The sequence below is a fragment of the Fodinibius saliphilus genome, from assembly GCF_005869845.1.
GTDB lineage: Bacteria > Bacteroidota > Rhodothermia > Balneolales > Balneolaceae > Fodinibius > Fodinibius saliphilus.
Genome location: NZ_VAWF01000001.1, coordinates 1,845,485 through 1,898,413, shown reverse-complemented (window position 1 = coordinate 1,898,413; position 52,929 = coordinate 1,845,485). Strand labels below are relative to the sequence as shown.

42 protein-coding genes and 3 tRNA genes (1 of these 45 running past the window's edge) are annotated in these 52,929 nt (G+C 40.4%); 24 read left to right on the top strand and 21 right to left on the bottom strand.

Annotated features, from left to right (window positions below; translation table 11 throughout):
• From FCN14_RS07975 to rpoC, 10 genes are all read left to right on the top strand, one after another.
• The coding region (locus tag FCN14_RS07975; protein WP_246043130.1) for an EF-Tu C-terminal domain-related protein at nucleotides 1-506 on the top strand (506 nt) is incomplete at its 5' end.
• Between the two features lie 71 nt (nucleotides 507-577).
• Nucleotides 578-650, top strand: a tRNA-Trp gene (locus FCN14_RS07970).
• Nucleotides 651-675: 25 nt separating this feature from the next.
• Entirely contained in the window at nucleotides 676-858 is a 183-nt protein-coding gene (secE, locus tag FCN14_RS07965) for a preprotein translocase subunit SecE (protein ID WP_138430666.1), read from the top strand.
• Nucleotides 855-1,421 (top strand): transcription termination/antitermination protein NusG, encoded by a 567-nt coding sequence (gene nusG, locus FCN14_RS07960; protein ID WP_138430665.1) that lies wholly within the window; start codon nucleotides 855-857, stop codon nucleotides 1,419-1,421. The genes secE and nusG overlap by 4 nt, the downstream gene beginning before the upstream one ends.
• Nucleotides 1,422-1,495: 74 nt before the next feature.
• Nucleotides 1,496-1,927, top strand: coding sequence for a 50S ribosomal protein L11 (gene rplK, locus FCN14_RS07955; protein ID WP_138430664.1), 432 nt, complete (start codon nucleotides 1,496-1,498; stop codon nucleotides 1,925-1,927).
• Between the two features lie 15 nt (nucleotides 1,928-1,942).
• Entirely contained in the window at nucleotides 1,943-2,641 is a 699-nt protein-coding gene (gene rplA / locus FCN14_RS07950; RefSeq protein ID WP_138430663.1) for a 50S ribosomal protein L1, read from the top strand.
• A gap of 24 nt (nucleotides 2,642-2,665) precedes the next feature.
• Nucleotides 2,666-3,190, top strand: a complete 525-nt coding sequence (gene rplJ, locus FCN14_RS07945; protein ID WP_138430662.1) for a 50S ribosomal protein L10 — start codon at nucleotides 2,666-2,668, stop codon at nucleotides 3,188-3,190.
• A gap of 56 nt (nucleotides 3,191-3,246) precedes the next feature.
• The gene (rplL, locus tag FCN14_RS07940) at nucleotides 3,247-3,618 is read left to right on the top strand and encodes a 50S ribosomal protein L7/L12 (RefSeq protein WP_138430661.1); all 372 of its coding nucleotides are present in this window, start codon (nucleotides 3,247-3,249) and stop codon (nucleotides 3,616-3,618) included.
• A 180-nt stretch (nucleotides 3,619-3,798) separates the two neighbouring features.
• Nucleotides 3,799-7,614, top strand: a complete 3,816-nt coding sequence (gene rpoB / locus FCN14_RS07935) for a DNA-directed RNA polymerase subunit beta (protein WP_138430660.1) — start codon at nucleotides 3,799-3,801, stop codon at nucleotides 7,612-7,614.
• 52 nt (nucleotides 7,615-7,666) lie between these two features.
• Nucleotides 7,667-11,995: a DNA-directed RNA polymerase subunit beta' gene (gene rpoC, locus FCN14_RS07930; protein ID WP_138430659.1), complete on the top strand. Its 4,329-nt coding sequence runs from the start codon at nucleotides 7,667-7,669 to the stop codon at nucleotides 11,993-11,995.
• A gap of 152 nt (nucleotides 11,996-12,147) precedes the next feature.
• Here the strand turns inward: rpoC and FCN14_RS07925 are convergent, their stop codons facing one another.
• The 4 genes from FCN14_RS07925 to FCN14_RS07905 all read right to left on the bottom strand — a co-directional run bounded on the left by FCN14_RS07925 (nucleotide 12,148) and on the right by FCN14_RS07905 (nucleotide 20,280).
• The gene (locus FCN14_RS07925; RefSeq protein ID WP_138430658.1) at nucleotides 12,148-12,465 is read right to left on the bottom strand and encodes a YtxH domain-containing protein; all 318 of its coding nucleotides are present in this window, start codon (nucleotides 12,463-12,465) and stop codon (nucleotides 12,148-12,150) included.
• Nucleotides 12,466-12,665: 200 nt separating this feature from the next.
• Nucleotides 12,666-15,740: an efflux RND transporter permease subunit gene (locus FCN14_RS07920; RefSeq protein ID WP_138430657.1), complete on the bottom strand. Its 3,075-nt coding sequence runs from the start codon at nucleotides 15,738-15,740 to the stop codon at nucleotides 12,666-12,668.
• Between the two features lie 12 nt (nucleotides 15,741-15,752).
• A complete protein-coding gene (locus FCN14_RS15945) occupies nucleotides 15,753-19,028 on the bottom strand; it encodes an efflux RND transporter permease subunit (RefSeq protein WP_246043128.1) in 3,276 nt (1,091 codons plus the stop codon).
• Between the two features lie 19 nt (nucleotides 19,029-19,047).
• A complete protein-coding gene (locus tag FCN14_RS07905) occupies nucleotides 19,048-20,280 on the bottom strand; it encodes an efflux RND transporter periplasmic adaptor subunit (protein WP_171032843.1) in 1,233 nt (410 codons plus the stop codon).
• Nucleotides 20,281-20,521: 241 nt separating this feature from the next.
• On the opposite strand from FCN14_RS07905, the gene fsa reads away from it, so the two are divergent.
• On the top strand, nucleotides 20,522-21,184 hold the full coding sequence (gene fsa / locus FCN14_RS07900) for a fructose-6-phosphate aldolase (protein ID WP_138430655.1): 663 nt from the start codon (nucleotides 20,522-20,524) through the stop codon (nucleotides 21,182-21,184).
• Nucleotides 21,185-21,249: 65 nt separating this feature from the next.
• Here fsa and FCN14_RS07895 read toward each other — a convergent pair whose 3' ends face one another.
• The 4 genes from FCN14_RS07895 to FCN14_RS07880 form a co-directional block, all read right to left on the bottom strand.
• Nucleotides 21,250-22,818 carry an amidase gene (locus tag FCN14_RS07895; RefSeq protein ID WP_138430654.1) on the bottom strand — a complete coding sequence of 523 codons (1,569 nt, stop codon included), beginning with the start codon at nucleotides 22,816-22,818 and terminating at the stop codon, nucleotides 21,250-21,252.
• A gap of 95 nt (nucleotides 22,819-22,913) precedes the next feature.
• Complete coding sequence (locus tag FCN14_RS07890; RefSeq protein WP_138430653.1) at nucleotides 22,914-24,392, bottom strand: phytoene desaturase; 1,479 nt, start codon at nucleotides 24,390-24,392, stop codon at nucleotides 22,914-22,916.
• 71 nt (nucleotides 24,393-24,463) lie between these two features.
• Nucleotides 24,464-25,132: a septal ring lytic transglycosylase RlpA family protein gene (locus FCN14_RS07885; RefSeq protein ID WP_281280647.1), complete on the bottom strand. Its 669-nt coding sequence runs from the start codon at nucleotides 25,130-25,132 to the stop codon at nucleotides 24,464-24,466.
• A 241-nt stretch (nucleotides 25,133-25,373) separates the two neighbouring features.
• A tRNA-Thr gene (locus FCN14_RS07880) sits at nucleotides 25,374-25,446 on the bottom strand.
• 164 nt (nucleotides 25,447-25,610) lie between these two features.
• Between FCN14_RS07880 and FCN14_RS07875 the strand changes: the two genes are divergently transcribed.
• Nucleotides 25,611-26,228 (top strand): rhomboid family intramembrane serine protease, encoded by a 618-nt coding sequence (locus tag FCN14_RS07875; protein WP_138430651.1) that lies wholly within the window; start codon nucleotides 25,611-25,613, stop codon nucleotides 26,226-26,228.
• 20 nt (nucleotides 26,229-26,248) lie between these two features.
• Here FCN14_RS07875 and serC read toward each other — a convergent pair whose 3' ends face one another.
• Both serC and FCN14_RS07865 read right to left on the bottom strand, forming a co-directional pair.
• Complete coding sequence (gene serC / locus FCN14_RS07870; protein ID WP_138430650.1) at nucleotides 26,249-27,328, bottom strand: 3-phosphoserine/phosphohydroxythreonine transaminase; 1,080 nt, start codon at nucleotides 27,326-27,328, stop codon at nucleotides 26,249-26,251.
• Nucleotides 27,329-27,357: 29 nt separating this feature from the next.
• Nucleotides 27,358-28,566 (bottom strand): DUF1015 domain-containing protein, encoded by a 1,209-nt coding sequence (locus FCN14_RS07865; protein WP_138430649.1) that lies wholly within the window; start codon nucleotides 28,564-28,566, stop codon nucleotides 27,358-27,360.
• 168 nt (nucleotides 28,567-28,734) lie between these two features.
• Here FCN14_RS07865 and FCN14_RS07860 point away from each other — a divergent pair, with 168 nt between their 5' ends.
• Together FCN14_RS07860 and FCN14_RS07855 are read left to right on the top strand one after the other, a co-directional pair.
• Entirely contained in the window at nucleotides 28,735-29,055 is a 321-nt protein-coding gene (locus FCN14_RS07860; protein ID WP_246043127.1) for a DUF1844 domain-containing protein, read from the top strand.
• Between the two features lie 5 nt (nucleotides 29,056-29,060).
• A complete protein-coding gene (locus FCN14_RS07855; RefSeq protein WP_138430648.1) occupies nucleotides 29,061-29,498 on the top strand; it encodes an NUDIX hydrolase in 438 nt (145 codons plus the stop codon).
• A 94-nt stretch (nucleotides 29,499-29,592) separates the two neighbouring features.
• On the opposite strand, the gene FCN14_RS07850 is transcribed toward FCN14_RS07855, so the two are convergent.
• From FCN14_RS07850 to proS, 6 genes are all read right to left on the bottom strand, one after another.
• Nucleotides 29,593-30,246, bottom strand: a complete 654-nt coding sequence (locus FCN14_RS07850) for an energy transducer TonB (RefSeq protein ID WP_138430647.1) — start codon at nucleotides 30,244-30,246, stop codon at nucleotides 29,593-29,595.
• A 192-nt stretch (nucleotides 30,247-30,438) separates the two neighbouring features.
• Entirely contained in the window at nucleotides 30,439-31,092 is a 654-nt protein-coding gene (locus tag FCN14_RS07845) for an energy transducer TonB (RefSeq protein ID WP_138430646.1), read from the bottom strand.
• Nucleotides 31,093-31,183: 91 nt separating this feature from the next.
• Entirely contained in the window at nucleotides 31,184-31,528 is a 345-nt protein-coding gene (locus tag FCN14_RS07840) for a VanZ family protein (protein WP_212747584.1), read from the bottom strand.
• A gap of 44 nt (nucleotides 31,529-31,572) precedes the next feature.
• On the bottom strand, nucleotides 31,573-33,093 hold the full coding sequence (locus tag FCN14_RS07835; protein ID WP_138430644.1) for an NAD(P)H-hydrate dehydratase: 1,521 nt from the start codon (nucleotides 33,091-33,093) through the stop codon (nucleotides 31,573-31,575).
• Nucleotides 33,087-33,767 (bottom strand): hypothetical protein, encoded by a 681-nt coding sequence (locus FCN14_RS07830; RefSeq protein WP_138430643.1) that lies wholly within the window; start codon nucleotides 33,765-33,767, stop codon nucleotides 33,087-33,089. Before FCN14_RS07830 ends, FCN14_RS07835 begins: the two co-directional genes overlap by 7 nt.
• Nucleotides 33,768-33,779: 12 nt before the next feature.
• Entirely contained in the window at nucleotides 33,780-35,246 is a 1,467-nt protein-coding gene (gene proS / locus FCN14_RS07825; protein WP_138430642.1) for a proline--tRNA ligase, read from the bottom strand.
• 182 nt (nucleotides 35,247-35,428) lie between these two features.
• On the opposite strand from proS, the gene FCN14_RS07820 reads away from it, so the two are divergent.
• Nucleotides 35,429-35,502: transfer RNA gene (locus FCN14_RS07820), tRNA-Met, on the top strand.
• A gap of 328 nt (nucleotides 35,503-35,830) precedes the next feature.
• Nucleotides 35,831-37,570, top strand: a complete 1,740-nt coding sequence (locus tag FCN14_RS07815; protein WP_138430641.1) for a PAS domain-containing sensor histidine kinase — start codon at nucleotides 35,831-35,833, stop codon at nucleotides 37,568-37,570.
• A 282-nt stretch (nucleotides 37,571-37,852) separates the two neighbouring features.
• Here the strand turns inward: FCN14_RS07815 and FCN14_RS07810 are convergent, their stop codons facing one another.
• Entirely contained in the window at nucleotides 37,853-38,506 is a 654-nt protein-coding gene (locus tag FCN14_RS07810) for a response regulator transcription factor (RefSeq protein ID WP_138430640.1), read from the bottom strand.
• A 632-nt stretch (nucleotides 38,507-39,138) separates the two neighbouring features.
• On the opposite strand from FCN14_RS07810, the gene aspS reads away from it, so the two are divergent.
• Together aspS and FCN14_RS07800 are read left to right on the top strand one after the other, a co-directional pair.
• Nucleotides 39,139-40,935, top strand: coding sequence for an aspartate--tRNA ligase (aspS, locus tag FCN14_RS07805; protein WP_138430639.1), 1,797 nt, complete (start codon nucleotides 39,139-39,141; stop codon nucleotides 40,933-40,935).
• 11 nt (nucleotides 40,936-40,946) lie between these two features.
• On the top strand, nucleotides 40,947-41,657 hold the full coding sequence (locus FCN14_RS07800; protein WP_138430638.1) for a DUF429 domain-containing protein: 711 nt from the start codon (nucleotides 40,947-40,949) through the stop codon (nucleotides 41,655-41,657).
• A 35-nt stretch (nucleotides 41,658-41,692) separates the two neighbouring features.
• On the opposite strand, the gene sthA is transcribed toward FCN14_RS07800, so the two are convergent.
• Nucleotides 41,693-43,153 carry a Si-specific NAD(P)(+) transhydrogenase gene (sthA, locus tag FCN14_RS07795; protein WP_138430637.1) on the bottom strand — a complete coding sequence of 487 codons (1,461 nt, stop codon included), beginning with the start codon at nucleotides 43,151-43,153 and terminating at the stop codon, nucleotides 41,693-41,695.
• A 243-nt stretch (nucleotides 43,154-43,396) separates the two neighbouring features.
• On the opposite strand from sthA, the gene FCN14_RS07790 reads away from it, so the two are divergent.
• The 5 genes from FCN14_RS07790 (at nucleotide 43,397) to hflC (ending at nucleotide 49,467) form a co-directional block, all read left to right on the top strand.
• Nucleotides 43,397-44,005, top strand: coding sequence for a superoxide dismutase (locus tag FCN14_RS07790; protein WP_138430636.1), 609 nt, complete (start codon nucleotides 43,397-43,399; stop codon nucleotides 44,003-44,005).
• A gap of 134 nt (nucleotides 44,006-44,139) precedes the next feature.
• On the top strand, nucleotides 44,140-44,595 hold the full coding sequence (locus FCN14_RS07785; protein WP_138430635.1) for a BrxA/BrxB family bacilliredoxin: 456 nt from the start codon (nucleotides 44,140-44,142) through the stop codon (nucleotides 44,593-44,595).
• A 301-nt stretch (nucleotides 44,596-44,896) separates the two neighbouring features.
• Nucleotides 44,897-47,431 (top strand): PP2C family protein-serine/threonine phosphatase, encoded by a 2,535-nt coding sequence (locus FCN14_RS07780; protein ID WP_138430634.1) that lies wholly within the window; start codon nucleotides 44,897-44,899, stop codon nucleotides 47,429-47,431.
• A 75-nt stretch (nucleotides 47,432-47,506) separates the two neighbouring features.
• Nucleotides 47,507-48,517: an FtsH protease activity modulator HflK gene (gene hflK, locus FCN14_RS07775; RefSeq protein WP_138430633.1), complete on the top strand. Its 1,011-nt coding sequence runs from the start codon at nucleotides 47,507-47,509 to the stop codon at nucleotides 48,515-48,517.
• A gap of 2 nt (nucleotides 48,518-48,519) precedes the next feature.
• Nucleotides 48,520-49,467: a protease modulator HflC gene (hflC, locus tag FCN14_RS07770; protein ID WP_138430632.1), complete on the top strand. Its 948-nt coding sequence runs from the start codon at nucleotides 48,520-48,522 to the stop codon at nucleotides 49,465-49,467.
• Between the two features lie 56 nt (nucleotides 49,468-49,523).
• On the opposite strand, the gene FCN14_RS07765 is transcribed toward hflC, so the two are convergent.
• Both FCN14_RS07765 and FCN14_RS07760 read right to left on the bottom strand, forming a co-directional pair.
• Nucleotides 49,524-50,852 (bottom strand): ABC1 kinase family protein, encoded by a 1,329-nt coding sequence (locus FCN14_RS07765; RefSeq protein ID WP_138430631.1) that lies wholly within the window; start codon nucleotides 50,850-50,852, stop codon nucleotides 49,524-49,526.
• A gap of 3 nt (nucleotides 50,853-50,855) precedes the next feature.
• The gene (locus FCN14_RS07760; protein WP_138430630.1) at nucleotides 50,856-51,557 is read right to left on the bottom strand and encodes a TetR/AcrR family transcriptional regulator; all 702 of its coding nucleotides are present in this window, start codon (nucleotides 51,555-51,557) and stop codon (nucleotides 50,856-50,858) included.
• A 460-nt stretch (nucleotides 51,558-52,017) separates the two neighbouring features.
• Between FCN14_RS07760 and FCN14_RS07755 the strand changes: the two genes are divergently transcribed.
• Entirely contained in the window at nucleotides 52,018-52,464 is a 447-nt protein-coding gene (locus FCN14_RS07755) for a sterol desaturase family protein (RefSeq protein ID WP_138430629.1), read from the top strand.
• Nucleotides 52,465-52,470: 6 nt separating this feature from the next.
• Here the strand turns inward: FCN14_RS07755 and FCN14_RS07750 are convergent, their stop codons facing one another.
• Nucleotides 52,471-52,929, bottom strand: the 3' portion of a protein-coding gene (locus tag FCN14_RS07750; RefSeq protein ID WP_138430628.1) for a DinB family protein. The gene runs 108 nt beyond the window's last position; 459 of the gene's 567 nt are visible here — the last part of the coding sequence; its start codon lies beyond the right edge, outside the window; it ends in the stop codon at nucleotides 52,471-52,473.

The window sequence follows — 52,929 nt, the reverse complement described above, 5'->3', positions numbered from 1 at the left end:
CGACCGGACGAATTGAGCGTGGTGTGATTCAGCTCAATGATGAGATTGAAATTGTCGGAATTATTGAAGATCCGATGGATAGTGTAGTAACCGGTATTGAGATGTTCCGCCGGATGCTCGACGAGGGACAGGCCGGAGATAATGCCGGAATTCTGTTGCGTGGAGTTGACAAGGAAGATCTGCAGCGCGGAATGGTACTCTGTGAGCCTGGCTCAATTACGCCCCACAAGGAGTTTGAATGTGAGGTATATGTGTTGAGTAAGGATGAAGGTGGGCGACATACCCCATTCTTCGACGGATACCGTCCGCAGTTCTACTTCCGTACCACCGACGTGACGGGCTCTTGTGAGTTGCCTGACGGCGTTGAGATGGTGATGCCGGGCGATAACGTAACAATGGATGTTACGCTGATTCAGCCGGTAGCGATGGAAGAAGGCCTGCGCTTTGCGATCCGCGAGGGCGGCCGCACAGTAGGCGCTGGTGTTGTGACTGAAATTAAGGACTAGGTTGCTCAACAGTACTAAAAAAAATTTGCAAAGAGAATAGGCTCGTCTGAGAGTCTATTCTCTCTGCGTATACGGGTGTAGCTCAATTGGCAGAGCAGCGGTCTCCAAAACCGAAGGTTGTGGGTTCAAGTCCTTCCACCCGTGCAAGAATTGAACTGATTATATATACATGGATAAGATTAAAGAATTTATAGAAGACGTACGAAAAGAGATGAGAAAAGTCTCTTGGCCAGACCAGCAAGAATTGGTTGATTATACTATTGTCGTCGTCGTCTTCACTATACTCCTTTCCGCATTTATATTTGCGGTTGACCAAGTATACAGCACGGTATTAGAGGCAATTTATCAATGACACAAGAAGATCAGCATAAATGGTATGTAGTTCGTGTTTTTTCCAGTCACGAAAAGAAGGTTAAGCGCTATTTGGATCGAGAGATCGAAATGCAAGGGCTGGAAGATAAGATTACTGAGGTGTTAATACCTACAGAAACTGTTATTGAAATACGTTCTGGTAAGAAGAAAACACGTGAAAAGAATTTCTTTCCAGGCTATATATTGCTTAAGACCATATATGATGAGGAGGTAAATAATCTTATTCAGGGGGCTCCGTCTACAATTGGATTCCTTAAAAGCGGTAAGAACGATCATGTGCCAAAGCCACTACGTAAGGCCGAAGTGAATAGAATACTTGGTCGTGTTCGTGAAGGTGAAGGTTCCGCTGAAGAGGGGGGTAAGATTGAGATCCCCTATGATGAAGGAGATATTGTAAAAGTTATTGATGGACCCTTTAAGGATTTTGATGGCACTGTACAAGAGGTTAATACTGATAAACTCAAGTTACGTGTCATGGTAAGTATTTTTGGTCGAAAGACCCCGGTTGAAGTTGATGTGAACCAGGTAGAACCTGCAACTTAACCACTTTAAAATCACTTGATGCAAAAGTGAGCTATTACGCGGCAAATAAACATAAGTACAAGCAGTAAATTAAAATGGCAAAAAAAGTAGATCAAGTACTTAAGCTCCAGATTCGAGGTGGACAGGCAAACCCTGCTCCTCCCGTCGGACCCGCATTGGGTCAGGCTGGAATTAATATTATGGAGTTTTGTAAGGCTTTTAATGCTGCTACTCAGGAAGACGCCGGTACTATTATTCCGGTTGAAATTACTGTGTATCAGGACAAGTCTTTTACATTCAAAACTAAAACTCCACCTGCTGCAGTTCTGTTAAAGCAAGCTGCTGGGATTAAATCAGGTTCTGGCGAGCCCAATAGAACGAAAGTTGGTAGCGTCACCTGGACTCAGTGCAAAGATATAGCAGAACAAAAAATGCAGGATCTTAATGCTTTTGAGGTAGAAAATGCTGCTGAAATGATTGCAGGTACTGCCCGAAGTATGGGGCTTCGAGTGCAAAGAGATAAATAGAAGGTAAATTAATTTATGGCACAACGAGGAAAGAAGTACCAAGAGTCCGCAAAGCTCATTGATCCCGAGTTGGAATATACTCTGGCTGAAGCTTGTGATCTTGTGAAGAAAACCTCTAAGGCTAATTTCGACGAATCCGTTGATCTGGACTTGCGTCTGGGAGTTGATCCCCGACATGCCGATCAAATGGTGCGCGGATCTGTAACCCTGCCAAATGGTACGGGAAAAGAGATACGTGTTTTAGCTTTGGTAAGCGAAGCTAAACAAGAAGAAGCTGAAGAGGCCGGAGCAGATCATGTAGGTCTTGATGAGTATATTGAGAAAATTGAAGATGGATGGACAGATGTTGACGTAATTGTTGCCACTCCTGATGTTATGGGAAAAATCGGAAGGCTTGGACGTATTTTAGGTCCACGAGGACTGATGCCCAACCCTAAGAGTGGAACTGTTACCAACGATGTGACTGATGCTATTAAAGAAGCAAAGGCCGGTAAAATTGATTTTCGTGTAGACGACTACGGTATTCTACATGCATCAATAGGACGGGTTAGCTTTGATGCTAGTGAACTTCGTGAAAACGCTTTGGAATTTATACGAGAGGTTATGCGGCTTCGACCCGCTTCTGCTAAAGGTTTATATATCAGAAGTGCGTTTATGAGCTCCAGCATGGGCCCAAGTATTCCATTGAGTCGTTCATCTGTAATTTCTGCATAAAGATTTAAAACTAGGAACTGAATAATGCCAACATTAGCAGAAAAGAAAGCAACTGTTGAAAAAATTACTGACGATCTGAATAACTCTGGTGCGGTCTATATCACCAATTATTCGGGTATGACAGTAAAGGAAATCAACACTATGCGTGGCGAATTCTTCGAAGGCGATATTAAATACAAAGTATATAAAAATACTTTGGTTAAAAGAGCCATGGACGAAGTTGGAGGGTACGAAGATTTGTATCCCCACTTGGTTGAACAAAATGGTTTTGCCTTTGTAGAAGAAGAGCTTGCCGCACCCGCTAAAGTGATTAAAAAGTTATTTGAGGAAACAGAAAAGCCTAAGTTTAAAGCTGCAATCATCGATGGGGATTATTACGGTGAGGATGAGCTGGAAACCTTGGCTGCAATGAAGTCTAAGAGTGAAGTTATTGGAGACATTGTTGGTCTCTTGCTTGCTCCTGTTTCTAATGTGGTTAGTGCACTACAAGCTCCCGGTCGAAATATCGCCGGAGCCGTTGAAACAATCGCCGAAGAAGGCGACGAATAATACATACAACAACACAACGAATTTTCAATTCAAAAGATCAATCGGAGAATAATCAAATGGCTGACGTTAAAGAATTAGCTGAACAATTAGTCAACTTAACTGTAAAAGAAGCAAACGAACTCGCTAACTTCCTAGAGGAAGAATACGACATTAAGCCTGCGACTGCTGGTGTAGCTGTAGCAGCTGGTGGCGGCGAAGGCGGTGGCGAAGAAGAACAAACCGAATTCGATGTAGTTCTGAACGGTCCTGGCGACAAGAAGATTGCCGTTATTAAGGAAGTTCGCGGAATTACTGGTCTCGGACTTAAAGAGGCTAAAGAATTGGTTGATAATGCGCCAAACCCAATTAAGGAAGGTATCTCTAAAGATGAAGCTGAAGATCTTAAGTCTCAGCTTGAAGATGCCGGTGCTGAAGTTGAACTTAAATAATTAAGGTTCAATATCTTATAATTTGTCATTAGCCAATATCGTCTTGTGCGGTATTGGCTATTGGCGTCTATTTGCATGCTAGTATTTCACTTGTTATAAAGTGTATTAGAAGCGGCAAATTATGCTCATCACCATCTAATTAATTTTAAAGGAGAGGTTCCTTTGAGTAAACAGAGTAAAATGGAGAAAATCCCTTTCACCGACCGCTTGTCATTTGCCAGTACTGAACATGTTCTGGACTATCCTGATTTTCTGGATATCCAATTAGAATCGTTCGAACAGTTTACCCAACTGGATGTGGCACCTGAAGATCGTAAGAATCAAGGTCTTCAAAAGATTTTTAACGAAAATTTCCCAATTCAAGATTCCCGGGAAACACATATTTTGGAGTTCATGCATTATAGTGTGGATACTCCTAAATATAGTATGAAGGAATGCCAGGAACGTGGCCTTTCTTATGCTGTACCCTTAAAGGCAAAGATTCGTCTTTCTGCTGTTGATGACGATGACGAAACAACAGAAACGATTGAGCAAGAAGTGTTTCTTGGCGATCTCCCTTGGATGACTGAAAAGGGTAGCTTTATTATAAATGGATCCGAACGTGTAATCGTAAGTCAGCTACACCGTTCGCCAGGTGCATTTTTTGGACAGAATGTACACCCTAACGGCACGCAGTTATATAACGCGCGAGTAATTCCATTTAAAGGCTCTTGGATAGAGTTTTCTACCGATATCCGTGATGTATTATGGGCTTATATTGATAGAAAAAAGAAGGTTCCATTTACGACTCTACTTAGAGCGCTTGGATATTCTACTGACGAAGAACTGTATAACTTATTCGGTAATTCTGAAGTCATAGAACTTGAAGATAAAAAGCAATATAACGATGAGCTTGTAGGCAAGCGTCTTGCGGTTGATATCGTTGAAGAAAAAGTCGAAGAAGTTGTAGACGATGAGACTGGAGAAGTTACTGAGGCGATGACTCGTAACACGCTTCTGGAAATTGACCATGAGCTCACTGAAGATGATTACGGTTTGCTTCAAGAAGCTGATGTTGAAAAAGTTCGGGTTCAAACAATGGAGCCTGAGGATTCTGAACGCGATGTATTTATGAATACGCTTCGTAAAGATCCGACACACGATGAAGAGTCTGCTCTTGGAGAAATTTATAAGCAGATTCGAACTGGTGAGATGCCGGATCCAGAAACAGCACGACAAGTGCTTGAACGTTTATTCTTTAGTGATAAAAAATATGACCTTGGAGAAGTAGGACGATATCGTTTGAATAAACGATTGAAAGTGGATGTGGATATGGATATCCGCTACTTGGTGAAGGAAGATATCGTAGCTATTATCAAAGAGGTTATCCGACTTAAAAATATGAAAGCTCAGGTGGATGATATTGATCATCTGAGTAACCGACGTGTTCGTACTATTGGTGAGCAGCTGGGGCAGCAGTTCTCTATTGGGTTGGCTCGAATGTCGCGTACTATAAAAGAACGAATGAATTCACGCGATGCCGAGCAGTTAACCCCACAAGATTTAGTTAATGCTCGTACCATTTCTTCTGTTATCAATACATTCTTTGGTACCAACCAGCTGTCGCAGTTTATGGATCAAACCAACCCCATCGCTACATTGACGCATAAGCGTCGTATGTCGGCATTAGGGCCAGGAGGTCTAACTCGTGAACGCGCTGGCTTTGAGGTTCGTGACGTCCACTATACGCACTATGGTCGTTTATGTCCTATTGAAACACCAGAGGGCCCCAATATTGGCTTGATTTCTTCGCTCTGTGTGCATGCCAAAGTTAACGACTTCGGATTTATTGAAACTCCGTATCGTAAGCTTGAAGATGGAAAGGTTACAGAAGAGATAGAATATCTATCTGCTGAGCAGGAAGATGAAACCGTTATTGCTCAGGCCAATGCCCCTCTCGAGAAAAACGGGGTGTTCAAAAATGATAATATCTTCTCTCGTTTCCGTGATGGTGAGGTTGGATTGGCAGAGCCGGAAGAGATCCACTATATGGATGTTTCTACCAACCAGATTACTTCGGTTGCTGCAGCACTTATTCCATTTATGGAGCACAATGATGCGAACCGTGCCCTTATGGGTGCAAACATGCAGCGACAGGCAGTACCATTGCTTCGCCCGGAAGCACCGGTTGTCGGTACAGGTCTTGAGCACAGAGCTGCGAAAGATTCTCGTGCAATTATTGCTGCAGAAGAAGATGGTGAAGTCGTATACGTATCTGCCAAAGAGATCCATGTGAAGTACGATCGTACGGATATGGAGCAGCAATGCTATTTCGACGAAGGTATTAAGAAGTATAATCTTACCAAGTTTGAACGCACTAATCAGGACACAACAATCAACCAAACTCCTATTGTAGAAGTTGGTGATAAAGTTAAGAAAGGACAGACTCTGGCTGATGGTTGTGCTACTGACCAAGGTGAACTTGCACTTGGGCGTAACCTATTAGTAGGATTTGTCCCATGGAGAGGATATAACTTTGAGGATGCCATTGTAGTAAGTGAACGTGTAGTGCAGGATGATATCTACACATCCATCCATATTGAAGAGTTTGAACAAGAAGTTCGTGATACTAAACGTGGTGAAGAAGAACTGACACGTGAAATTCCTAACGTGAGTGAAGATTCTACTAAGGATCTTGATGAGCAGGGAATTATTAGAACCGGTGCTAAGATTAATCCCGGTGATATACTGGTCGGTAAGATTACGCCCAAAGGTGAAACTGATCCTACTCCCGAAGAAAAATTGCTTCGAGCAATTTTCGGTGATAAGGCCGGCGATGTGAAAGATGCGTCGTTGAAAGTTCCACCAGGAGTTTCTGGTACTGTTATTGATACCAAACTCTTTAGCCGTAAGCGTGATGAACAGATTTCCCGTAAAGAGGAGAAGAAGCAGGTTGAGCTTGAAAATGAGCGTCACCAGAAGAAGGTTGACGAACTTAATAGCCAAATGGTTGATAAGCTATATACGTTGCTTCGTGATAAAACCTCACCGGGTGTTTACGACTTTAGTGGCGTAGAACTTATTGAAAAAGGACAGAAATATCGTAAATCAGACTTTGAAGAACTTGATCCCGTAAATATTAATGAGAACATCGCTTGGGCAACTGATGATGAATTGGTTGAACATGTGCGATTACTCTTTAAAAATTATAGGGAACTGCGAAGAGAAATTGATACAGAAGCCAAACGACGCAAATATCAGATTCAGGTAGGCGATGATCTACCCCCTGGAATTATCCAGAAAGCAAAAGTTTATGTTGCCAAGAAGCGTAAGCTTCAGGTTGGTGATAAGCTTTCAGGACGACACGGTAACAAGGGTGTAATCGCCAAGGTAGTCCCACAAGAGGATATGCCTTACATGGAAGATGGTACCCCCGTTGATATTTGTTTGAACCCACTTGGTGTACCTTCCCGAATGAATCTTGGTCAAATTTATGAGACCATTCTGGGATGGGCTGCTAAGCGATTGGGTGTCAAGTTTGCATCACCCATTTTTGACGGTGCCAGTGAAGAACAAGTTAAAGACATGATGGAAGAAGCCGGGCTGCCCCGCGACGGACGTGTAACATTATACGACGGCCGTTCTGGTGAGCCAATGGATCAGAAATCTACTGTAGGTTATATCTACATGCTTAAACTCAATCACTTGATTGAAGATAAGATGCATGCTCGTTCAATTGGACCGTATTCGCTTATTACTCAGCAGCCGTTGGGCGGTAAAGCTCAGTTTGGTGGACAGCGTCTCGGTGAAATGGAGGTTTGGGCACTATATGCTTATGGTGCTTCCAGTATACTCAAAGAGATGCTTACTGTTAAAAGTGACGATGTGAAAGGTCGATCGCGAGTTTATGAAGCTATTGTAAAAGGTGAAAACTTGCCCGAAGGTGACGTTCCAGAATCCTTTAAGGTACTGCTACGCGAAATGATGGGTCTTGGCCTTGAAGTTCACATCGACTAATTATAACAACAGAATTTACACTGTTAAATAAAGTCAATCCGGAGGTACATCCTTGCCGACTACTAATACATTAACAGTTTCGAAAGACTTCGATAAAATTGGTATATCCCTTGCGTCACCAGAGACTATTTTGTCTCGGTCGCATGGCGAAGTCTTAACTCCCGAAACAATTAACTATCGTACCTTTAAACCGGAAATGGACGGTCTTTTCTGTGAAAAGATCTTTGGTCCGGTTAAAGATTATGAATGCCACTGCGGTAAATACAAACGAATCCGTTATAAAGGGATTATTTGTGACCGTTGCGGCGTTGAAGTAACTAGAAAGGCAGTACGCCGTGAGCGAATGGGACATATTTCGCTTACCGTACCTGTAGTTCATATCTGGTACTTCAAATCACTACCAAATAAATTAGCATACTTACTCGGATATTCTTCAAAGAATCTGGAGAAGATTGTCTATTACGAAACATACGTCGTGATGAATCCCGGTGTTGCTCGTGATCTTGGTTACAAGAAAGGCGATCTGATCTCAGAGGAAGAATATTATGACATCCAGGAACAACTCCCTGAAGATCAATGGGAGATGGATGACGATAATAAAGAGAAATTCCGCGCTAAAGAAGGTGCTGAGGCTATTCAAGAGCTGCTCTCTACGCAAGATCTTGATGAGCTTGCCTATCGTCTTCGTTATGAGGCACGGAACGAAACTTCGCAGATGCGTAAGAAAAAGAAGCTGAAGCGCCTGCAAGTTATTGAATCTTTCCGAGCTGCAAACCAACACACTGAAAACCGTCCTGAATGGATGGTCCAGAGTGTTATTCCGGTAATTCCACCGGAACTGCGGCCATTGGTACCTCTTGAAGGCGGCCGATTTGCTACCTCTGATCTTAACGATCTTTACCGTCGGGTGATTATTCGTAATAATCGTCTGAAGCGTTTGATTGATATTAAAGCACCAGACGTTATTCTCCGCAACGAGAAGCGCATGTTGCAAGAAGCAGTTGATTCACTTTACGACAATTCGAGAAAATCTAACGCGGTACGTAACAACAATCGACCTCTGAAATCTCTCAGTGATATGCTGAAAGGGAAGAGTGGTCGTTTCCGTCAGAACCTGCTCGGTAAACGTGTTGACTATTCGGGTCGTTCTGTTATTGTTGTTGGCCCTGAGCTTAAGATGCACCAATGTGGTTTGCCGAAAGAGATGGCTGTAGAGCTTTATAAGCCATTTATTATCCGCCGACTCATTGAGCGTGGTTATGTTAAAACGGTTAAATCTGCAAAGAAAGTTGTAGACCGCAGAGATCAAGTTGTATGGGAGGTCCTTGAGAACGTGATTGACGGACACCCAATCATGCTGAATCGTGCTCCAACATTGCACAGGCTTGGTATCCAGGCGTATCAACCCGTGCTTATTGAAGAGAAAGCAGTACGTCTGCACCCACTTTCATGTACAGCATTTAACGCTGACTTTGATGGTGACCAGATGGCTGTACACCTTCCATTAAGCCATGATGCAATATTAGAGGCATCTGTATTAATGTTAGGCTCTCATAATATCTTAAGTCCTGCCAATGGTGGTCCTATTGCGGTACCATCACAGGATATGGTCTTGGGTATTTATTACCTGACCAAGATGGCCAGTGATCAGAAAGGAGAGGGTAAAACCTTTGCCAACCTCGATGAGGTGCTTATTGCATATGATCGCGACCGCTTAGATATGCACGCGAAAATCAATATCCGTATTCCAAAAGAAGACGGTGATGGTTATGAAATCATCAAATCTACAACAGGTCGAGTTGTCTTTAATAAGATACTGCCTGATGAGATGGGGTATATTAACCGTACGCTTGGTAAGAAAGAACTGCGTTCTCTTATTGGGGATGTTCACTATGAAGTAGGAACATCACGTACTGCTGAATTCCTTGACGAAATGAAACGTCTAGGCTTCAACCAAGCAACTACAGGCGGGCTTTCCTTTAGCCTTGAAGACATTGTAATCCCTGATGAAAAACAACAGTTAATACAGAAAGCTCAAGATGAGGTTGCTGAAATAACTGATCGTTACGAAATGGGTTTCATTACCGATAACGAACGATATAATCAGGTTATTGATAAGTGGACAAGTACCACTAACAGGGTTTCTGAATCATTGTTTGAGGCATTGACCTCTGATCGTGATGGATTTAACCCAGTATTTATGATGGCTGATTCCGGTGCTCGTGGTTCAAAAGAGCAGATTCGTCAGCTTGGTGGTATGCGTGGACTGATGGCTAAGCCGCAGAAGAGTTCTATGCAAGAAGGAAACGAGGTAATTGAGAATCCAATTCTATCCTCATTCAGAGAGGGTCTTACGGTTCTTGAGTACTTTATTTCTACTCACGGTGCGCGTAAGGGTCTTGCCGATACTGCACTTAAAACTGCTGATGCCGGTTACTTAACGCGTCGTCTTGTAGATGTTTCTCAGGATATTATTATTAATGAGAAAGATTGTGGAACCCTCCGTGGAATTAAGATGAAAGCTCTGAAAGATAACGAAGATGTTATCGAGAGCCTGGAAGATCGTATTCTTGGACGAGTTTCATTACACGATATTTATGATCCTATCTCTGATGAGCTTCTTTGTGAATCAAATCAGATGATTGATGAAAAGGTCGCAAAGAGTATTGCGGAGACTTCAATTGAAGAGGTAGAGATCCGTTCTGTACTTACGTGTGAAACCGAACGCGGTGTATGTTCAAAATGCTATGGACGTGACTTGTCACGTGGTACAATGGTACAGGTAGGTGAGGCTGTAGGTGTTATTGCAGCTCAATCTATTGGTGAGCCTGGTACGCAGCTTACACTACGAACATTCCACGTTGGTGGTACTGCTTCTCGTATGGAGTCAGAATCACAGCATAAAGCGAAGTTCGAAGGTGAAGTTGAGTTTGAAAATATCCGCGTTGTCGAATATGATGACGGTGAAGAACTGCATGATGTTGTATTAAGTCGTGCCGGTGAAATTAAAATCGTAGATGAGGAAGGAAAGGTTCTTACGACCTATAATATTCCTTACGGTTCAGAGCTTCTCGTTGAAGAAGGCGATGAGATACCGAAAGGAGTACCACTCTGTAAGTGGGATCCTTATAATGCGAATATTTACGCTGAGATCGACGGTACTGTTGAGTACAAAGATATCATGGAAGATATCACGTTTTCTGAAGAGACTGATGCTCAAACAGGTCACCGCGAGAAAGTTGTAATTGACTCTAAAGATCGTTCACTGGTTCCAACCCTGATGGTTAAGGGCAGTGATGATCGCGTTCGTGAGAAAACATTGCCTGTTGATACACATATCGTTGTGGAAGACGGACAAGATGTTTCTGCAGGTCAGGTTCTGGCTAAGATTCCGCGATCAACCGGTCAGTCTAAAGATATTACAGCGGGTCTGCCGCGTGTTACGGAGCTCTTTGAAGCTCGGTCACCAAGTGATCCTGCTGCTGTATCTGAAATTGATGGTATTGTACGATTCGGCGGTCGTAAACGTGGTAAGCAGGAAGTTATCGTTGAAAGTAAAGATGGTAAGACAGAGAAGACATACCTTATATCTCTTTCCAAGCATATCTTGGTTCAAGAGAATGATTATGTTGAAGCTGGCCAGCAACTTTCTGATGGTACTATTCCGGCCGAAGAGATTCTTAATATTCTAGGGCCTTATGCAGTACAGTCTTACCTCGTGAATGAGATTCAGGAGGTTTACCGACTACAGGGTGTGAAAATCAATGATAAACACATTGAGACGATTGTACGCACCATGATGCAGAAGGTTGAGGTAACCGATCCCGGAGATACTATGTATCTTGAAGGTGACAAAGTTGATCGATTTGAACTCAATAATAAGAATGATGAGTTGATCGGTAAATATGTTGTTACCGATGTCGGTGGAAGTGATCTCAAACAAGGAAGAATCCTTGATCGTCGTGAAGTTCGAGATATTAACAACGAACTTATTAAAGAAGGTGTCGAAGAAATTGAAACACGTGAAGCAGAACCGGCTATTTCTAAGCCCATACTGCTTGGTATTACACGTGCTGCACTTTCAACAGAAAGCTGGTTATCTGCTGCTTCATTCCAGGAAACAACTAAGGTTCTTACACAAGCATCTATTGAGGCTAAGAAAGATACACTTCAAGGTCTTAAAGAGAATGTGATCGTTGGTCATAAAGTACCTGCTGGTACGGGACTACGTAAGTATGATGATCTCATTGTTGGTAAGAAAACTGAACTGGATGAAGATGAGCAAGAAGTAGCCAAAGTGTTCGAAGAGCTCAGTGGAGCTGGCGATCCTAATGGTGAAGAAGCAACTGCTGAAACTGATGTAGAAGAAGACGAATCATAACTTCGATAAACATCATTAGTAACTAATATTTAAAGCGTCTGGCCACTATGGTCAGACGCTTTTTTTATCGTAGTGCCCTTACTAGTAGCCGACAAATAAAAAAGCCCCCGATTAACCGGAGGCTTTAAAAAAATTTGGAAAGAAAGTGACTATTAATCAGCTTTGTTCTCACCCTCTTTAGTATCTTCAATAGTATTAAGGAGATCTTCTGCTTCACGAATTAAATCTTCTGCACGATCTTTCGCATCTTCTACTACTAAATCCCCTTTTCGTTTCGCCTCAGATATGGACTTTTTCTCGTCGGAAAGTTTATCAATGAGGTGAGTGAGCTCATCTAGGTAGTTACTAAGTCTGTAGGAGAGAACATCACGGGTGTTACTTCCTTTATCGGGTGCATATAATAGTGCGATAGCTGATCCCACAAGAGCACCTGATATTAGGCCAAGTGTAAAATCTTTTGATTTACTCATAATAATATGATTTAAAATTTAATCTCGTTTTCTAGATGCTTTGCATAAATATACAATCTTTTTGTCCAATATTTCCATCTTCTTATTAAATCTCAGAGGTAATACATGTAACGTGAATTTTGAATAATTGTTTTGATAAGAATAGATTATCAGTCTAAAAAATTGATTATAGATCATTGACAATGTACTGACTGAAAGTATTATTTAGAAGAAGTTCTGTATTCATTGATCGCGTTTCTTCTTTTTTTACTGATCCCCATTACAAAGGCGGGAATGATATAAAGTGTCAAAACTGAGCCGAAAAAGAGGCCGCCAATAACAGCACGTGCAAGCGGTGCCCAAATTTGGGCACCGGTACCGATGGCTAATGATAAAGGTATCATTGAACAGATAGTGGTAAGGGCTGTTAAAAGAATAGGGCGAAGTCTTCTTTTACATGCTTCAATTACATTGTTGAAAAGTGAATCGGAGTGTTCATTATATTTCGAATACAAGTGCATATAATCAACGAGAACGATACCATTATTAACAATAATACCTACGAGCATAAACATACCAATATAGGCAGTAGCACTCAGTGGGGTTTGTAATATCCAAAGGCCCACTAAAGCACCAAAGAATGCAAGCGGTATAGTGAACCAGATGATAAAGGGGTCACGAAAGTTCTCAAATAAAGATGCCATAATCATGTATGTAAGTAATATGGCAAATATCAGAGATCGTAATATTTCAAAAAAGCCTTCCTCAGAGTCACGGGTCCCTCCGGTAAACTCGTAACGGTAGCCCTCGGGTAATATAATTTCTTCTTTGAGGAAAGAAGTTATCTGTTCTCGGTATTCGCTGGGATTTCCATCTACTTCGATATTAATATCCAGTACAGTTTCTCGATCTCGACGTTCAATAGAGTTAAAGCCCTCTGCACTTACAAATTTTCCTAGCCCGGCAACAGGAATACGTTGACTATCCGCCTGAATTAACTCAAGATCATAAAGCTGTTCACGGCTTGTAAGGGAAGATTTATTGGCTCGTACTTCAATAGGTATTTCTCTTCCTTCTTGGCGTAGAAATCCTACTCGTGTTCCTTGGACTTGTGTTTTTAAAGAACGCGCAACTTGATTAAGCGAGCTTCCTACCCGGCTAATACGTTGTCTGTCTACATAATATCTAAGTTCGGGTGTGCGGTCTGTCCAGCCATTATCGACAGAAATAACAGTTGAATCTTGAAGTAAGTTTCTTTCAATTTTGTCTGATATACCTTGTAATATATCAATATCAGGACCTACTACACTCAAGCGGATTCCGCTGCTAAAGCCGGAAAAACCACCGCTCCCTCGAATATTTACTTCTACACCCGGTGCTTTAAGAGTTTGGCGAAGGTTTGCTGAAAATTTATTCGTAGTAATATCACGCTTATCAGCTTCAATCAGATTAATATTGAGTTCTCCTTCATTGGTCCGTTGATTCCATCCACTTTGGCCTATTTGAGTAATAACGGTTTCAACCACCTCTTTTTGCTTGAGTTCTTCACTAAAGCTACGGAGAACCTGTGCTGTTTTAACAAGTTTTGTACCGGTAGGTAGTTCAACCCCAACAGAGATCTGGCCACTATCAGTATCCGGCAAAAATTCAGATTCAAGATTTGAAAATAGAAGGTATGTTCCTCCAAGAATTAATGAAACAAAAACGATTGTTGTCCACTTATGAAACATGAGCCAACGGAGTGAATCTTCATACCAGTTTTCAATCTTATGAATAGCCTGGAATGAGGAACTGTGACGTTGAAACTCTTCTTTATTCAGAAAAAGTAGAGCTAAAACAGGGACCAATATGATGGAGGCTAAGAAAGAGATTGCAATAGACATGCTGATTGTTATGGCGAACTGAGCAAAAAACTGACCTGCAACTCCAGACAATCCGATTATGGGAACAAAAACACCTAATGTGGTCAATGTTGCCCCCAGCAGCGCTCCGATCACTTCGTTTGTTCCCTCCAGTGCTGCCTGCATTTTTGGAAGATTTTCTTCGAGTTTACGAGCAATACTTTCTGAAACAACAATAGCATTATCAACAAGTAAGCCAATGGCAAGCGCAAGAGCAGTAATCGTCAAGATATTAAGAGTAAGTCCTGCCGCATACATCGCTGCAAAGGTAGCGGTCACCGAAACGGGAATGGAAGCCGCTACCACTAATGAAATTCGCCATCCGCCCAAAAATATGAGAAGTACTATTATAACTACGATAAGGGCGGCTAAAGCTGACTGGGTGAGGTTAGAGATGGAATTTTCAACATTTTGACCATCGTTGGTAAGTACTTGTAAGCTGACACCTTTTGGTAGATTGGCATTAATGGTATTGAGCTGAGTGGTTACGGCATTTGCCACATCTAGTGTATTAGCGTCAGACTTTTTGTATATATCAAGAGTAACACTGTTTTTGCCATTGATTTCAACGAGCGTAGAGATATCGGCGAAGCTATCGCTGACATTCGCTACATCTTTAATACGTATGGGAACATCATTATTATTTGTTTTGATAATCGTTTGTTTAATCTCTTCTACTTGCCCATACATCGACTGTGCCCTAATGCTATAGCTTTTTGTACCTGCCACAATATCGCCCACAGGAACCTGCACATTATTAGACCGTAGTGCGTTCTCTAGGTCTGATGGAACCAGGCGATGTTGTGCCAGGGACATAGGGTCTACATTCACAAATATTTTGCGTTCAAGTCCACCCCGGGTATCAGCTGAGGCTACCCCTTCCAGTCGCTCGATACGCGGTTCAACGAACTCTATTCCAAGGCGTCGGAGTTTATCAAGACCTTTTTGTTCGGCTTCAAGGCTAAGCCGCATGATGGGCATATTTTCGGGATCAAACTGGAATATAATCGGTTCGGAGGCTTCGGCCGGTAGTTCATTTCTAATCCGCGATATGGCTTCCCGCACCTTCAGTTCCGTTCGGCGTATATCGATGCCATTTTTGAGTCTAAGGATGATAAAAGCGCTACCCTTGTCAATGTTCCCATCCATGGTTTCGATACCCTGTATGGCTGATACCGCGCCTTCTATTGGCTCGACTACGAGTTCTTGCATGTCTTCAGGAGCAACATTGCCATAGGTGGTCTGTATAGCAAGCACCGGGATATTAAAAGAAGGATACATTGTGATTTTAAGATTCGAGAGCGCAAATGACCCAAAGCCGATAATCACTAGTGTAGCCATGATCACTGTGATAGGTCGTTTAAGTATACGTTCAGCTAACGAAAACTTTTTCATAGCAGTATTGAATTAGGAAACTTCAGTTTGAAGGAGAGGGTCTTCTTTATGCACCGCATCAAAGCCGAAGTTCTCGACCATACTGTTTATCAGTTTGTATAAGCAGGGCACTACAAAAAGCATTAGCAGAGTGGACATGCCCAGTCCGCCAATAACCGTTCTTGCCATAGGGCTCCAGGTTTCCGAGCCTGACCCAAGTTCAAGGGCCAGCGGTACCATTGAAAGAATAGTGGTAAAGGCAGTCATCAAAATAGGTCGTAATCTTCGGGTAGCTCCTTCAACAATTGCTTGGTGTCGTGAATAAGCACGAGCTTGTAATATTTTGATGTAATCAATCATGACAATTCCATTATTTACCACAATACCAGATAACAAAATTAGACCAACCATTGAGGTTACACTGATAGAGGTGCCGGTAATCCAGAGGATTAGTAAAACTCCCGTTAGAGCAAGCGGTATAGTTAGTATAATAATAAAGGGTTCTACTAAGCTCTCGAACTGCGAGGCCATAACCATATATGTGAGTATTCCCGCAATCATGAATGCCAGTACCAAAAAGTTGAAGGATTCTTGTTGCTCTTCTGCTGAGCCGGCTATTTCATATCGATATCCTTCGGGCCAATTAATATTCTCTAGCTTTTCCCGGCTTTGCACTGATGCTGCTTTGAGGTCCATTTCTGATAAGTCGGCAGATACTTCAGTAACACGCTCTTGGTTAATTCTTAAGATATTTGTAGGCCCTTGATAGCGTTCGATTCGGGCTAGGTTAGATAGAGGTACCCAACCATTGGAAGGAGTTTGAATTTGTAAATTTCGAAGGTCTGATACAGCTGCTTTATCCAGTTCATCCAGTTGAACGAGTACCTCAAATTCAACTCCCTTGTCAACATAGGTTGTTGCAATATTGCCTTTGATGGCGTTGCTGAGTGCATTAGCTACATCTGAAGTGGTCATTCCGATACGAGAAATTCGCTCTCGATCCATGGTTACGCGCAGTTCGGGACGCCCTTGGTCGGCGGTGCTAAAGACATTTACAATTCCATCAATCTCACGAAGTTTTTGTTTTACACCATTGGCCAGATCTTCTTTTGTTTGCGGTTCATAACCATAAATTTGGACTACCAGCCCACTTTCACCTTCAGGGCTTAATGGATCTTGCTGAATTTCTTTAATATTAGTTCCAGGAACATCTTCAAGCTTTTTAAGCAGACTGGATACAATGACGGATTCTGATCGTTTTCGTTGATCTTGAGAAACCAGTTCAACACTAATGGTTCCTTGATAGCCGCCGGGGCTGTCTGCACCTTCTATTCCTTCTTTATCTCCAAAGTCTGCGACTACTAGTTTCGCCTCAGGTACATTTTTGTTGATTATTGATTCTGCCTGGGCAATTGATCGTTCCAGCTCGATGAGGCTAACCCCAGGATTTCGTTGTACATCCAGAATAAAGGAGTTATCATCAACCTTTGGAAAAAACTCTCCCCCCAGCTGATTAAAAATGGGAAGAGTTACCAAGAATAAAATTACTGCTGATATTATAACAGTCCCACTGTTATTGAGGAGTGAATCTAATCTGCGTTTGTAAGATTGCTCTAATCTATCTAGAAAGTTACTGGTAACTGGGGCAATTTTGTTACTAAAGAAGGAAGCGATACTGTTCCCGACCAGTCGAATTATCCAAAATATTGGATATAGAATAGCACCTAATAATAGAAGCGGAGAAGCAAGAATGCGCTTATATATATTACCACGGCTCCAATCCAGAAGTTGCTTTAGGTAAGAGTCTTTGTTCTTTTGTTCACCCTCTTCATCAGTATCTAATAGAATTGAACTCATCATAGGTATTAAAGAGAGTGCTACCAGCGATGATACGATAAGTGCGAAGGAGATAGTAAGAGCTAAATCGCGAAACAAGAATCCCGCAATACCAGGTACAAAGAGAATTGGAATAAAGACAACGAGTGTTGTAAGTGTTGAAATAACGACTGGGACTGCTACTTCCTGAGCTCCAAAGACAGAGGCTTTGCTTTTATTATGGCCCTCTTCTTTGAAACGGAAAATATTCTCCAGAACTACAACAGCATCATCCACGACCATACCTACAGCAAGGGTAAGTCCTGAGAGTGAAATGATATTCAGGCTAAGATCTGTCCAGTCCATAATACTGAAAGTGGAGATAATCGATACAGGTATTGAGATAGCTATAATAAGAGCAGATCTACCACTGTGTAAGAAAGCCAATAAGATAAGAACCACCAGGATAATGGCCTGTAGGCCTGTCCAAAGTAGGTTGTCAATAGACATTTCTATAAATTCGGCCTTGTTTGTCAATACATCCACTGCAACTCCACTGGGAAGAGGTTTTTGGAGGTCATCAAGATTTTCGACAACTGCATTTGCAGTAGTTACAACATTAGCATCACTTTGCCGATATACATTGATGATAACCCCTTTATTATAATCAACATGCACATCGCCAATAGGCTGAGCAACTCCATCTTCTACATCAGCAACATCTTTCAGGCGCAGAGGTTTATCATCTGTTTGCGCAATAACAGTATTGCGTATCTGGTCGACATTTTTAAATTCACCAATGGTCCTCAGTGAATATATAGTACGGCCTTCTATGAGCTCGCCGGCTGGAATCTGGATATTCTCTTGTTCAAGTTTATTAGCAATGGTAGAGATATCTAACCCATAGGTGCGCATCTGCTCATTGCTGATATCAATATTGATTTGGCGCTCATAGCCGCCGGCTGTTTCACTGGAAGCTACCCCTGGTATTCGTTCAAGTCGCTGCTCAATCTGCTGGCGAGCCATGGTACGAAGTTCTCTAGGGCTCTGGGTTTTAGAGGTTAAGGTCAGAACCATAATTGGTTCTTGGTTTGGGTCATACGAAAAAACAATCGGCTGTTCAGCGTCGTCGGGTATGGTTCGCCTTACAAAGTCAAGCTCTTTACGTACGTCTGATTCTGCTTGGTAAAGGTTGGTACCCCAGTTAAATTTTAGTTTAACGACAGAGGCACCTTGTTTGGACGATGATCGTACTTCACGAACTCCACTAATGCTACCTACAACTTCTTCTATGGGACGGGTGACAAGGGTTTCCATATCTCCCGGTGCTACCCCTTCATAAGTGGTGTAAACTGTAATTGTTGGAAATGAGACATCCGGATAAAGGTTGAGCCGCAGGTTTGACAGCCCAAAAAGGCCAAAACCGATGACGATAAGACTCGTCATAAAAAAAGTAACAGGCCGCTCAACCGCTTTTCTTGCTAGAGCTTTCATAGATAGTATGTATTCTTTATTACGAGGTTGAGCTTGTATCTTGTGATGTCGCCTTAGTTTCTTCCTCTGTCATATTATCAATCGGAACTTCTTTTTGAGAGGGATTAAAGTTTTGAGGATCAGCAATGCGTACCTTTGTACTGTCAGATAACCCATTTTGGCCTGTTGTGACAATTTCATCACCGGCCTTAATGCCTCTGATAATTTCGACTTTATCTCCTTGTTCAATTCCCAATGTAATATCACGTTGTAGTGCAAGTGAATCATCTTCAACAATAAAAACCGAATAGCTCCGATCTAGTTGGATCGTATTTGATTCAGGTTCAATAAGAGTTTGTACATTCTCGACTAAGGCAGAACGGGGAATAACCACGGCATTGTTATGAGTTTTTACTGTGATATTAGATTCTACCAAGACTCCTTGATAAATAGATTGTCCGGTTTCAGTGAGGCTTATGACAACTTCTCCAAGGCCGGTAGAAGCGTCCAGGCGGGGACTTATCTGTGTAACACGCCCTTTGCCACTGACATTTGATTGGTTGGATACACGGAAGCTAACTTCTTGTCCGATCTCAACATCCCGCCATTCTTCCATCGGAAGGTGAACGCGCGCTTGAAGGCCAATAAGGTTTGCAACTTCATACGCTACTTGTCCGTTACTGGCCAGGTCACCTTCAGAGATATTGCGACTGAGAACAACTCCGTACACTGGGGATGTTATCTCAGTGTTAGCTAGGTTCTCTCGGCTCTCGGTAAGATTAGCTTTAGCCGATTGGAGCTGAGCTTTGCTGCTTTCAAAGGTCGCTTTTGCATTATCAAATTCTGTAGAGCTAATTAAGTCTTTTCTATGCAGTTCCTTTTGACGTTGAAATTGCAGGCTGTCCCGAACATACGATGCACGGTTCTGTTCAAGTTGTGATTTCGCCTGTTGGTATTGGTCACGATAAGTGGCATCATAAATTTTGGCGAGTACATCTCCTTGTTGGACGGTATCGCCAAGGTCGGCATAAATTTTTGTTATACGATTTGAAACCTGGGGAGTAACTTCCACAATCTCTTGTGCCCGAACATTACCAAACGATTTTATTTGTTGGGAAATATCCTGGGTTGAAGCTGTTATAGTTTCAACACTTGTTGCATCTTCTTCTTGATTATTTCCTCTAAAGTTGTTGGTAGGTTCGCCGGAGCTACCGCCACAGGCCTGAATAAAAATGACAAATAAGGGAACAAATACGTACTGTAAATTTTTCACTGGATCCATTTTTAATGATATAGATGTTAAGCAACAGTTGCCTTACGAGAGGATACAGCAAATGATTCACTATAACGACAGATTAAGATAGAAATTGATGATTTTTAATTTTTTTAACATTCGAAGTAGCGTTTGAGTTCTGTAAAATATAAATAATTAATAAGGTGTTGCTTTAAGAAAGAGGTATAAAATTTGTTATTTTTAGCCTACCATAAATAATCACAAAGCCACTAAGCTAAATATGAAATTTTTTATTGACACCGCCGACCTTGATGAGATTCAAGAAGCCCATGACTTGGGTGTTTTGGATGGAGTAACAACAAACCCAAGTTTGTGTGCAAAAATAGGAGTTGCTGATTTTGAAGGGCATATTGCAAAAATCTGTAACTTAGTTGATGGGGATGTTTCGGCAGAAGTTGTTTCTACAGAATATGAAGAGATTATGGCCGAAGCGCGTAATCTGGCCAAGATAGCAGATAATGTAGTAGTCAAGGTGCCGCTTATTAAAGATGGTATAAAAGCGATTCGTAGCTTATCTGATGAAGGCATTCGAACGAATTGTACCCTCTGCTTTTCTGCAACCCAAGCACTATTAGCTGCAAAAGCGGGAGCAACATATATTTCTCCATTTATTGGTCGTCTTGATGATATTTCTGATGACGGAATGCAGCTAATTGCTGATATTGTAACTATCTATGAGAATTACGATTTCGAAACGGAAGTATTGGCAGCAAGTATCCGTCATCCTATGCATGTATTCGAATCAGCACGGTTGGGTGCAGATGTAGCTACCATGCCGCTTAAAGTTATTGACCAGTTAATGCATCATCCACTAACAGATCGCGGACTTGAGCGATTTTTGGCTGACTGGGATGCCTTGCAAGAAGAGCTCGAAAGTAAATAAATATTCCTTATTGATTTTTAATCCCCCGTCATATCGTTATGTCGGGGGTTTTTTAATGTAGCCTGTTATTTGATGTTTGCTATCGAAGGAGGCACTCGAATATTTGTAGCTTGCTCAAATGCATATGCGATTTCTAAAAGCTTTGGTTCACTCCATGCTTTGCCAAAAAATGAAATGCCAACAGGCAGATCATCAATATATCCCATGGGAACAGTTATATTCGGATAACCTGCACGTGCAGCAGGACTACTTGAGGAAACGGAGAAATTATCCCCATTAATTAAATCTGTTTTCCAGGCGGGGGCTCCGGTAGGACTCACAATGGCATCCAGGTTGTTCTCTTGCATCACCCTGTCAATGCCTTTTTCACGAGCATATTTAAGCATCTTCTTAAGTGACTTAGTGTATTCCTCGGAATTGAGCTCTCCCTTTTCACTGGCCTTAATCAGTAAGTCGTGGTCGAAGTATTGCATTTCAACAGAGTCGGCAAGTGTTAATTTGATAAGTTCGTCAAGATTGTCAACAGGGGCATCTGATCCCAACGATTTAAAATACTTGTTTAGCCCATCTTTGAATTCATAGAGTAAAACCTGGAATGAATCTCCTCCGATATTCTCTTTTGTAATCGTTTCCAATTCTACAATTTTGGCACCCTGCTCTTTCAAAACACGAATTGTTTGATGCATCAAGGTGTCTACTCGATGATGCTGACCAAGTGGTCCCGTCCAAAACCCAATTCTTTTTCCTTTAAGACCGTCTTTATTAAGGAATTTTGTATAATCGTTTACAAAATTACCCTCACTTTTTAACGTCTTAGAATCAACTTGGTCTATGCCAACCATTGTACCTAAAGCAATAGCTGCATCAGTAACTGTTCTTGCCATAGGACCGGGCGTATCTTGTGTGAAGGAAATAGGAATAATACCTGATCTACTGAGCAGTCCCACCGTAGGTTTTATGCCAACTAGTCCATTTGCAGAGGAAGGACAGGTGATGGAACCGTTGGTTTCTGTACCAATTCCCCAAACAGCTAAATTGGCAGAGATTGCTGCACCTGTTCCAGAACTTGATCCGCACGGATTACGACTAAGATCATAAGGATTATTTGTTTGTCCACCCAAACCACTCCACCCGCTGGAAGAAAAACTGCTGTGGAAATTGGCCCATTCACTTAAGTTACTTTTTCCTAGAATAATGGCTCCAGCTTCTCGCAACTTTTGGGTGATAAAAGCATCATCCGGAGGTATGGACCCTTCCATCGGGCGTGCTCCGCCAGTGGTAGGCATATCATGGGTGTCTACATTATCTTTCAAAACAACAGGTATGCCATGAAGCGGTCCGCGCTTGTTGCCTTTGGCAAGCTCAGCATCAAGTGTTTTAGCTTTCTCAATGGCATTGGCATTGAGAAACAGCATAGAATTAAGGGCAGGCCCATTTTGATCTATTTCCTCAATACGTTCCAGATAAGCTTCCGTCACATCAACAATGGAATAATCACCATTTTGATAGCCATTTTGTAGCTCCGTAATGGTGATTTCTTCAAGACCAAGTTGTTGAAACTTTGATTCCTTGGGTTGGCACGCAACAATAAAGAAGAGAAGTGAGAATAAAAGATACGCTTTTTTAAATCCCATAATGGAAAAGGTATAATGGTTATTGTAATATACTTGCCATAGCAAATATATAAGAGATGCAGAGCAATTCCAGTTATCTCCTGATTAAACTAGAATTAAGGATTGCAAATCAGTTGTTCCGCAATCTTGGCTGAGGAAAGAACGCCCGGTAACCCTGCTCCAGGATGTGTACCAGCGCCGACAAAAAACAGATCATCAATATCTTCTGATTTATTATGTGGCCGGAACCATGCTGATTGCGTTAGTATCGGTTCTACTGAAAAAGCTGAACCTTTGAAACTATTAAGAGTTTGTTTAAAGTGCAGGGGATCAATATGATGTTCTACTACAATATTTTCTTCCAGATTGGGCAGATAATTTTCTTCTAAAAAGTTAATGATGGCATCGCGATAGGGCTTAGCTTTGGCTTCCCAATCAGTTCCACTGTCAAGATGGGGAACGGGAGAAAGTACATAGAACCCTTCACAACCTTCTGGAGCCAATGAGGGATCTGTTTTGGTGGGCATATGGAGGTAGAGAGAAAAGTCTTCAGCCAGTTTTTTATCGTGGAAAATATCAGACAGCAATTCTCGGTAGCGTTCACCCAAGATAATATTATGGTGTTCCAGTTCTGAATTAAGGTAACGCCTTTTGGTACCGAAGTATATCACAAAAAGAGACATACTGTATTTCATCCGTTCAATCTTTCTGTTACTATAGGTGCTGCGATCCTTTGCATCAATCATATGGCGATATGTAAAGGCGACATCTGCGTTAGAGACGACCTGATTTGCTTTATACTGGGATCCATTGGTAAGTTGAATGCCTGTTGCTTGACCCTCTTTCACTAAAATCTTGTCTACTTCGGCATTGAGATGTATTGTCCCCCCTTGCTCCTTGATAAGCCGCACTAAGGCATTTACAATGGCTCCTGTGCCCCCCATGGCATAGTGCACTCCCCATTCCCGCTCCAAGTAGTGAATCATGGCGTAAATCGAGGTAGTGTCAAAAGGGTTTCCGCCTACCAATAGCGGGTGGAATGAAAAAACCTTCTTCAAAAAATCATCGTCAATAAACTTGGAGATGTATTGGTAAACCGTTTTGTGTGACTGGAGCTTAATAAGATCGGGTATAACTTTAATCATATCCCATAAGCTCAGAAACGGTTGGTCAGCCAACTCTACAAAACCTTTATTGAAGATAGCTTTAGTCGATTTTAAGAACTTAGTATATCCTTCTTTGTCATTGGGATTCCATTGCTCAATTTCATTAAGGACAAAGTCATGGTCCCCGTTGTAATCAAATTTTTCACCTTCAGCATTGAAGATGCGATAGAAAGGATCGCAAGGAACTAAGTCGAAATAATCCTCCCGTTTTTTGCCGGCAGCTTCAAAGATTTCATCAAACAAAAATGGTGCAGTAATAACCGTAGGGCCACCATCAAATTTAAACCCTTCTATTTCATAAACATAGGCACGGCCACCGGGCTTATCACGTTTTTCAAATAGTTCTACTTCATACCCTTGCGATAGCAGGCGTGATGCCGTTGCAAGTCCCCCAAAACCACTGCCGATGACAATAATTTTCTTCTTCATATATAAATTTTAAGTTTTAAAACAGATTGGTACAACCAGAAAGAGGGACGCTTCCATTCCCATGAATAGCATCAATTTTCAATTTGTTTAACGTAGCCTTCATATCCCTTTCTTTTAAGTTTACGTTGATTTTGCCGTGCCTCTGTTTTATCAGTATAAACGCCATAATAGACCCGATATACTGTTCCTTTTTGCAAGTTGACTGTTTCTACTCGAGCCCCTTTAATCTTTTGGGAGTGACTAAAGGCTTTGTTCTCTTTTTTATATGAAGCAAGTTGTACGGTATAGGTAGGTACTTTAAGATTTTGGGGGAGGGGGCCAGCCAGGTTTTCACTCATTAAAACTAGTTTTACATTAGCGGTGCCAGGACCAAGCATTTCTATCTTTTGTGCGGCTTTTTTAGAGAGATCGATAATTCGATCTTTTGCATAGGGGCCACGATCATTAATGCGGACTTGAACTGATTTATTGTTGTCTAGGTTCTGAACTTCTAATATGGTGTTAAACGGTAATGTGCGGTGAGCTGCCGTGAGACCATACATATCGTACTTTTCCCCATTGGCAGTCAGTTTTCCATGGAATTTTGGACCGTACCAGCTAGCTCTACCTTTTTCTATAACAGCTCCCTTTTTTAATGGTTTCGACTTGCCTTCGGCCTCAGTTTTATTAAAACGTGAGGTGGTACCACAAGAGGTGATAAAAAGAGCTACTAAAATTGTAAGTAGTAAAATATATCGCAAAATGTATGCTACTCTTCTTTTTCTTTTTAGCTGATAATATATTTTAGAGGAGTTAAAATCCGTATAAAAAAGGATTGTAACAACCTATATGTTGTATTCCCTAAGAAAATGGTTTTCTGCCCCTTGCTGCTACAAAAATAGATAAATATGGGAGTATAGATTTGAGGAAAGAAGATTCTGAAAGGTAGTTCTTGCGGCAGTTTTTGTTTTTAAACAAGCACTATTTTTTCTGAAAATATTGAGCCGAAGATCGGATTCGAACCGACGACCTACGCTTTACGAGAGCGTCGCTCTACCAGCTGAGCTACTTCGGCTAATAGATTCTCGGGAGCTATCTGCCTGTACATTTCATTAGTAGACGCATAATATAAACAGTATCGGCAAACGTTAGCAAGTAAGTTGCATGTAATTCAATCGAAAAATAAGATTGGCGATCGGGAATACTGTTGTCTATTTTCAGAGATCAAAAATTAGCTTTATGGAAAGTCTTATTTCAAATAGTCCCGTAACATTTTACTTATTGGCAACAACGATTATCGTTTCGTTAGTTGCTTTGTTTGTGTATCCTCCGCTAACAGAATGGGGATATCTAAGACCTTATCGAACAGTAAGAGAAAAATCATGGTATGAATTGTTAACCTCGGGATTCTTGCATGCCAATGTTGGTCACCTTTTTGTAAATATGTTTACACTCTACTTTTTTGGTACTGTAATGGAGCAGGTAATTGGGGGGAAATATCTTCTGGGACTATACTTGACCGGTTTAATTGTGGCAGGCATACCGTCCCTTGTAAAATTTAAGGATGATCCTAATTATGCTACATTAGGTGCATCGGGAGCAGTAGGTTCTGTCCTTTTTGCCTTTATTTTATTATTCCCAATGGAAGGAATTATGTTGATGTTAATACCTATTCCTATACCGGCAATTATCCTTGGTGTCTTGTACCTTGTTTACAGTATGTATGCAAGTAAACAGGAGAGAGGGAAGGTGAATCATGAAGCGCATGTGGCAGGAGCACTTTGGGGAATGGTTTATTTAATACTGTTTGTGCCGAATACGGTTGATCATATTTTAACCGTATTCGGACTTATCTAAACAGCGATCAAGAAATAGTATTAGCCGTTATTCTTCTTGAACTCTTTCATAAAGTTAACCAGTGCTTGGACACTTTCACGGGGACAGGCATTGTACATGCTGGCTCGGATTCCTCCAACACTTCGGTGTCCTTTGAGTGTCATAAGGTCATGTTCTTTTGCTTCAGATAAGAATTTTTCTTCAAGTTCTTCAGAAGGCAAGCGGAAAGTTGCATTCATTAAAGAACGAGAATCTTTTTCTACAGCGCCTCGGTAGAAATCGTCTCTATCGATCTCATCATAAAGCAACGCTGCTTTTTCTTCATTAAATTTTTTGAAGTATGAGAGTCCACCTTTGTTCTGAACCCATTCCAGTACAAGGTTAACCATATATACATTAAAAGTGGGAGGGGTATTAAAGATTTTTTCTGTATGGGTCTTGTACTGCAGAATGGTAGGTACATTCTCGGTATGGGCTTGGGCAAGAAAATCCTTGCTAATAATTACGATAGTAACACCGGCAGGTCCTACATTTTTCTGGGCTCCTGCATAAATGATACCATATTTTGACACATCGATAGGTCGTGAAAGCAGATCCGATGATGCATCACAAACTAAGGGTATGTCACCGGTTTCTGGTTCTGTCGAAAACTGTGTGCCCGCTACCGTATTATTAGAGGTAAAATGGACATATTCGGGACTATCACTTAGGTTCAACTCCTCATTGGAGGGGACACGATCATATCCGGAATCAGCACTTGAAAAGGGACGGTGCACATTTCCAAAAATATTGGCCTCTTTAATTGCTTTGTTCGACCAGCGACCGGTATCAATATAATCAGCTGTTTGGCCGTCGCGTAAAAAATTGAAGGGGGCCATCATAAATTGTGAACTCGCACCGCCTTGCAAAAACATGATTTCAAAATCATCACCCAGGCCAAGTAATTCAGTTAGGCGGGCTTTAGCTTGTTGGTCTATAGCCTCGTATTGAGGGCTTCGGTGACTAATCTCCATAATGGAGCGTCCCATACCTTGATATTCAGTGAGTTCTGCCTTGGCCTTATTTAATACTTCCAGAGGGAGTGTTGCGGGTCCTGCACTAAAGTTGTGAACGCGATTCATAGTAGTAAGAATTTAAAGATGTTAGGAAATTAAAAAGTGTGAACTAAAAGTCCGGATCGAAGTTTAGGTTCAAACCAAGTTGATTTGGGGGGCATCAGAAGACCTTCATCAGATACTTCTACAAGTTCTTCTATACTTGTAGGATACATGCTAATGGCCATTTGGGCATCACCATTATTGACAAGTTTTTCCAATTCTTCTGTGCCGCGTATGCCACCGACAAAAGAGATGTTGTTATCTCGTCTGGGATCCGTAATATCCAGCAGGGGAGATAGTAGATGTTCTTGCAGCCGATGCACGTCTAGCTGTTCTACGCTATTTGGATTGTCAGCAATCGGTAGTTCTAATGCATACCACTTATTGTTGATATAAATACTGATATTTCCCTTTTGGGATGGACTGGATGCGGCTCCGGCTGTCAATTCGAACTTCTGGCCCAATGTTTCTATGAAGTTATCCGGTATCGAATGGACTATTCGGTTATAGGCCATAATATTCATGTTCGACATGGGAAAAAGGACCGCGGGAAAGAAGTTATATTCTTCATCTCCTGTATGTGCATCGTTTTTTTCTTTTTCGACTGCAGCCGCGCGAGAGGCACTTTTGCAGCGATGGTGACCATCAGCAATATACAAGTTAGGTATAGACGAAAAAGCTTCTACAAAGGCATCAGAGTCTGAGGCCCGCCATACCTTGTGAACAACACCATCCTCTGCTTCAAAATTAAAAAGAGGTTCTTGTTGAACAGTTTCATCAATGAGTTCTTGTGTACGTTCATCATCCTTATAGGTAAGCATTACCGGTTCAGCATGGGCTTGCTGTGTCAGAAGATGTCGTGTCCGATCATCTTCCTTCTTAGGCCGGGTAAGTTCGTGTTTAAGAATAATTTCTTTATTATAATCATCGACAGACACACAAGAGAAAATTCCTGTTTGGGGTCGCCCTTGTCTAATTAGCTGATAAACATAAACGTGAGGTGTGTCCTCTTGGTGTAGTGTTCCATCAATTAAAAATTCTTTGAGGTTTTCGGCCCCCTTTTCATAAACACGATCTTCATGGGGGTCAGTGCCTTCGGGTAGATCTATTTCAGGACGTATCACATGCAAGAAGCTTTTAGGTTTGCCTTCTGCAAGGGTCCGTGCCTCCTCAACACTTATCACGTCGTAAGGTACACAGGCAATTTCTTCTACAGTATCGGGTATCGGTCGCCAAGCTTTGAAAGGATGTAAAATGGCCATTGGTGAATATATATGTGAGTGTAATGAATTAGATGTTTAGAGCCTCTAAAGGTACTTGGTTGTTTTCAATATTTAAAGAACTTTGTTGATAATTTATAGTTAGTGTTAATTAATTCTTTCCTTTAAAGATCTTATCTTAGGACCAAATTTTAATAAAAAAGACTTACAATGGACCAGAAAAAAATGAATGGCGATAATTTATCGGAAGATGAACAGCAGCAACTGCTTTTTATGATGCTTGTGCAACAACATCAGCAGATTGCTCAAATGGGGTTGGGGCAATTGGAGAACCCTCAGACCGGTGAAAAAGAACGCGAGTTAAAATCAGCAAAATTTGCCATTGATACTTTAGTGATGCTCCAAGACTATACTGAAGGCAATTTGCCTGATAAGCTTGATAATTATCTAACCGAAACTCTGAATAATCTTAGAGTAAGCTATGCTGATGAAAAAGGTAAAGAAGAAGGTGATTCTGGGGAGAGTGAATAATATTGATGGCAAATATTAAAGAAGTAACGGCAGCAGGCGGGGTCGTATTTCGGACAGTTGCACAGGACGCGCTTCAGGTAATTCTTATTTACAGAAGAGGAGTTTGGGATCTTCCCAAAGGAAAAAATGAAGAAGGGGAGACGATAGAGGAGTGCGCTGTTCGTGAAGTTGCAGAAGAGATCGGTTTATCTGGTCTGCCTGATATCGTTGGGGTTCTGCAGAACACCTACCACGAGTACCAACAGAATAATATCCGATATGGTAAAACTACCCATTGGTTTGCGATGCAATACAAAGAATGGGAAAAAGAAAAGCTGGTGCCTCAGTCTGAAGAGGGGATTGAAAAAGTAGAGTGGGCATCTGTTGAAGAAGCTATAGATAGAGTAGGTTATAAAAACCTTGTTGACGTGCTGGAATCATTCTCTTCTTGGGTTTCATCATAGAAACTAATTAAAGAATCGGAAGGGCCTATTTTTAACTATAAAAAAAAGGAGATACATCGTTTGATGTACCTCCCAATATAAAAGTGATTTATGGTTAGTTCTGCAGTCGGAAAGTTATTGGCAAACTATATTGCACACGGACTGCTTTCCCACGCTGACGACCGGGAACAAATTCGGCTTCTTTGACAACTCTTAAAGCTTCTTTGTCAGCACCACCGCCAATACCTCGAATTACACGGGGGTTCTCGACCTTACCATTTTCAGTTACAACAAACTGTATAATTACTCGTCCCTCAATACCAGCTTTTCGGGCCATTTCGGGATAGTTAATTTTCTTTTGTAGTGCAGCTAGGCCTCCTTTAAGTTGGGGCATTTGTTCTACAGCAACAAAAAAGTCTTCTTCATCTTCTTCCTCTTCAGGTGGTGGAGGCATCTCAAGGGGTTCGTCCAAACTCATTTCCGCATCCAGGTCAATACTTTGATCTTCAATAATTTCGTCGTTAGGTACTTCAACGGGTACCTGGGGGCGAGGAGGTGGAGGAGGGGTTTCTTCCTGCTTGGTTTGAACAATATCCTCCATTTTTGTGATTTCCTGCTCTTCCGTCAGGTCTGTATTAGGCTTTTCGGAAACGAACTCCACCTTCATTGCTACAATAAAAATGAGAAGTACTGCTACCATGCCCAACTGTAAAAAGACAGTGTAGTAGTTTCTCAGATCAGACTTAGGTTTCTTTCTGTCTGAACGCATAATTACCTCCGCGTAAAATTTTATAGAAAAAGTTTTTATTAGGAAACCTAATGAAACGAATAATTCTGTTAAATCTCCACTCTAATAACAGGAAAAACTTATTATTTGTTTCATTGGTTGCCTGTTAGAAATAAAACGTAAAAGGTGCGTCTTTATTATCATTAAGAATGATGTAACTCTCATCTTATACGGCTAATTATTCAGTTTAAACACTATGCTTTGTGACATTTGTACCGGCACAGCTCGTCCTCTTTGACGTCCAACCTTGAATTCAGCTTTTTTAAGAACGTCTTTAGCAGCTTGCACACAACCACCCCCTAATCCTCGAAGAACTTTTAAGTTTGTGGCTTGTCCTCTTCTATTTACGATAAACTGTATAACTAAACGTCCTTCTATTCCTGATCTTCGAGCTGCTTCAGGATAGGTTATATTTTTGTATAGCCATTCTTGTCCTCCTATCATTTTTGGCATCTGTTGAACTGCAATAAAGAAGTCTTCTTCATCTTCTTCCTCTTCAGGTGGTGGAGGCATCTCAAGGGGTTCGTCCAAACTCATTTCCGCATCCAGGTCAATACTTTGATCTTCAATAATTTCGTCGTTAGGTACTTCAACGGGTACCTGGGGGCGAGGAGGTGGAGGAGGGGTTTCTTCCTGTTTGGTTTGAATAATATCCTCCATTTTTGTGATTTCCTGCTCTTCCGTCAGGTCTGTATTAGGTTTTTTGGAAACAAATTCAACCTTCATTGCTGCAATTAATACAATGAGGACTAGAATAAGGCCTGTTTGAAAGAAAAGAGTATAGTAGTTGCGAAGGTCGTTAGTCGGTTCTTTGTAGTTATTTCTCATAGGCTATAATTATTATAAAGATAATACTAATAAGATAGTATTAATAAATAAAAGCCTCTATGAAAAGTCAAAAAAAGAATTTAGCTAGAAGCTATTCACTAGGGATGGTTTTCTTTAGCGCCCATACTGCAATCAAGCATCCAACGGTATCAGCAAGTAGATCGGCCCAGTCACCATGTCGGTTTAGCGGGAGCAGGTATTGTAAAACTTCTACTGCTAGACCAAAGGTAATTCCGATAAGACATATTACCCATAAATTTGTAGATGATTCCCATTGGATATCATGGTATAAACCGAGGATATAGGTCCAACTTCCAAAAAGAATTAGGTGGCCAATTTTGTCATAACTTATTAACTCACTATTAACAAAAGTACTGGATGGTAACAATGTTAGTACCAACATGACAAGTGTAAGTCCTATGATAGCAAGGGGCAATAAAAACCTATTTTTAGAAAGAAAGGAGTAAAACAAATTAATCTTCATATAAAGTCTGTAGGTTCAGGTAGTTCTTTATAATTTCTTAAAAATTGGTCAAGTTTTTGTTTCCCATTAAGTAGTCCCATCGCACAACTTTTATCTGTGGAATACCCCAATGCTAAATAGGCCGCAACTTTACCTGCAAGAACATCTCCATTACCGGCTCGGGCAAAAAAGCTTGTGTCGTAATTTGTTAAATAAGACTTAGGTTCTAGTGTTCCGATAATTCCAGGCATTCCTTTTGAAAGTATTGTTACTTGCTGTTGGTTAGATATTTTTTGTACAACCTGTAATCTTTGATAATCTGAATCGAGCTTATCATCCACAAGTTGTTTTAATTCTCCCGGATGCGGAGTTAATACCCAGCTTGCTCCCTTGGGTTTAGGCCATTTTGCTAATTGCCCCAGGCACCATAAGCCGTCAGCATCAATAAGAGTTGGTTTTCGATTTGTCGTCAGTATTGATTTTACAAACTCAACAGTACTATTGTTGCGCCCTATACCAGGGCCAAGAAGCAGTGATCCTTTTTTTTCTTTAATTATTTGTAAGGATTTTTCTGCATGCTCTTTTTTGAAAAAGAAATCATTTCTGTTTCCCACCGGTTTTTTTATGATTGAGGGCAATGTTTGCTCATAAATGGGAAGCGTGCCTCGGGGACAGATGAGAATCACTGCACCCAAGCCTTCTGCCCAAGCGCTCTTTGCTGCCATTATTGCTGCTCCAGTGAGACCCTCAGAACCAGCAATGATATAAAGTACGCCCGAATCATATTTATGTTTTCCTGTCGGCGATATATCGGTAGATACCCAGCTTTCATCTAGCAAGAAATTGCTACAGTTCTTTTTATACTTATGGGGAAATGGCAGTTTACAGTAATCTATTTTTCCTGTAAGGGCAGGTCCCTCTTCAAGGTAAAAGCCCTGTTTAAGGCCACCGAATGAGAACGTATGGTTTGCCTCCAGGGCAGTTCCCATTATTTCACCGGTGTTGGGATGCAAGCCAGTAGGAATATCCATTGCAAAAGTAGGTAGTTCTTGTTTGTTACACCATTTTATAGCCTCTGCATATTTCCCTCGAACATTACTATTTAATCCTGTTCCCAGTAGACCATCAACAATAAAGTCAAAGTTTTTAATCGGTTTGGCGTCATTCCAGTTTTCATACACGTTGAGTGTATTATCATGATCATATTTTTGGAGCAGCTCCAAGTTTCGTTTAGTATTTTCAGAGAGATCGGAACTGCCGCTAATAAAAACTACTGAGGCCTTAATCCCATTTTGTAAAAGATATCGAGCAAAAACTAAGGCATCCCCGGCATTATTTCCTTTTCCACAGAGGTAGAGCCCCTTAGAGAGCTGTTTGTAGTGATCGAGAAATAGTTGGCTTGCTGATTTACCTGCTATCTCCATTAATGTAAAACCATCAAATTGCATTTCTCCAATGGTCTTACGGTCTATCTCTTGACTTAATTCCGCAGTTAGTAAATAGTGAGAAGTCGGGGCATTCAAGCTAGTAGTTACCATATGGTTGTAAGTATGGTTAAATCAATAATAGTGAGCAAAAATCCCGTTACAGCGCCTCCGAGTAGTTCTGTCCATGTATGAATCTTTAAGTGATATCGAGCCCAAATCATTATTGGTAAAAGTAGTAAAAGGATAAATAATGATAAAATGAGGGCTGCATAAAATGATGATAGTATCTGATATTGAGAAATAAAAAAGAAAATTGCTGCAGTTGATGAAAGAGAAGCTGAATGTATGCTTATTTTCCAGTATAGGTTTACGACAAAGGCAATTGCAGCATTTATTAAAAAGGTTAAAGCAACTAACGGTATTATAGTATGGGTATGTTGTTTGGAATAAAAAAAGAGAAGAAAAGCAATGGCAGAAGATGCAAGTGAAATTAAAAAAAGTCTACTTCTTGATTCTCGTTCTGGCAGGTCAAGTGAAGAAATTGTATTCGTTTTTAATAAATAAAATGAAGTGCAAAGTGGTATTACAGTATAGAATATCAGCGATACACCCGTTATCCAGCCAACGGAAAGGTATGGCAGTTGCAGCTGTATAGCCAGCACTATTAAAACTAAAAGAGGAAGAAATAGAGGATTAAAAAGATCGGATATCAGGCCTGCTATGCCGGTGCTTTTAAAGCGTTGCTTAATACTAAATCTGTTTTCTGCTTCTGATATCCGATCCAATTTTATGTCGTTTTAGTAGGCACGGGCAAAGAGTACCTTTTGTTTTGAGGGCTTGCCCGTTATCATACATTCCCCTTCTTCACCATCTTCAAGTGGAATGCATCGAATAGTGGCTTTTGTTTCGTCTTTGATTTTTTCTTCTGTTTCAGCTGTACCGTCCCAGTGAGCATAAACAAATCCCCCTTGATCATCGAGCACCTTTTTAAACTCTTCATAAGAATCAACGGAATGGGTGTTATCTTGGATCCTTTTTTGTGCTGTATCAAAGAGTTTATCTTGGATGGTGTCAAGAAGATCATCTGCTTTTTGAGCAATTCCATTACGGTCAACAATCTTTTTGTTACCAGTATCTCGTCGTGCAAGTTCAACATTGTTATTTGAAAGATCACGAGGCCCAATAGTTAGGCGAAGCGGGATACCGGCTGCTTCATGTTCATTGAATTTCCAACCAGGACTCATGTTCTCGCGATGGTCAAGTTTAATTCGAATATCCAGTTCTTTCAGTTCATCCATAATTTCATGGCAATAATCGAGAACTTGTTCTTTTTGTTCATCATTTTTCCAGATAGGTACAATAACGACTTGGTTTGGTGCTAGCTTGGGAGGTAAGACCAAACCTTGATCATCAGAATGAGTCATGATTAAACCGCCAATGAGACGAGTAGAAACACCCCAGCTGGTTGCCCATACATATTCATGTTGCCCTTCTGAACTTTGAAACTTTACATCAAAAGCTTTAGCAAAGTTTTGCCCCAAAAAGTGTGAGGTTCCCGCTTGCAGTGCTTTATTGTCTTGTAGCAGTGTCTCAATGCAATAAGTGTCTACCGCTCCGGCGAAACGTTCAGACTCCGTTTTAACACCAGTTACAACCGGCATTGCCATATATTCTTCTGCAAAAGTACGATATACTTCAAGCATCTGTTTGGTTTCTTTTACAGCTTCATCTTTGGTAGCATGTGCTGTATGGCCTTCTTGCCACAAAAATTCCATAGTTCGCAAAAATAACCGGGTGCGCATCTCCCAACGGACTACATTCGCCCATTGATTGATCAGTATAGGCAGGTCGCGATATGATTGAATCCAGTTCCGATATGAATCCCAGATAATAGTTTCTGAAGTTGGCCGAACAATGAGTTCTTCTTCAAGCTTAGAATCCGGATCAACTTCGACACCATCATCCGAGCTTTGCAGTCGGCTATGAGTTACAACGGCACATTCTTTTGCAAAACCTTCTACATGTTGAGCTTCTTTTGATAGAAATGATTTAGGAATAAAAAGAGGGAAATAGGCATTCTCATGGCCCGTATCCTTGAACATCTGGTCAAGAGCATCTTGCATGTTTTCCCAAAGCGCATATCCATTGGGACGAATGACCATACACCCTCGAACAGGAGAGTGGTCGGCTAGCTTGCCTTCACGAATTATGTCTTGATACCATTGCGAAAAATCTTCGTCTTTACTGGTGATTTTCTTTGCCATGAGAGATATAAATATTCAATGCTTATAGTTTTTTGAAATTAATAAGTTGGAAAATAAGGTGATTTAAAGGAGCCTCAAAAAAAGATGTCTTATTTATATGGGGAAAGATAAAAAAAAGGAAAAAGTACTTAATATTTACTGATTAATGCTTTATATTTGGCAACTCTTGATTTGATCACCATACCGTGGTAGCTCAGTTGGTGAGAGCGTCGGATTCATAACCCGGAGGTCGGCGGTTCGATTCCGCCCCACGGTACTTTTTTCTAGAGTATTTTATAGAAAAAGTGCTTTAGAGCTTTTTTAAAACGGTTCCAATTTATTGAAAGCCTCTCTTTTTATTAGTAAGTAATTAGCCGAAAATACTGCAGGATATTATAGAGGTAGTCAATATTTAGTTTAGTCGCTAATAATTGGTAATATTTATTACAATGAGTGTAGTACGGGTATAAGGTAGGACATTATTTCTCAGTTTGAGGACTGTATTATGTACTCCTCTCTTTTTTAGAGGTTGTAATTAGCTTTCTTTCATATCAAAATTAATATGTTGGTAAGCATTTCTTCGTCGAATTAGTAAAAATCATATTATGATTGGCTTACTGAATAGTATTAGCAATAATAGGAGTCGGATTGCTATTATTTTAGTTTTTGTAGTCTTGGCTTTGTTCATGATGGTGGGCACCTACTATGGAACCAAAACACTTTCATCTGTTCGTGCCTACATCGCAGGTGAAGGTCAGTGGACGAAAGCACAAAAAGAAGCGGTTACTTCATTGCTAGAGTATAGTATTCACAAAGAACCTTCTTATTATCAAAAGTTTCGTGATAAGTTGGAATTGCATCAGGGGTTTGAAAGAGCACGTAAGACATTAATGTCTGATAATCCCAACTTAGAAATTGCATACCAAGGTTTTAAACTGGGCATAGGGCATGATGAGGATATTAGCTTGCTCATCTGGCTTACCCAAAACTTTAAGAGTTCTGAGCAACTCCAAAAAGCGATTAATACCTGGCAAAAAGGGGATGAGCAGATTGCCGAGCTGGAAAAATTAGGAGCGAAGCTGCATGAGGCTATACAAAAGGGGGAGCTTGGAATTCAAAAAAGAAAGAGAATTGCATCAGAAATTTCCTCAATTGATCATAATCTTACTGAATTAGAGGGAAGTTTTTCACATACCATGGGGAGCATGGCAAGTTGGGTTAAATCGTTTATTTTCTGGACAATTATTATTGTAGGGATAACACTTCTAATAATTGGTTATTTGGTAGTCAACTCTTTTTTCAGAGAGATAAATAATTTAAATGAAAAGCTTTCCAGAAGTGAGTCAAAATTTAAAAAGGTATTGCAGCATTCCCGTGATATCGTTTATCAGTTAGATATTAAATCGGGACAGTATGAATACATAAGTCCTTATGTAGAAGAGATGCTGGGATATCCGACTGATGATTTCTTAAATAAAGGCAGGTCATTTGTATTGGGGCACGTCCATCCGGAAGATTTGGAGAAAATGAAACAGGAAATCGAGAGCATGGAAGAGAAAGGTCATTACGACTATTTTGCAGATGAGACGGAGTTTAGAATTAGGACCAATAATGGAAATTATATTTGGGTGAATAATCAGCGGGCATTGGTGAAGGGTAAGAATGGGACTGCCGTGGCTATCGTGGGAAGCGTAAGAGATATATCAGATCGAAAGAAATATGAAGTGGAGATTGAACGGTCTTTAAAAGAGAAACAAACTCTTTTAGAGGAAATTCACCACCGGGTAAAAAATAACCTTGCCGTTATTTCAAGTTTATTAGAATTGCAGAAGCATGAATCTGAAGAGCCGCTGGTTACTGTTTTTGAAGATACCCAGTCGCGGATCAGGTCAATTGCAATGATCCATGAGAAGTTGTATCAGAATGAGACGCTGTCTGCAATCGATATTCAAGAATATATCGAAGATTTTGCCGGAATGATTTCTGATGCTTTTAATTCTGAGCAAAAAAATATAACAATTAAAAATAAGGTTGAGAGTTTTGATCTGGATATAACAAAAGCAGTTCCCTTGGGGCTTATTGTAAATGAGCTGCTAAATAATGCTTTTAAGCACGGTTTTGAGGATGTCAATGATGGGGAGATCGTAGTTGCACTTGAAGAGACAGATGGTACGGTACAGTTTTCAGTAAAAGATAATGGTAAGGGGCTGCCTGAAGGTTTTACAATTGCCGAAAGTAATTCTTTGGGGATGACTCTTGTTAAAACGTTAACTCAACAACTTGAAGGGGAAATCAATATTTCAGAGGATAAGTGGACAAAATTTGAGATCTCTTTCCAAGTTTAAGTTTTACCGTTTTTAGAACGTATTCTCAGTTTTTTTTGATTTGAAAGAAATATTCGAGAGCAAAAAAAATCTAACTTATTTTCAATGCTAGTTATAAGAACGGTGCAGATATAAATATTTAGTGAAAGGCAAAAAATTAGCAGCTATCCTGTCACAGATAGCTGCTAAATATCATCTACAGACGGCTATTACCCCATTTGCACTTACAATGTAATAGCCGAAGCTTTTAGCATCAATAGAGATAGTATGTATTTTAGGGTACGTATTTTTACGTATTGAAAATCAACCTATAGAAACCAGATCGTGTTCAATAGCATAGCGTACAAGTTCAGCAATATTTTTCAGTTCCAATTTTTCCATCAGATTGGCTCTATGGGTATCGACAGTACGGGGACTGATGTATAGTTTTTGGGCGATTTCTTTACTTGTGAAACCGTCTACTATGAATTGTAATATTTCTTGTTCACGATCTGTAATAGAGTGGTTCGTGCGATTCTTTTTACTATTGTTGCTATTTAGAAATGATTTTTTGATAAGCTCAGAGATTGGGTCACTAAAAATTTGTTGTCCCTTCATAACAGCACGAATGCCGTGCAAAAGGTCAGACTTTTCGGTGTTTTTCAAAAGATAGCCGTTTATATCTGCTTCCAGAGCGTCATTGAGCATCTGCTTATCAATATGCATTGAGAGTATAATGATTTTTGTTTCATCATTGAGGCTTCGAATGCTTTTGGCGGTTTCTATACCATTTTTCTTGGGCATACTGATGTCGAGCAGGCATACATCCGGCTTTTCCTTTTGAAAAAGGTTTAGGCATTCTTCTCCACTTGAAGCTTTCCCTACAATGTCAATGTCTTTAGCAGATGATAAATATGTACTGATACCATATCGAACAATCTCATGATCATCAGCAATAAGAACGGAGATAGATGTCATAGATATCCCTCTTTTAGCGATCCAGATCTGCAAAAGTCAATTAAGTCTGGAAGTTTAGAACTAATAATGTAACGAAAGCACAGTAAAGTGGGAAGTGTTTTTTAAGTCAATCTCAAATAAAGCTATATATGGACCAAGTAATGATTTAAAAGTTCATATAACAGTTCGTATCCACTTGCTGTGAATTAACTTTTTTACAGGCTCTGGGTGAAATGTTTTTGAAGGTATTGATGTATAGGAGTCTGAGGTGCAAAGGTGGAAATCAAAATAACTACTACCACGATGAGCCCGGTAACATTAGAATACCATAAGGATTCGAATATTATTACCAAGCAAACTGATGTTTCAAGCTCAAGAAGCATGGGAGGGATAGCCACAAAGGTTGTTCACCTAATATGATTTTTATGATATAAAAATAGGTTGTCGTCGCCTAAAACCAGTAAATAGGTATAATGAACAAGCTGGATATACTAGGTGAGTTTGGTCTTAAAAAGGGAAGATGTAATATTTGAAACAAGAAGAAGCTCAAACATAAATTATCACAATATCAGTAAGCGATTGGTCTTCATAATACTTATTTTCAACATTTCTAAAAACGCATTTTAAATTTATTAGTATTAATAGTAGCTCATATGACCTGGAAACGAAGTCATCATTGTTCTGAACTTACAACTGAAAATACAGGCGAAGAAGTCATACTCAATGGATGGGTAGCCACTCGGCGCGATCTGGGTGGGGTGATTTTCATTGATCTCCGAGATCGAAATGGAATCACGCAGATTGTTTTTTATGAAACAGATGAAAACCTGCATCAAAAAGCCGAACAGCTTCGAAGCGAGTACGTAATTGGTATTAAAGGTGTTGTTGAGAAACGAGGTGAAGAGAATATTAATGAGGAACTTACTACCGGCGGTGTGGAGATTCGTGTGACGGATCTTAAGATTTACTCAGAGGCAGAAACAACACCTTTTGAAATAAAAGAAGATATTGCTACAAATGAGGAGACTCGTCTTAAATATCGGTATCTAGATCTACGACGTCCTGATATTCAAGAAAATATGAAGTTACGGTCTGATTTTTATCAGTCTACTCGGGCGTACTTTCATAACAATGAATTCTTAGAGGTTGAAACGCCTGTACTTATGAAGAGTACCCCTGAAGGAGCTCGCGATTACTTGGTCCCCAGTAGGGTGAATCCAGGTAGGTTTTTTGCACTACCCCAGAGTCCGCAGACCTACAAACAGTTGCTAATGGTTTCAGGTTTTGATCGTTATTTTCAGATTGTAAAGTGCTTTAGGGACGAAGATCTGCGCGCAGATCGTCAACCTGAGTTTACACAAATCGATGTTGAGATGTCGTTTGTGGATGAGGATGACGTCATGGAGATGACGGAAGGGCTGATGAAAAAGTTACTGAAAGATACGATTGATGAAGAGGTGTCTGCCCCTTTTAGTCGCATGACCTATAAAGAGGCAATTGAAACCTATGGTACCGATAAACCGGACACGAGATTTGGGTTAGAATTTGCTGATTTTTCTGAGCTGGTTGAGGATTCTGAGTTTAAGATATTTTCAAGTACTGTCGAAAAAGGTGGTGCGGTACTCGGTATCACGGTTCCCGGACAAGGCGATATGGGACGTGGTGCAATCGATCGCTTAACCGAACGGGTACAGCATGAAACAGGTGCTGCAGGACTCATTTATATTAAGTTAAATGAAGACGACGGAGTAAAGTGCAGTGTAGGTAAGTTTCTTGAAGAAAAAACTGTTGATGCAATGGTCGAGACTGCTGAGGCAGAAATGGGAGATCTCGTATTGATCTTAGCAGGTCCTGCCCCTGAAGTCCACAAGCAATTAGGCCAGCTTCGTTTAATGATGGCCGAAGAGTATAATCTTATTAATGAGGATGCATATGAATTTCTGTGGGTCACTGATTTCCCGCTGGTTGAATACAGCAAAGAGGATCATCGCTATCATGCATTGCACCATCCGTTTACATCACCTCACCCTGACGATTTAGAAACGCTGAATGATAATCCTGATGATGTACGTTCTCGAGCATACGATTTAGTACTTAATGGGTATGAAATTGGTGGAGGTTCAATCCGCATACATGATCGGGAACTACAAACTAAAATGTTTGATTTATTAGGTATTGATAAAGAAGAAGCTGAGAAGAGGTTTGGCTTTTTGCTTGAAGCATTTAAGTATGGCGCACCCCCTCATGGTGGTATTGCATTCGGGGTAGATCGCATTGTTATGATCTTAACGGGCGGAACAAGCCTTCGGGATGTTATCGCTTTTCCCAAAAATCAGAAAGCTCAGAGCTTGATGGATAGTAGCCCTGATTATGTAGATCAAGAACAACTGGATGATTTGCATATTACTCTAAAAGAGTACGCGAAAGAGGAACAGCAAGAACAACACTAAAATTATTTGCGGTGAAAACATTAGGAATTGACGGCTGTCGGGCTGGTTGGATAGCAATAAGTTTGGATGAGGAACATGCAGGCTATTGGCTACTAGAGTCGGACCAGGAACTTAAGGAGTTTTTAGAAAAATTTGATCGCACTTTTATTGATGTGCCCATTGGCCTATCAGCATCTGATTATGTACGAAAGTGTGATGATAAACTCCGGGATGTTTTGGGCCCTGATTACCAGGCCAGTGTTTTTAACCCGCCCATACGTCCGGCTTTGCATGCGCCCACTTATGCCGAGGCATCTATGACCAGCTATGAAGAAACGGGAAAGAAAATATCGATTCAGGCCTGGAATATTACGCCGAATATTCGAACGGTAGATCAGTTTCTGCAAAATAGTGAAGATTTAAGAGATAAAGTTTTTGAAAGTCATCCCGAGCTTCTTTTTCGGATCTTAAATGGAGACAATTCTATACTCCAGAAAAAAGCTACAAAGAAGGGACTTCGCCATCGTCTTAAGCTGTTGAAAGATCGCAGCAAGTTTGCAGATGACTTTTTTCGGGATATCAAAGAAGAGTACCGGCGTAACCAAGTTGATGAAGATGATATCGTTGATGCTATGGCATTGGCCTTGTTTGCCCTAAAATCAACTGAGAAGGAGATGAAAACATTGCCTGATAATCCTCCGAAAGATGAAACAGGACTGCCAATGGCAATATATTACGTTTAAGTTAAGCGGCCGTTTTAGTCCGTCATCTTCTTTGATTAGTTATTGTCCTTATTTTCAAGGATGTTTTTATATTTTACGCCGGCTTTATATACCCGGTTTACTCCATTAAATGCTGCAATACGGTAGGCCTCACTTAATGTAGGATAGTTCATGACGTGATTTATGAAGTATCGGATATCCCCATCGTTTGCCATAACCGATTGGCCCAAGTGAATAAGGTTTGCGGCCTCATCACCAAAAATATGAACTCCCAGCAGCTTGAAATTATTGCTGTTAAAAACAAGTTTGAGAATCCCATCGGTATGGTTTGTCATATCAGCTTTGGCAATGTTTTTAAAATAGGCGCGACCCACTGATACATTAATATCCATCTCTTTTGCCTGCTCTTCGGTAAGGCCAATATTTGAGATTTCAGGAATTGCATAGATACCGTATGGAATTTGGTCAGGCACTTTAAGAGCTGGAATCCCAAACATATTACATGCGGCAAGGCGCCCCTGTGAGAAGGAAGCAGAGGCAAGACGAGGAAAGCCTATCACATCACCAGCAGCATAAATACTATCAACATTGGTTTTAAACGAATCATCAGTGGTGATGAAATCATTGTTATCGGTTTCTACTTGTACCGCTTCCAGGTTAAGCCCGTTAGTGTTAGGTTGCCTTCCACCGAGAAAAAGCACGTGTTCGGTTTCAATGACCTGCAATCGCTGATCGCCGGATTTTTTATTGAATTTTACTTCAGTATGGTTTCGCAGTGAGTTAAATGCTACCTCTTGTATAGCAACATCATTTTTAATATTGATTCCTTTCTCATCAAAATGATGTTCAATATGTTCTTTTATTTCATGATCCAGAAAAGTGAGATATTCTTCGCGGTCGTTAAGTATTGTTACACGAGTACCCAAGGCAGCAAAAGTAGTTGCATATTCAATTGCATTAACCCCTGAACCTATAACCGTTAGTCGTCGCGGTATATGTGTTAGTTCGAGAATTGATCTGTAATCTAGAACTTTCTTGTGGTCAATCTCAAACTCCTTGGGTTCTACCGGATTACTGCCAGTGCAAACTAGGATATAATCGGCAGTATATTTTTCGGTAGATCCAAAATGGGTTTCTACTTCTACAGTGTGTTCATCTACAAGTCTCCCTGATCCTCTTGCTACATCAATTTTGTTCTTGATTAGGTCGTTTTTGACCTTGCGGTTTTCCTTTTCCAGAATCTCCTGTTTGTATTGCAGCAGGTCTGCCATGCGGAAGCGTTCATAAGGCTTCTTATTCTCGTGATCTCCAAATTGATTGTTAAATTCCAGAATTGTTTTAGCTGCTTCACGAAGAGCTTTGCTAGGCACGGTGCCAGTATTAATCCAGGTTCCCCCGAGATATTCTTTATGTGCTTCAACCACCAGGGCTTTTTTATCAAACTTTGAACTTTGCATAGCACATGAAAAGCCGGCTGGGCCGGATCCAATAATAATAACGTCGTAATCTTGGCTCATATTAGAATATAAAAGCTAACAGCGATATTTTAGTTAAGTCCCTAAAATAGGATAAAATCATCATGATTTCTGCTTTTTTCGAGGGATTATTTCTCGAAAAACTAATGGAACGATAAGATATAGTTTTTTGATTGGGAGTATGAATCTTAGATGCTAAATTTAAGGCATTGCAGCGTAATGAGTTAACATTATTCATTATTATATTATTAACAACTATTTGAAATTTAAAACTAAAAAATAACTATGGCTTACGAATTACCTGACCTACCGTACGATTACGATGCATTGGCACCGCATATTGATGAACAAACCATGAGAATTCATCATGGTAAACACCACCAAGGATATACAAATAAGGTAAATGCTGCTCTTGAAGGGCATGAATTTGCTGAATTGCCTATTGAAGAAGTCTTACAGCGTATTACTGAAGTACCTGAAAATATTCGTCAGGCAGTAATCAACAATGGCGGTGGTTATGCGAACCACAAATTATTTTGGACTATTCTTTCTCCTAATGGTGGCGGTGAACCAACCGGTGATATTGCAGGAGCAATTAATGAAGAGTTCGGTGATTTTGCTTCATTCAAAGAAGCGTTTAATAATGCCGCAACAGGACAGTTTGGTTCTGGATGGGGTTGGTTGTGCGTTAAGAAGGATAGCAGCTTAGAAGTGCTTTCTACTGCGAACCAAAATAGCCCGTATATGAATGGCTTAACACCAATCCTCGGTGTTGATGTTTGGGAACACGCCTATTATCTAAATTATCAGAACGAGCGTGGAACTTATGTTAATAACTTCTGGAACTTGGTCAACTGGGATCAAGTGAATGAATATTATAATGATGCTCGATAATATTAAGAGCATATTTTAGCGAAAAGTGGAAAAGCACTTCATGTTCTCATGGAGTGCTTTTTCTTCTTCAATACTTCATATTAGAATGTTATATTTGTTTTTTGAATACTAAGCAGAAATAAATACGATTACTTATGCAATTTGGACTAGGAGCAGGCCCCGATGTCTCATGGATGCGAGAAGAGTTAACAGAACTTGGAATTGAAGAATTGGAGACGGTTGAAGATGTAGATCGTGCTATGAAAGAATATAATGAAGGCACGATGCTAATGGTAATTAATTCGGTTTGTGGATGTGCTGCTGGAAATGCACGCCCGGGAGTAAAGATCGCACTTAATGAATCGGAGGTGCAGCCTGATCATATGGTTACTGTGTTTGCAGGTCAAGATAAAGAAGCAACAGCACGCGCACGTGAATACTTTAGTGAGTATCCTCCATCGTCTCCGGCTTTCGCATATTTTAAAGATGGAGAAATAAAAGCAATGATACCCCGTCACCGTATCGAAGGTCGCACAAAAGTGGAGATTGCTGATGACCTAAAGATGGTGTTCGAAGCGTTTGACGGAGAGACGGAAGAAGCAGAGAGTTAATTACCAACCGTTCTTTTCTGATAAATAATTTTAGAGCCGATGGGCAGCTTGTCCATCGGCTTTTTTTATGATCTTAGTAAAGAACTTTCTGTATTTAGTATGTATTGGCAATCTCAGATAAAGTACAGATTTGAATTAGAAAATTGCAATACAGATAACAAATAAGCTTAAAAAAACGTAAGGTTTTCCTATACAAGATGTATATTTGAGTGTGATTTAATTAGGCGATACTCATAAATGAATGGGATGTTTTACAATAAATCTCAGTTGGTAGTAAATACTGATAATTAATACTGAATTGATGGGGCAGCGATTAACATACTGGGTTTTTCTTGGAGTGATGGGTTTTGCAGCTTTTTTCTTGTTGCACTCTTCTATTTCATTTAATGCCAATGCTCCTGTTGATCACAGTAAGTTGGCTATTGAGGGTAAAACGCAGCAGTTGGCAACTCAGTTGGGATTTTCTGTTGATAGTCTTGCCATGATGGCTACACGCACTCAACATTTGAATTACTATAAAATACTTCAAGATTCTACTGAGAACAATCTGTCGTCAGCGGGGGTGTTAAATAAAAAGGGGGTTAACCTTACTGGGTGGCTTGTACAAATTGGTGTTGAACAAAGTCCGGGTGACAGAGTCGTTTATGATAAGACCAGCTTTATGTCTGAGTTGGGCCAGTTAGATATTAGATATGACCAGCAAGGCAAAGTACGACGCATATCTTCGTATCCACAAAATCTTAATCCCACCTTTGTAGCAGGAGACTCTTTATTTGCCATAGCTGATCGTATTGTACGTAATATATTTGGCTATGATTTAGATCGGTACGCACTAAAATATGTAGATGTTCAAGATACGTTGATGAGTTCAGAGCCCGGCCCCAAAACTCAGCCTCTTAATATGTCTAACAGTAGTGTGGGCAATAATATGGTCTTTAGCTGGACTAAAAAGCAGATAGGTACGCCCGGGCCTGAGAATATTTCTTTGGAAGTGACACCAATGATCAGGGAGTCTAATGTTTCTAATATTGCTAATATCCGGTATGGGGTTGCGATAGATAATTTTGAGGCATTGGAAAAGTATGAGCCTGAGCAACTAGGCTCATTTCAAACAATTAGCAATTTTGATCTTACGGTCACTTTTTTGTCTAGTGGGATTTTAGCCTTCCTGATCTTCTTTTTAGGTATTAAGTATATTAACAAAGGACAGGTAGAATGGCGTCGGGCAATAGTTATTATGGTGAGTGTAACAATTGCAGTTATGCTATGGCGTGTTTTGTATATGTTCAATACCATAGACGTATTTTTGCATGCTACAAGTGAGGCGGTGTACCTGCTTAATAATTTATTATTTGCAGCTGTAATGGGGTTGTATGCAGCAATGGCATACATCGGTTGGGAAGTACTGGCACGATCAAAAGATCAAGTACAGCTTCAATTAGTAGATGCTTTTTGGCAAAAACAGTTTTTTTTCCGGGAAACTGGCGAAGGGCTATTACGAGGGTATGCTGTTACAGGAGTAATGCTGGGAATTTTTGCTGCGGGGGTATATGTATTTGGTACGCAATATTTTCAGGCTGACAGTCAATTTGGTTTTGCAGAGGCGAGCATGCAGCCCAAGTTATTAACTATAAATATATCTATATGGGTTAATGTGGTACTTGTGTCATTGGGTCATGTTGGGGTTGTCACAGGTTTTTTATCCTCAAAAGTTGAAAGTAAATGGCTCTATTATGGGCTCGGTATGGTTTTGCTGGGCTTCCTCTTTGCAGGATCTGCTATACTCATTGGTATCGTTGGACCGGGATGGTATGATGTTATTATTTTTACATTAATTGGAGCCGTTGTTTTATATGTGATAGAGAAGGCTGGCTTGGTGTCATTTGCCACAGGGTGGTGGGGCTTTGTTGCTATCATTATGATTATGCCGTATTGGGGATCTTCAAGTTTAGATGTCGCTTATATATCATGGACACAGTTTGCGATTCTAGGCTTACCTCTTATTTATGGACTTATTGCATTTAAGTATGGCAATTCTATTCACGAATTGAGTGGATATATTCCTGCTTATCAACAGCGTATGGCGAATCATTTAAGGGTAGAAAAAGAGATAGAAATTGCACGGGAAAGCCAATTTAAGTTAATGCCGTTGAAGCCTCCATCTCTGGATGGTGTTGATGTTTACGGATTCTTTATGCCTTCATTTGAAGTGGGAGGAGACTACTTCGATTACATTGTTGGGCATAACAGTTCAGAAAATAGCAAAGTGCTTAATATGACTATCGTAGATGTCTCAGGGAAGGCAATGAAGGCGGCGATGCATGCGGTATTCACCAGTGGATTGTTACTATCACGGCTTCATCGCGACCGGCCCGAGGAAATCCTTCGCGAAATTACTCCAACACTGCACAGCCGTACCGATCCTCAGACCTTTATTACCTGCATTATTGCACAATTTCATTTAAAAAGCAGAAAATTAATGTTGGCAAATGCAGGTCACTGTTTGCCAATTCTAAAGCGCAACGGGAAGGCCGAATTCGTTAGTACGCCAGCTCCTAAATATCCGCTGGGCATACAGGATACGGTTGATTATCAAGCCCGGGAAATGCAGATGCAAGAAAATGACTTTTTATTACTTTACTCCGATGGATTACCAGAGGCAGTGAATTCGGAAGGAGAGCGTTTTGGTTTTGAAAACCTAATGTCACTGGTTGAATCCTTGGATACAGAAAACCGTCCAAGTAATGAAATATCAATGGATATTAAACGGCGGGTTCAAAAATTTAGCGACTATCAATTGGCAGATGATACCACTATCATATGTCTTAAAATTTAAAATGCAGTTTCTTAACATTGTTGGTTTATTTTTTATTTTCATCTCTATTCTCTCTAATCTGAAAACATAGTACTAATGGCTCAAGATAATTTTTCTGGCATGGATATGCCGCCACAGCTCAAAAGTTTGAGCAAAAACATCCGGTTTATTATTCTGGGTGTTTTAGTTTTTATCGTGATTTTTGCCTCCTTTTTTACGGTTAATCCTGAAGAAGTAGGCATTGTAACACGATTTGGTGAATTTACACGTACAGCACAGCCTGGTTTGAATTTTAAAGCGCCTTTTATTGAAGAAGTTCGCTATGTGCCTGTTGAACGTCAGCTAAAGCATGAGTTTGGTTATCGAACGACGAGTGCAAACGTTCGATCAAGCTATCAGAAAGCTGGATATACGGATGAATCACTTATGCTTACCGGTGACCTTAATCTTGCTGACGTAGAATGGGTTGTACAGTACCGGGTTTCAGATCCGTATAATTTCTTATTTAAAATTCGAAATCCGGAACAAACACTGCGCGATATCTCTGAGTCGGCAATGCGTCAAATTGTTGGAGACCGTACAGTGAATGAGGTGCTAACAGTAGGACGTGCCGAGGTTACTTTAGAAGCACAACAGTTGATTCAAGAGATCTGTGATGAGTATGAGGCAGGATTGCAAATTGAACAAATTGTACTTCAGGATATTAATCCGCCGGATCCGGTGAAACCATCTTTTAATGCTGTAAACGAAGCACAGCAACAAAAAGAGACGCTGATCAATCAGGCGAAATCGGAGTATAACAAAGTGATTCCCAAAGCAAGGGGACAGGCCCAGGAAACAATCCAAAAAGCTGAAGGTTATTCTATTGACAGAATAAACCGGGCAGAGGGTGAGGCTTCACGTTTTAATCAACTCTATCGTGAATATGTTAAAGCCCCAGAAGTTACCAAGCGCCGAATTTATTTGGAGACGCTCGAAGATATTATCCCGAAGATGGGTAATAAGATCGTGACGGACCAAAATGGCAACAGCGTACTGCCACTGTTACAAATGCAGATGGATGGCGTAAAGGCGAATAATTCAAATACAAACGCACAGGGTAACTAACTATGAAGAATTGGAAAAGTATTACATTATTTATTGTTCTTGGCCTACTTGTTCTCATTGGACTTGATGGTTTCTATATCGTTGATGAGACTGAGCAGGTTGTCATAACACAGTTCGGTGATCCCGTGGGCGAAACGATTACCGAACCGGGAATGAAGATGAAAATTCCTTTTGTACAAACAGCTAACTTCTTTGATAAACGTTACCTAGAGTGGGATGGTGATCGAAACCAAGTGCCGACCAAAGACAAAAAGTTTATTTTTGTTGATACATATGCTCGATGGCAGATTACCGATCCCCTGCAGTTCTTCAAACGATTACGGGATGAGCGTGGAGCGCAATCTCGCCTCGATGACATCCTGGATGGGGAAACACGTAATGCCATTGCTTCTCATGATTTGGTAGAAGTCGTACGATCGACCAATCGTGATCCTGAAACAGGAGCTACAATAACAGAGATTGTGGAAGACTCACTGGCAGACATCGTGGTAGGACGAGATTCCATTCAGACAGCTATTCAGCAGCTGGCAAATAAACGTGCTTCCGATTTAGGTCTGGAAGTTCTGGACTTCCGATTCAAACGCATTAATTACGTTGAGGAGGTCCGAAAAACAGTATACGATCGTATGATCAGTGAACGGAATCGTATCGCGGATAAATTTCGATCTGAAGGACAGGGAGAAGCTGCCCGCATCAACGGTGAAAAAGAACGTGAGCTGAAATCAATTCAGTCAGAGGCATTTCGTGAGGCAGAAGAGATACGGGGAAAAGCGGATGCGGAAGCAACTGCAATTTATGCAGAAGCGTATGATCAATCCCGGGCGGCGCGCGAACTGTACAACTTTACTCGAACTATGGAATCATATGGGAAGGTCTTTGATGAGCAAACGTCAATTATTCTTTCTACAGAAAGCGAGTTCTATGAGTATCTAAATAGTATTCAAGACTGATCTGGAAACGAACTAGCATTGAGCCCGCACGTTGATGAAAACGTTGCGGGCTTTTTTTATGCCGCTTCTTGCTCCATCACATCAATCATGGTATGGGTTAATTTTTTGCTCCGTTCTGTATCTATTTGCGCCTGTAATTTCATTAAGATGTTATAAAGTCCCATATGTACCTTGGTGCTGTAGATAAAGTTCTTGTCACCTCGCGGTTCGTTTTTAATAGGCAGCTCTTTGGCAAATCGTGTTAAATTTTCTTTGAATTCGCGATCACCAAAATCAAATTCATTTCCCATGTACGGTTGGGCAAAGATATCTCCATAGGCCTTACAGAACTGGAAAAATTCCTCTTCCTTTGCTGGATTTTTAGGGTTTTCTTTGATGATATCCAACTGCTTATAGAGTTTGCGAATCTTTTGCTCATCTTGTTCCAAGTGTGTGGGCAAAAGTTTCATGTAGTTGTGCGTAAACTCTTCTGAGAACTTTTTGACACAGCCAAAGTCGATGACCCCAAGTTTGTTATCTTCCCGAAAGAAAAAATTGCCCGGATGTGTGTCGGCATGAATAAAATCTCGTTGTTCCACTTGATCATGGAAAAAATCCCAGAGCAATTGTCCAAAGTGGTTTTTCTTTTCTTGGCTGGGATTGTCAGCTAAAAACTCTTTTAGGTGATGCCCCTCAATAAAAGACATGGTTAATACTTTTTCCGTGGATAACTCCTTAATATATTCAGGAGTAATGACCGCTCCCTCCGAAAATCGGTTATGGAAATATTCCAGGTATTCGGCCTCTTGATGGTAATCTGTTTCTTCCATCAGTGTCTCTTCAATTTCTTCAAAATACTCATCAAAAGAACCATTTCCACTAATAACCCTGTTCACTAACGTTTTGGCCATCGCCATATCAGAATGAATGGTATTCTTCACATTTGGATATTGGATTTTTACTGCTACCTTTTGTCCATTTTTTAGTCGTGCTTCATGCACTTGTCCAATAGAAGCGGCTGCAAAAGCTTCAGGGTTAAATTCAGCAAAAAGTTTTTCAGGATAATCACCGAGTTCTTTTCGAATAATAGAGCGTGCAAGGGCTTTATTAATAGGCGGGACACTGTATTGGGATTCGCTCATTACTTCAGCAAACTCTTCAGGGAGCATACCATCGTCCATACTCAATGATTGAGCTATCTTAAGTGCTGTACCGCGAAGCTTGGTGAATTCATTAAATACGTGCCGTGCATTTTTAGTATGGAACTCTTTGCCTTCTTCTTCGGATTCTTTTTTACCAACTGATTTTTTGAGGTATCGTTTAGCATAGTTGGTACCTACCTTAAGCCCGGTTTTAGCAAAAATTTTACCGCGCTCAAGCTTTGATGATGGAAAATCGTTGCTCATAGTTTATTTGATTTCAATTTTAGAACAAACTTGTTTTACAACAGGAATATTTTTGAAAAATTCTTTCCGATTGGCATTTATGAATTTTAGTAGATCAAAGCTTTTGTCAAGAACGGGATTGTAGAGCATTTCTTCGAGAACCCCGGTGAGCTTATCTGTTAACTCCATTGTTAATTCTTTATCGTCACTTGTGTCATTCAACCAAAACCGGATCAGCTCAAGGTATTGGCGTCTTAAAAAAGAGTAAGCATAAGAATTGAGGGCCAGGGTAGAGGTTATAGATATTTGATCATCATTTTCAAGAAACTGCTTGGTTAATCGTTCTACCTCTTTTTCATAATCCGTTTTAGAATAACTATGGATGATATATTCTTTGAATGTATCTTCAACAAATGCTTCTTTTTCGCTTAGTAGATCAAAATTAGTGAAGATAAAGTTTGAAAGCTTTTCTTTAATTGTATACGATTCAAAGCTATCTATCTCACTAATCATCATTTCATAGCGAATGACTAAGGAAGCATAATAGAATTCCAGAATCGACTTTTTATTCGCAAAATAGTTGAAGACTTCAGCGGGAGTGAGATCTGCTGCTTGTGCCACTTCTTTAATTAAAAAGTCGCCATCGCCCTCTATATACAGGTCCGTTGCGACATCAGCTAATTGGAACTTTAATTCAAAAATTTCAGGATCAAAAGTATCATCCATAATGATTGGTAGATAGTGTTATAGAACTGTTTTTCTTATAGCTTCAAGGCTTTGTTTTATCAACTGTTATGTATCTTTAATATTGTAACACCGTGAGTCGATATTTTTTATAATATAACATATCGAGCGGTTAATAACGCTGATGCCCCCTGAAAACATTCCCCATTTTATAAGTTAATTTTCTATAAGGTAGATTGCTGATATCTATTACTGTTTTAGTTTTTCATTTTACTCATAGGCGGCTTTGCAAAACCTAAACGCCCACAGCTTTGAAAAAATATACTCCCGTTAATAGGTAATGAGCCTCTTATATAATCTGAGAGTTAATCACTGAGATTGTCAAAGTACTTAAGTACTATCTAAACGAGGATGCAGAAGTCAATGTTATCATTATTGTTCGACACCTATTAAATATGATTTTAGATAAGGTCGTTATTAAATAATAATAAAAGATATAAGTATGGATATATTGATTTTTACAGGATGGATTTTGTTGGGCTTTGCAGGGATGGAGATCATTTCATACCTGGTCCATCGATTTATTTTTCATGGACTACTTTGGCAGGTTCATCGTTCACATCATGAATCCACACACGGTTTATTTGAGATGAATGATCTTTTTTCTCTCTTCTTCGCAGGTATCTCTTTATACCTCATTTATGTTGGTATTGATTCCCCTCTTACTTCCGTGAATTTTGCGATAGGCAGCGGTATTGCCATTTATGGGGTGCTATACTTTATAATTCACGATCTCTTCGCACACAAGCGCTTTATGCCGTTCAAAAGTGATAGTAAAATTATGCGACTAATAAGATATGCCCATCAGCGCCATCACCAGTCTATCGATAAAAAAGGGCAGGAGCCTTATGGGTTATTCTTATTTCCATATGACAAATATAAAGAATGACGGCTGCTATTGAAGTGTATGCAGTATTTGTTCAGCTTGCCAGAAGTGTCTTCTTTGATGGGCTTCGGCAAGGGCGAACGTTTCTGTCAGTGTCATCTTGATTAATGAAATTAAAGGATGTTTCATCTTTATTCGTCCCAGGTCTGCATGGTGATGACGGCCTTTCTCCAGTTGAGCAATAAATTGATCTTGCAGAGAAATATAATCATTAAGTAAATTCATGCGATTATAGCCGGAAACAGGATCCGGTTTCATTTGAGGTACTGTTTTTAATTTGATCTTGTATGGGGGTTCGAACCATGTTACTAGTTTTCTTACTAGCCAACGGGGCGGAAAAGGACGCTGGATATTCTTAGTTGTCGCCGAAGGGTTCGAGATACTGGCCGCTAAATCATTGAAATATAGGTTCCCATAATTGATTAAATGGCTAAAACATTCTGCAATACACCATGTACCCTTTGAAGG

Excerpts from the sequence above, each read along its gene's own strand:
- secE (WP_138430666.1), top strand. The coding sequence starts at position 676 with ATGGATAAGATTAAAGAATTTATAGAAGACGTACGAAAAGAGATGAGA.
- nusG (WP_138430665.1), top strand. The coding sequence starts at position 855 with ATGACACAAGAAGATCAGCATAAATGGTATGTAGTTCGTGTTTTTTCC.
- rplK (WP_138430664.1), top strand. The coding sequence starts at position 1,496 with ATGGCAAAAAAAGTAGATCAAGTACTTAAGCTCCAGATTCGAGGTGGA.
- rplA (WP_138430663.1), top strand. The coding sequence starts at position 1,943 with ATGGCACAACGAGGAAAGAAGTACCAAGAGTCCGCAAAGCTCATTGAT.
- rplJ (WP_138430662.1), top strand. The coding sequence starts at position 2,666 with ATGCCAACATTAGCAGAAAAGAAAGCAACTGTTGAAAAAATTACTGAC.
- rplL (WP_138430661.1), top strand. The coding sequence starts at position 3,247 with ATGGCTGACGTTAAAGAATTAGCTGAACAATTAGTCAACTTAACTGTA.
- rpoB (WP_138430660.1), top strand. The coding sequence starts at position 3,799 with ATGGAGAAAATCCCTTTCACCGACCGCTTGTCATTTGCCAGTACTGAA.
- FCN14_RS07925 (WP_138430658.1), bottom strand. The coding sequence starts at position 12,465 with ATGAGTAAATCAAAAGATTTTACACTTGGCCTAATATCAGGTGCTCTT.
- FCN14_RS07920 (WP_138430657.1), bottom strand. The coding sequence starts at position 15,740 with ATGAAAAAGTTTTCGTTAGCTGAACGTATACTTAAACGACCTATCACA.
- FCN14_RS15945 (WP_246043128.1), bottom strand. The coding sequence starts at position 19,028 with ATGAAAGCTCTAGCAAGAAAAGCGGTTGAGCGGCCTGTTACTTTTTTT.
- fsa (WP_138430655.1), top strand. The coding sequence starts at position 20,522 with ATGAAATTTTTTATTGACACCGCCGACCTTGATGAGATTCAAGAAGCC.
- FCN14_RS07895 (WP_138430654.1), bottom strand. The coding sequence starts at position 22,818 with ATGGGATTTAAAAAAGCGTATCTTTTATTCTCACTTCTCTTCTTTATT.
- FCN14_RS07890 (WP_138430653.1), bottom strand. The coding sequence starts at position 24,392 with ATGAAGAAGAAAATTATTGTCATCGGCAGTGGTTTTGGGGGACTTGCA.
- FCN14_RS07875 (WP_138430651.1), top strand. The coding sequence starts at position 25,611 with ATGGAAAGTCTTATTTCAAATAGTCCCGTAACATTTTACTTATTGGCA.
- serC (WP_138430650.1), bottom strand. The coding sequence starts at position 27,328 with ATGAATCGCGTTCACAACTTTAGTGCAGGACCCGCAACACTCCCTCTG.
- FCN14_RS07865 (WP_138430649.1), bottom strand. The coding sequence starts at position 28,566 with ATGGCCATTTTACATCCTTTCAAAGCTTGGCGACCGATACCCGATACT.
- FCN14_RS07860 (WP_246043127.1), top strand. The coding sequence starts at position 28,735 with ATGGACCAGAAAAAAATGAATGGCGATAATTTATCGGAAGATGAACAG.
- FCN14_RS07855 (WP_138430648.1), top strand. The coding sequence starts at position 29,061 with ATGGCAAATATTAAAGAAGTAACGGCAGCAGGCGGGGTCGTATTTCGG.
- FCN14_RS07850 (WP_138430647.1), bottom strand. The coding sequence starts at position 30,246 with ATGCGTTCAGACAGAAAGAAACCTAAGTCTGATCTGAGAAACTACTAC.
- FCN14_RS07845 (WP_138430646.1), bottom strand. The coding sequence starts at position 31,092 with ATGAGAAATAACTACAAAGAACCGACTAACGACCTTCGCAACTACTAT.
- FCN14_RS07835 (WP_138430644.1), bottom strand. The coding sequence starts at position 33,093 with ATGGTAACTACTAGCTTGAATGCCCCGACTTCTCACTATTTACTAACT.
- proS (WP_138430642.1), bottom strand. The coding sequence starts at position 35,246 with ATGGCAAAGAAAATCACCAGTAAAGACGAAGATTTTTCGCAATGGTAT.
- FCN14_RS07815 (WP_138430641.1), top strand. The coding sequence starts at position 35,831 with ATGATTGGCTTACTGAATAGTATTAGCAATAATAGGAGTCGGATTGCT.
- FCN14_RS07810 (WP_138430640.1), bottom strand. The coding sequence starts at position 38,506 with ATGACATCTATCTCCGTTCTTATTGCTGATGATCATGAGATTGTTCGA.
- aspS (WP_138430639.1), top strand. The coding sequence starts at position 39,139 with ATGACCTGGAAACGAAGTCATCATTGTTCTGAACTTACAACTGAAAAT.
- sthA (WP_138430637.1), bottom strand. The coding sequence starts at position 43,153 with ATGAGCCAAGATTACGACGTTATTATTATTGGATCCGGCCCAGCCGGC.
- FCN14_RS07790 (WP_138430636.1), top strand. The coding sequence starts at position 43,397 with ATGGCTTACGAATTACCTGACCTACCGTACGATTACGATGCATTGGCA.
- FCN14_RS07785 (WP_138430635.1), top strand. The coding sequence starts at position 44,140 with ATGCAATTTGGACTAGGAGCAGGCCCCGATGTCTCATGGATGCGAGAA.
- FCN14_RS07780 (WP_138430634.1), top strand. The coding sequence starts at position 44,897 with ATGGGGCAGCGATTAACATACTGGGTTTTTCTTGGAGTGATGGGTTTT.
- hflK (WP_138430633.1), top strand. The coding sequence starts at position 47,507 with ATGGCTCAAGATAATTTTTCTGGCATGGATATGCCGCCACAGCTCAAA.
- hflC (WP_138430632.1), top strand. The coding sequence starts at position 48,520 with ATGAAGAATTGGAAAAGTATTACATTATTTATTGTTCTTGGCCTACTT.
- FCN14_RS07765 (WP_138430631.1), bottom strand. The coding sequence starts at position 50,852 with ATGAGCAACGATTTTCCATCATCAAAGCTTGAGCGCGGTAAAATTTTT.
- FCN14_RS07760 (WP_138430630.1), bottom strand. The coding sequence starts at position 51,557 with ATGGATGATACTTTTGATCCTGAAATTTTTGAATTAAAGTTCCAATTA.
- FCN14_RS07755 (WP_138430629.1), top strand. The coding sequence starts at position 52,018 with ATGGATATATTGATTTTTACAGGATGGATTTTGTTGGGCTTTGCAGGG.